The sequence below is a fragment of the [Actinomadura] parvosata subsp. kistnae genome (assembly GCF_900323885.1).
GTDB classification, from domain to species: domain Bacteria; phylum Actinomycetota; class Actinomycetes; order Streptosporangiales; family Streptosporangiaceae; genus Nonomuraea; species Nonomuraea composti.
Genome location: NZ_OOHJ01000022.1, coordinates 622,643 through 680,313 on the forward strand (window position 1 = coordinate 622,643; position 57,671 = coordinate 680,313).

Below are 57,671 nucleotides of genomic sequence, written 5' to 3' on the forward strand. Positions count from 1 at the left end.
GAGGCCGAAGAGCACGGGCAGCAGCAGGTAGAAGACGGACCAGGCGACCGACGCGCGCATGCTCTCCTCGCGCGGGCGGCGGGTGATGAGCAGGTCGATGAGCAGGAGCAGGAGCAGGGCGGCCACCGTGACGGCCCACAGTGTGGGCGATGCGATGGTGCGCAGCGGCTCGGCGGCATGCAGGATTGTCCCCGCGGACATGGGAATACCTCCCTCGAACAGATCCAACCGTTCGAGGTCTCCTTCACCCAGCGGGTGGCCGCCCGGGGACGCGCGGGACGTCCGTACTGACCGGGCCGGCTCTTGTGAAGTACTCCCCTCGCCGGGTTCAGACTAGATCAAACGGGGACATCCCTCCACCCCGAAGGTGGCCCGAGGTCACGCTTGACGGGACAATTGAACGAAATTTTAAATTCGGTCATGGGACGCATCGCGGGAGTGACGGCCGCGGAGACGCGGGAGCGGCTGCTGCTCGCCGCCGCCGAGGTCTTCGCCGAGCGCGGGTACGACGGCACGCGGGTGGCGGACATCGCCGCCGCCGCCGGGGTGAGCAACGGCGCCCTGTACGCGCATTTCGGCTCGAAGGCGGAGCTGCTCGTGGCGGCCCTGCGCGCGCACGGGAGGAACCAGCTGGCGAGCCTGTTCGAGGCCGATCCCGACCGGTCGGCGACGGAGCTGCTGCTGGCGATCGGCCGCACGCTGAACCGGCGGCGCGACCCGCCCGGGCATCTGATCGTGGAGGCGCTGGTCGCGGCGCGCCGGGACGAGGACGTGGCGGGGCCGATGCGCGACTACGTGGGCGAGCGGGCGGCCTGGATCGCCGATCTCGTACGGGTGGCGCAGGGCGACGACGAGCTGGACCCGGCGCTGTCGCCGGACGCGGTGGCGCACTTCTGCCTGCTGCTCGGGATGGGCAGCGCCCTGGTCACGCCGGATCTGCACGGGGTGGGGGACGAGGAGTGGGCGGCGCTCCTGGCCCGGGTCGTGACCGCCCTGGCCCCACCCGAAAAGGAGACCGCCCCGCCCCCACCCGAGAACGAGACCGCCCTGCCCCCACCCGGAGACGAATCCGATTAGGCGCAGGACAGTCGGGCGGCGGCCCAGTCGCCGTGGTTGCCGCTCGGCGATGCGCAGCCGCCACTCGCCGTCGAGGATGGCGATTCCACTCCTGGCAAAAGAGGCGCTGAGGGTGCTGGGGCTGCTGACAAGCGGGTTGGCTCCCGTTATGTCCACCATCGGCCCACGAGGAAGACAACCGGTTGCAGACCGCGCGGAAGCGGCGACCGCCCTGGAAATCACCGTCGCCGTGGTGTTCGCTGACGGCGACGTTCCTCGGCAGAGGGAGAAGCCATGACCGCCACGCCGCACCCGCTCGACCCGCTGACGCCAGGCGAGATCGCGGCCGCCCGTACCGTGCTGGCCGCCGCCGGGCTGATCAAGGACACCATCCGCTTCGCGTATCTCGGGCTGGAGGAGCCGCCCAAGGACGCGCTGCTCGCGTACGCGCCGGGCGACCCGATGGACCGCAGGGTCCGGGTCCTGCTGCTCGACACCGCCGGGGCCGCGACCCGCGACGTGGTCGTCTCGCTCACCAGGGGGACGATCGACGCCGACCGCACCCTGGACCCCGTGATGGACGGCCAGCCGCCGGTGCTGGACGCGGAGTTCGGGATCGTGGAGGAGGTGCTGGCCACCGACGAGCGGTGGATCGCCGCGCTCAAGAGCCGGGGCCTGGACGTCTCCAAGGTCAGGGTGGCGCCGCTGTCGGCCGGGGTGTACGCCGACGAGTACCCCGGCGAGTCGGGCCGCCGCATCCTGCGCGGGCTCGCGTTCGTGCAGGAGCACGAGAAGGACCACGCCTGGGCGCACCCGGTGGACGGCCTCGTCGCGTACGTGGACGTGCTGAACCGGACCGTGGACCAGGTGCTGGACTCCGGCCCGGTGCCGATCCCGGCCGGCTCGGGCAACTTCGATGACCCCGCCGTCACCGGCCCGCCGCGCACCACGCAGCGGCCGATCGAGATCACCCAGCCGGAGGGGCCCAGCTTCACGCTGGAGGGCGGCCTGCTGCGCTGGGAGAACTGGTCGCTGCGCCTCGGCTTCGACGCCCGCGAGGGGCTGATCCTGCACCAGATCGCCTTCCACGACCGGGACGCGGGCCGCGAGCGGCCGATCGTGCACCGGGCCTCGATCGCCGAGATGGTCGTGCCCTACGCCGACCCCTCCCCGGTGCGCTCGTGGCAGAACTACTTCGACGCCGGCGAGTACCTGCTCGGCCAGTACGCCAACGCCCTGGAGCGCGGCTGCGACTGCGTCGGCGAGATCACCTACCTCGACGCCGTCATCGCCGACGAGCACGGCGTCCCGCGCACGCTGCCGAACGCGATCTGCCTGCACGAGGAGGACCACGGCATCCTGTGGAAGCACACGGACCTGTGGACGGGCTCCGCGGAGGTCCGCCGCCAGCGCCGGCTGGTGCTGTCGTTCTTCACCACGGTCGGCAACTACGACTACGGCTTCTACTGGTACCTGTATCTCGACGGCACGATCGCGTTCGAGGCCAAGGCGACCGGGGTGCTGTTCACCTCCGCCTATCCGCCGGACGGGTCCGACCACGCGTCGGAGGTGGCGCCGGGGCTGGGCGCGCCCTACCACCAGCACCTGTTCTGTGCCCGCCTGGACATGGCGGTGGACGGGCCGGCCAACCGGGTGGAGGAGGTCGATCTGGCCCGGGTGCCGATGGGGCCGGGCAACCCGCGCGGCAACGCCTTCACCTACCGGCGTACCCCGCTGACCAGGGAGAGCGGGGCCCAGCGGGACGCGGACGCGTCGGTGGGCCGCACCTGGCAGATCACGAACCCGGCGGCGCTCAACGCGTTGGGCCGGCCGGTCGCGTACGCGTTGCAGCCGGAGGGCCGGCCGGTGCTGCTGGCCGCGCCCGGCTCGTCCATCGCGAAGCGGGCCGCGTTCGCGACGAGGCACCTGTGGGTGACCGCGTACGACCCGGACGAGCGGTATCCGGCGGGTTTCCTCGTCAACCAGCATCCGGGCGGGGCGGGGCTGCCCGCGTTCGCCGCCGCCGACCGCGACCTCGACGGCCGCTCGCTCGTCGTCTGGCACGTCTTCGGGCTCACGCACGTGCCGCGGCCGGAGGACTGGCCCATCATGCCGGTCGAGCGCACGGGTTTCTCACTGCGGCCGGTCGGTTTCTTCGACCGTAATCCGACGCTGGACGTTCCCGCGCATCACGGGCACGGAGCCTGACCTTTCACTCAGGCCGGAGCGGCTTTCCGGACTTTTTCGGACCGCTCCGGCCGGTCTTTTTCCCGACACCTCCGCCATCGGGAAATCCCGACCGCCGAAAACAACTTTCAGCCCTTAACTGCAATTGGGGCGGCTGCTCACGGGTATGCGGGCTTGATATTAACCTGGGCCCCTTGTGGCGGAGGACTCCTATTGCGTTGTCCCCCGATTTCATGTTTTGATCCGGCTTGTTCGTCAAACCGGCCTCCACCCCCCTCCACTGGCCGGGTCGCGGTAAGGATGTACGGCACTTTTCTGCTGTCACGCCCGGACCTCCGCCCGGGGGATTGGAGGAGTCCCTTTTCCATGCGAACACCGTCATGGCCGCGCGCACATCGGGCCCGACCGGCCGATCATCAATAACGTTCTCAGCCGAGGCATCGGAACGTTCCCACCGGGTTCAATTTTTTCGGAGGTCAAGCTGTCGTGCGCGAAATTCAGGTGAACATTCAACGGAGGCTGCCTTGACACCATCCGGGCCGCAGGAGCCGGAGCTCTCCGCCCCGCCTGCCGATCCTGGCGGGCTCACGCTCAAACCGTTCGACGTCCGGCTGTTCCGAGAGAGCTCCGAGACGACCGTGGCCAAGCTCGAGAAACACCTGGCCGACCTGTCACTCAAAGGGCTGTCGCTGACCGAGCCCGCCGTGCTGTCGCGGGCGGCCAGGGCCCTGATGACGACGGAGCGGGAGCACATCGCCGGGTACGACGAGGACCGGCTCGCCGCCATCATCGACCTGTACGTCAAGACTGGCATCCAGGTGCACTCCCCCGGCTACATGGGCCGGCAGTTCTCCAGCACCGTCCCGCTGGCCGGCGTCATCGACTTCGTCAGCTCCGTGGTCAACCAGCCGTCGTCGTTCTACGAGGCCGGCCAGCTCCCCAACGTGGTCGAGAAGATCATGGCCGACGAGCTCAACCGCTTCATCGGCTGGCCGGCCGACAGCTTCGCCATGGTGACGACGTCGGGCGGCTCGCTGGCGAACCTGACCGCGATGCTGGCCGCCAGGAACGACCGCTTCCCCGGCTTCTGGTCGGAGGGCAGCGCGGCCTACCTGGGCCAGGCCCGTCCCGCCATCGCCGTCGGGGACGACGTGCACTACAGCGTCTCCCGCACCGCGGGCGTCATGGGCATCGGTGAGGCCCAGATCGTCCGGCTGCCGCTGAACGCGGCGCAGCAGATCGACATGGACGCGGTGCGCCCGGCGCTGGACGCGGCGGAGCGGCGCGGCCTGGGCGTCTTCTGCCTCGTGGCCTCGGCCGGCACCACGTCGGTCGGCGCGTTCGACCCGATCGACCGCCTCGCCGAGGTCGCCAGGGAACGCGACATCTGGCTGCACGTGGACGGCGCGCACGGCGCCAGCCTGCTGGTGTCGGACCAGCTGCGCCACCGGCTCAAGGGCATCGAGCTGGCCGACTCGCTGACGTGGGACGCGCACAAGATGATGTTCACGCCCGCGCCGTGCACGCTGCTGTTCTACCGGGAGAAGGACAAGAGCCGGCGCGCCTTCCGCCAGCGCGCCAGCTACGTCTTCGACGAGGACCCGGACGTCTACACCGCCATGGACAGCGGCGGCAAGACGATCGAGTGCACCAAACGCCCCATGATCATGCCGCTCTGGGTCGTGTGGGCCATGTACGGCCGCGCCCTGTTCGCGGAGAAGATCGAGTACCTGTGCCGGCTGACCAGGGACGTCCACCGCGTCCTCCAGGCAGAGCCGGACTTCGAGACCACGCACTACCCCGAGTCCAACATCCTGTGCTTCCGCTACCGCCCCGGCTGGGTGCGGGAGGAGGACGTGCACCGCCTCCAGGTGACGGTCAGGGACCGCGTCAAGAGCCGGGGCACGTTCTTCATCTCGAAGGTGGACGTGGCCGGCGTGGCCGCGCTGCGCGTCGTGATGATGAACCACCTGATCACCGAGGAGCACTTCCGGATGCTGCTCGACGAGATCAGGGCGGTGGGCGAGGAGTTGTGCGGCAACCGGCAGAACGATCAGCAGCGAGTGGGAGGACGCCGATGAGCCCGAGCACCACGGATCCGCGCACCCTGGCGGCGAAACTGATCCCGGAGGAGGACCTGGCGCCGCCCTCCGTGGAGGCGGTGCCGGCGCTGCCGTCCTTCGCGAGCAGGATGCACGAGTTCGAGCGGGCCTTCCGCACGCCGTACAGCGAGCTGCCGCACGAGGTCCAGGACGCGCTGGTGCTGCGCCGCCTGCGCCAGCTCGTCGGCACGGTGCGGCTCAACCCGGCCTGGCGCGAGCGGCTGCGCGACTGCGGCGAGCCGATGACGTACGAGGACTGGCAGGCGATCCCGCTCGCCGACAAGGACGCGCAGCGCGACCTCTACATGGAGGGGCGGCCCGGGCTGGTCGTGCCGCTCGACCGGGGCGGGTTCGAGGTCGTGGCGAGCGGCGGCACCAGCGGCGGCGCCCCGCTGGAGATCGTGTACGCCCTGCGCGAGCTGCACGACACCTACCGGGTCGCCGGGCGCTTCCTCGGCGCGTACCAGCTCGGCCGGTACCTGCCGGACGGCGAGGGTCCGAAGTGGCTGTGCACGACGCTGGCCGACTACCAGATGTGGAGCAGCGGCACCATGGTCGGCGGCGTGCTCCAGCACGTGCCGGGCGTCAACTACATCGGCGCGGGGCCCGTGACGGCCGGGGTGCTGGAGCACATGTTCTCCTACCCGGGCCCGAAGGCGCTCATGGGGATCAGCGCCGGCATCGCGATACTCAGCGACCTGGGGCAGGGCCTCAAGCGCGAGGCCAGGGAGAGCTTCCGGGTCGCGCTGTACGGCAGCGGCGTGCTGGCCCACCGCAAGCGCGCCGAGCTGAAGGCGGTCTACCCGAACCTGACGATCCTCAGCTACTTCGCCGCGACCCAGGCCGAGACCATCGGCCTGCAGCTGGAGGAGACGTCGCCGTGCCTGACGGCCGTGCCCGGGCTGCACCTCGTCGAGATCGTGGACGACAAGGGCCGCTGGGTCGGGGAGGGCGAGGAGGGCGAGCTGGTCGTCACCCGCCTGCACGCGCACGAGGCGCCGCTGCTGCGGCTCAAGCTCGGCGACCGGATGATCAGGCGGCCCCGCCTCGACGGGCCGGGACCCCGGGCGGAGCGGTTCGAGTTCGCCGGGCGGACCGGGGACGTGCTGCACATCGCCGACAGCCAGTACTCCGCCGCCCGCGCCTACGCGGCGGTGCGGGAGGACCTGCGGCTCGTCACGCCGGTGGACCTGGACGAGGTGGCGCACGAGGTGCAGTTCGTCAACCAGCGTGAGGAGCGCTCGATCACGCTGCTGGCCGCCGTGGACGACGTGGCGGCGCTGACGTACGCGACCGAGGCGGCGCTCGGCCCGTACGGGGCGCACCACGTGTTCGTCAACGCGCTGCCCCGGTCGTTGTCGCTGTTCAACCAGGGGGAGGCCAACGCCGCCTCGATCGAGAAGACCGGCTACCGGTTCCACCTCCGGTTCGTGCCGCGCTCGTCCCCGGAGATCGAGCGGACGAGCGTGGGCAAGGTGCCGCTGGTCCGCGACCGTGGCTGACACCTAGAGAGGAGATCGGAAGTGGCCGTGAAACCGCAGGTGAACATCATCGCCCTGGTGGACGTCATCGGGGCGCTGTCCGACCGCTCGCTGCTCAACGGGAACCTGGTCATGATCGACGACGGCTCGTTCGCGAGCCGGGCGCAGGGGACACCGGACCTGTGCACCGTCGTCCAGCCGGGCCAGGTCGTCCAGTGGACGGCGCTGGCGGTGGACCTGCAGACGCCGGTCGAGATCAAGAACATCGAGTTCCTGCGGCTGCAGCCGCCGCCCGGCCAGCCCGCCTACCCGGCCCGCAGCCGGGCTGGGCGGGGCCGGCCGGCGCGCCCCCGGGAGGCATGATGCCCGCCCCCATGCAGCAGCAGCCCGCCTACGCGGGAGCGGCGCCGGGCTACGGGCCGGGCGCCTACCCGCCGGGGCCGACGGGACCCGCCGCCGTGACGGGCGCCCCCACCACGGAGAGCGAGAAGCTCGACCTCGAGATCTGGGCCGGGGTCGTGCCCTACTACATGGTGCCGGGGGTGGCCTACCGCTACCGGCTGGAGTTCCAGATGTACGAAGGCCCTTACAGCGTGCTGTACGTCGAGACCCCCTCGCTGATGCGGATCTAAGGGAAGGAAGGCCCATGCCCCAGCAACTCGCGATCATCGTCCTCGTGGACGTCGGCAACGCCCTGGAGATGAAGACGCTGGAGGGGAACACGTACCTGTTCGACAACATGAAGCTGCACGGCTCCGAGGGCCAGGGCACCGGCGAGCTGGTGACCGCGATCCACGGCTCGTACTGGCGCGACGGCTCGCAGGCTTCGGAGCAGGTGCTGAACTGGCTGCCGTACAGCCTGGGCTCCATCCCGCCCACCGTCCCCCGCGGCTACGAGGCCGAGCGGGCCCGCCAGACCGACCGGCAGGCCCTGGCCGAGCTCGAAGCCATGGTGAACAAGCCCGCCAACCAGGGGGCCGACGCCGCCGCCCAGATCAGCCAGCTCCAGCAGACGCTCGGCACCCGGGTCAAGAGCACGCGGCGCACGCGCGGCCCCGCGACGCAGAAGATCCTGGACGTGACGGGCCACGTCATCTCCTACGACGGCGCGGCCGCGCACAGCTACCCGCCGCCCGTGATCACCGACATCTACGGCGAGGCCGTCGACAAGAAGATCATGTATCCGGCCGAGTACGGCTCCCCCGACATGGTGACCGACGGCTGGTACTGGTCGGCCACGGTCGACTCCACGCGGCCGGGCACGTACACGTACACGATGGCCATCCAGCTGCACCGGCTGCTGCTGCAGGGCGGCGACTGGACGTGGGAGCCGGTGGACCTGACCTGCGACTCGAAGATCAGGATCATGTCGGAGCCCAAGCGCAACGCCTTCACGAAGTCGGGCCTGGGCCTGCTGCCCATCCCGCCCGCCTGAACCGCCCACCCACCACGAGGAGGAACCGTGCCCCCAGAGCGAAGACGCGGGACGACAGCAGGGCGCCCATCTCGATCACCGCCGTCCTTGACGCCGTGGGCGCCCTGGCGGCCGGCAGCGTGCGCGGCAACCTGTACATGTACGACACGAACAAGGCGGGCGGCTCCACCGGCTTCGGCACCGAGGAGCTGCGGACCAGGGTCCGCGCCGGGGACCGCGTCCTGTGGAACTGCCTGGCGCTGGAGTGCGAGGCGTTCGTCGGGATCGCCGGCATCGAGGTCGACAAGAGCGTGATCGAGCCGGAGCGGAAGGTGTATCCGGGCACCGACGTCGCGTACTGGATCGGGACCGTCAAGAAGGACGACATCGACGTGGTCCCGTACCGGATCCGGTTCCTGGTCGGGACGCGCACCGAGCCGATCACCACCACGCTGTCGCCCACGCTGGTGGGCTGAAGGAGGCACCGCTGATGGTCATGCCCAGCACCAAGGCGCGCTCCGGCGGCGTCGAGAAGCAGAACCCGGGGCAGCTCAACTCCGTCCAGCTCAACATCGTCACGCTCGTGGACATGGAGAAGGCCACCGAGAACAAGTCGCTGTCCGGCGCCATGTACATGGTGGACAACAGCGTGGGCGGCTCGGGCCAGGGCACCTCCCGGCTGGAGACGGTCTGCAAGCCGGGGCAGGTGCTCAACTGGATCATCCGGCCGATCGACATGGAGCGGCGCCGCGACGGCACCTGGCCGCCCATGCCCAAGATCAACAACATCGTCTTCCTGGACGTGGAGGCCGGTGACGAGGAGGACGTCGCCGAGAAGAAGGTGTGCGTCGAGCTCAAGATCTACGGCGCGCCCGACCGCATGCGCGACGACCTGACGCCCGTCTACTACTACTGGGCCGGCACCGTCCTGCCCACCATCAAGCCCGGGACCTACCGGTACCGGCTGGTCGTGGAGCTGGAGCAGGAGAACAAGAAGGAGCGGCTCTACCTGAACACCGAGGGCCACCCGTCGATCAGGGTGATCCCCGTCTGAGGGCGGCAGGGGGGACAGCGCGGTCCCCCCTCCCGTCACATCTTGCCGGCCAGCAGGGCGACGGCGTCCTCGGTGGTGGTCACCGTCGAGAACACCGCGCCCTGGACGGCGGCGACGGTGCGATGCAGATCCTGGGCGGTGATATTGCCGAGGCTGAATTCGCTGATCGCGTCGTCCACATAAAAGACTTTGTAACCGAGTTGCACCGCCTCACGTGCGGTCGTGTCGCAGCAGATGAACGAGGTGAATCCACAGATCACCACCCGGTCCACCTGCCGGCTGCGCAGGAACCGGTCGAGGTCGGGATTGGAGAACGAGCCGATGTAGTGCTTGGTGAGCACCGTTTCGTCCGGCGCCGGCCGGACTTCGTCGACGAAGTCGATCCCCGGGCTGCCCGCGTCGAAACTCCGATCTCCGGGCACTTTGCTGATGTGGCGGACGTGCACCACCGTGGCCACGTCACTCGATCGCGCGGTTTCCAGCAGGCGTTTGATGTTGCTTATCGCCTGATCGAATCTCTCGACGGGCAGCGCCCCGGTCCGGGAGTATTCCTGCTGCGCGTCGATGACAAGGAGCGCAATCATGCTTCTCCTTCTGTCTGTCGGCGAATTGCCGGTCGAATTATTCCCGGGGCGATGAACGAAAAACCGGGAATGCTAATTCGAGCGGACCCGCGCGGTCGTGGAGGTGCGCGCCACCAGGTCGGGCTGGAAGATGACCTGGCGGTGCTCGTGGCCGTCGGCCAGGTTCGCCTCCTCCAGCAGGAGCGTGGCCGCGGTGTGGCCGAGCTGCTCGCGCGGCTGCCTGATCGACGACAGCGGCACCGCGGCCGCCGCGGCGAAGTCGATGTCGTCGTAGCCGATGATGGCCAGGTCGGCGGGCACCCGCAGGCCGCGCAGCGTCATCTCCTGCAGCACCCCGATCGCCACCAGGTCGTTGGCGCAGAAGACGGCGGTGGGCCGCTCGTCCGGGGGCAGCTCGGCGATCTGCCGGCCGACGGTGCGGCCGGTGGCGACGGTGAGGTCCGGTAAGGGGATCACGGTCAGCGTGTCGTCGGGGCCGAGCACGTCGGCCAGGCCGTCGCGGCGCTGGCGTACCTGGCGGACCGAGAACGGGCCGCCGGCGAAGGCGATGCGGCGGTGGCCCCGCTCGCGTAAGTGCCGGCCCGCCAGGCGGCCCCCGAGCACGTCGTCCACGGCCACCGCGCAGCCGCCCACGTGGCCGGCCGAGCTGTCGAAGCGCACCACCGGGATGCCGCGCGCGACGAGCCTGCTCAGCCGCTCCTCCTCGCCGCTGTCGTTCACCGGCGTGATCAGCACGCCGAGGGGCCGCTGCTCCTCGAACGTCTCCAGCAGCCCCGCCTCACGGCCGGCGTCCTTGTTGCTGTTGAACACCATGACGGTCACGTCGGCCTGCTGCGCGGCGCTCTCCACGCCGCGCAGGACGTCGATGAAGAACGGGTTGGCGAGGTCGAGCGCGACCACCCCGATGGTGCGGCTGCGCCCCGCCCGCAACTGCCGGGCCGAGCCGTTGCGCACGTAGCCGAGCCGCTCGATCGCCTCGCGTACCCGGCGCAGGGTGTCGGGCGCGACCATCTCCGGCCGGTTGAGCACGTTGCTCACGGTGCCGACGGAGACCCCGGCGAGCCGGGCGACCTCTTTCATGCTCGACATCGTTCCTCGAGTCCCGTGAGCGGCGCGAGCGGGGTTGTTCCGCTGTGATCATAGCGCAGCCGCTCCGAGCAGTTTGGAACGATTTGAGCACGCCGCTACTTGCCGTACGTCGCGTCCGGCACGGCGGGCTCGTCGTTCGTCCAGCCCGCCACGAACGCCTCCACCTTGTCGTTGCCCTTCACCTGCTTGCCGCCGGCGGCCGGGGCGTCGTCGGTGTACTGCGCCATCAGCGTCATCGTCCCCGTGTTCACGACGATCTGCTGCTTGAGCGTCTGCTTGTCGGTGGCCAGGTCGGGCAGGGCCAGCTTGCGGCCGGTCCGGCCCAGCGGGTCCTTGGCCTGCCCCAGGTCCCTGACGCCCTTGGTGGTCCGCAGCGCCTCGTACGCGGCGGCGCGCACCTTCTGCGGCACCGGGTTCTGGTAGAGGAGCTGGGTCAGGGACTCGGCCACGAACAGGTCGAGGTGGTCCAGCCAGTCCTTCTTGGTGACGCCGGGCGCGGTGGTCTTCGCCTCCTCGGCCGACTTGTCGATCCAGGCGTTCACCTCGGCGGTGATCCGCCTCTTGAGCCCGGCCGCGTCGGCGGGCAGCTTCTGCAGCTCCTCGAACGTGACCGGCCGCTCCCCCAGCATCAACGCGATCGGGCGGTCCTCCTGCTTCTTCACCCAGCCCTTGCCCGGCCCGGTGGACAGCGAGATCTTCATGCCCTCCGTGCGGTACGTCCACGAGGTCGGCGAGCCGTCCTTCTTCCACGCCTCCTCGTCCTGCTTCGTCTTCGGGTAGGCGCCCAGCGGCCGGTAGGCCGTCCACGACCGGCCGTCCGGCGTCGCCCAGTCCACGCTGACCCGCCGCTCCATCATCGTGTAGCCGCTGCCCACCGGGTGCATGTGCTCCAGCGTGATGAAGGTCTTGACCCGCCAGTACTTCCCCTGCGGCTCCGCCGCCTGGGCGGGCGCCGCGGTCAGTGCCAGGCCGGCCATCGTCGCGACCGCGGCTGCCAGAACTCTCATTTCGTCTCCTTCAGTGGGTTGTGATCCGTCCAGACGCTCTCCCGGATCGCCGTGTACTCCAGGAGCCGCCCGTCCTGGGCGGTGCGCGTCTCGATCGACAAAGGCTTTCCGGTGGCGGGATCGATCACCAGCCGGGTCCGGGTCTCCCCCGCGTACCCGGTCACCGGCAGCTCGCCCGACCGGTACTCCAGGCCCTCGCCGGGCCTGCCGAGCACGTCCGTCACCCGGCCGGCGGCCGTCACCCCGGTCAGGGAGGCGAGCAGCCGGTACGCCGCCGCGCGCGTCCCGCTCGTCACCGGCGCGTACACCAGCAGCCGCACGACGTTGTCGGCCAGCGCCCGCTCGTCCACGCCCGCCCCGAACAGGGCGCGCAGCCCCTCGGGCGTGTCGGGGACGTCGCCCAGCTTCGTCAGCGGCCGGCCCGCGAGCACGACGCGGAAGTCCCAGTCCTCGCTCGACCAGGTCTCCGGCTCGCCCGCGGCCCCGCTGACGACCCCGCGGGCCCGCTCGCGCGTGACCAGGCCCGGCGTCTGCCCGCCGTAGGTCCAGGACGCCGGCGAGCCGGCCGCCTGCCAGGCCGCCTTGTCCTGCTCGCTCGCCGGCTCCGCCCCCAGGTACGTGGTGCGGTACCAGGTGCGCGCCTCCGGGTCGGCGGGGATCCACACCTCGGCCGACTCGCTCTGCCGCAGCCGGTAGCGGTGCTCCGGGTCGTCGAACTCGCGGCCGTTCACCAGCGTGCTGCCCCACCAGGCGCCCTCGTCCGGCTGCCTGGCCACCGTCTCGGCCGCCGCCAGCAACATCCGGTCCGCGGACAGCGTCGCCACCCCTGCCGGCGGCGTGACCTGCCGGGCCACCGGCGGCGCCGACGTCATCACGACGGCCGCCGCGGCCGCCGCGCCCAGCAGCGCCACGCCCGCCGCGCTCCAGCGGCCCCGCCGGACCCTCCTCTCTTGGGCGAACGCCCTGCTCAGCCGCTCCCGGCCGGCCTGCTCGACCCTGGGGTCCAAGGGGGCGGGGGCAGCAGCTCCCGCACCGCCCGAAAGTCATCCATCGGTTCCTCCTGACAGCGGGTTGACGCCGCCCAGGGCGGCACGAAGCTTCCTGCGGACGCGGGACAGGCGGGAGCCGACCGTGCCGTACGGGATGCCGAGCGCGGTGGCCACCTCGTCATGGCTCAGCCCGCCCAGCGCGCTCAGCAGCAGCACGTCCCGGTCGCCGGCCGGCAGCGCCTCCAGCTCGGCCGCCAGCCGCGCCTGCTCGCTCGCGGCGTCCACGCGGCTGATGACCCGCTCCTCATGGCCGTGCTCCGGCCGCTCCCCGGCCGCGGAGCTGCGGCGCAACGCCGCCAGCTTCCTGACCTCCGCCCGCCGGTGCAGGGCGATCAAATTAGTGGCGATGCCGTACAGCCAGGGACGCACCTCGCCGCGCTCCGGGTCGAAGCTCTTCCGCTTCCTGAACGCCGTGAGGAACACCTCGGAGGCGAGGTCGTCGGCCGCCTGCTGGTCGAGCCGCCGCCCCAGATAGGCGTGGATCTCGGCCACGTACCGGTCGTAGATCTCGCCGAACCGCTCCGGCCTGCGGTACGACGCCTTCAGCAGATCCGCGTCGCTCATCGCCCCCTGCGGGGTGAGCCGGCGTGGAGCCGTCATGTTGGCAGTCACACCTGTACTCAACCGAAGGGCCCATTTCCTTTCACGGCCGGGTCGACCCGTTTTGGCCTGCGGGGTTGACCCCTGAGATCATCCATGCCTAGATCGAGAGACTCATCCGCCCCACGAGCCCGGAGGACACCCCCGCATGGCATCGGCAGGAGCGCCGGAACCGCTGACCGGCCACGCCGACGAGCGGCGCCGCCGCCGGGGGCTGGCGTTGCGGATCTCCATCCTGCTGCTGGGCGTCCTGCACCTGGTGCTCGCCGCCGTCCTGATCGCCCTGCCCGGTCGTACGCCCGCCTTCGACCCCTTACCCACGCCGGACGCGAGCGGGGAGCCGAACACGGAGCGCCGGATCGCCGCGATCACCCCGCACCCCGCCTCGGCCCCGGCCTCTCTTAGGGCGTCCTCTCCGGTCCGGCCCGCCACCAGCACCTCGGCCACCCCGGAAGCCGCCACCTCCGCCTCCTCCACGGCCCAGGCCACGCCCCGCCCCAGCCCCGTACGCACGCGAGGGTCCGTGGCGCCGTCGGGCGGGCAGGAGGCGTCGAAACCGGTCCCAGCGATCGCGCCGTCGGCCGGAAACACCACGAAGACGCACCGCCCGGCCAGGACCCCGAGCCCCGCCATCGCGCCCGCCCCGAGGTGGTGCCGCCGGGCCGCACCCGCGAGCCGCCGGGCCGCGTCCGGGGCAGCGGCCCGGGACAGGGCAGATGAGCCCTGGGTCTCCACCCCCGTCTCCACCTTTCTGACGTGCCGCTCCACCCACCCCCGTCCCTAGCGTCATGGCATGGACAAACGGCTCGAACTGCTGCAACGCCTGCTGGACGCCAACGGGGGAAGAATGAATGGGAAGTTCCTGATCGCGGTCGCCGTCGTGGCCGTGATCGTGGTCGTCGGCTTCATCGCGTTCCGCCTTATCCTGGTGGAGATGATTCTCAGCCTGCGGGACTCCCGCTAGCACATGCGCGAGGTGTGGGGGCGGGTCACCCGGCTGCTGGCCGCCGACGACCCCGAGACCGGGCGGCTCACCAGGGCGCTGCTGACCCTGGTGCTCGCCTGGTCGCTGGCCGTCGCCTCGCCCGCGCGGGCGGCGGCGCTCGTGTGGCCGGCGCTGGGCGTCGCGATGGCGTGCTGGCTGGCGTTCGTCCTGCTCGACGGCCGCGTCCCCGCCGCCGCTCCCTCCAGGGCCCCCGCGACGCTGCTCCTCGCGGCCGGCTCGGCGCTCGCCGCCACGGTGTCGGGGTCGGAGTCGGCGGCACCCACCGTGTTCCTGTTCGCCATGCTGCTGCTGTACGCGGCGCACCCGGCGCCGGGCATGACCGCCATCTGCCTGGTCGCCGCCGCCGACCTGGGCCTGATGGCCGGAAGCCTGATCTGGTTCGACCGCCCGCGCACGTCGATCGTCGTCCAGGGCGCGGTGATGGTCTGCACGGTCCTGTTCGCCCTGCACCGCCGCCAGTACCGGCGCGCCCTCCACGACCGGGCCCGCGCCATGGCCCTGGACGAGCGCGCCCGCATCGCCAGGGAACTGCACGACGTGCTCGCCCACTCCCTGGGAGCGCTGGGCGTCCAGCTCGACGTGGCCGAGGCCCTGCTCACCGAACGGGGCGACGTGGAAGGGGCGGTCGCCCGCATCCGCCGCTCCCGCGGCCTGGCCAGGGAGGGCCTGGTGGAGGCGCGTGCGGCGGTCGCCGCGCTCCGCGAGGACATCCCCCCGCTGCCCGACGCGCTCGGCCTCCTGGTCACCCAACACCGCCTCGACCACTCGGTACGCGCGGACCTGCGCACGACGGGCACCCGCCGCCCGATCACCCCCGCAGCCGAGGTCTGCCTCCTCCGCACGGCCCGCGAGGCTCTGACGAACGCCGCCAAACACGCCCCCGGCGATCCGGTCACCCTCGACCTGTCCTACGGCGAGACCTCCGTCCGCCTGACCGTCCGCAACCCCCTTCCCGCCGCCAGGCCCGGCGAGGCGCTTGGGGAAGGGGCGCCGGCCGGGAGCGGCGGGCACGGATTGGCGGGGATGCGGGAGCGCGTGGCGCTGGCCGGCGGGACGCTGAGCGCCGGGCCGGTGGGCGCGGTGTGGGAGGTGCGGGCGGAGGTGCCGGAGTGAGGGTGCTCGTGGTGGACGACCAGCAGGTGATGCGCGAAGGGCTCGTCGCGCTGCTGGACCTGGTCGACGGCGTCGAGGTGGTGGGGGACGCCGGCGAGGGCGAGCAGGCGCTGCGGCTGGTGGCGGAGCTGCGGCCGGACGTGGTGCTGATGGACCTGCGGATGCCGGTCATGGACGGGGTGGAGGCGACTCGGCGGATCGTCCGCGACCATCCGGGCGTGGCCGTGGTGGTGCTGACGACGTACGACGACGACCGGTCCGTGGACGCGGCGCTGCTGGCGGGGGCGCGCGGCTACCTGACGAAGGACGCGGGCCGGGCGGAGATCGCGGCGGCGCTGCGCTCGGCCGCCGCCGGCCAGTCCACGTTCGCGCCCGCGGCGGCGAAGCGGCTGGTCGAGGTGCTGTCCCGGGGCGCCCCCGAGCCGGTGACCGACTGCCCCGACGGGCTGACGGTGCGGGAGGTGGAGGTGCTGCGGCTGATCGCGCGCGGGCTGAGCAACGCCGAGATCGCCGCCCGGCTGTTCATCGCCGGCACGACGGTGAAGACGCACATCAACAACGCGTTCGCCAAGATCGGCGTCCGCAACCGCACGGAGGCCGCCGGCTACGCCCGCGACCGCCTCCTGTGACCGCGACCCGGGTTTCCGGAAGCGCTTGACAGCGTTCCCTTACTGGAAAGAAACTTAACCGATCACGAGAGAGCGCTCTCTCCCAGAAGCCCCCCGCTGAGGAGTCGAACGATGATCACCAGACGGGCCCTGCTGGCCGGTGCGGCGGCCACCCCCTTCCTGGCGCTCGCGCAGCGCGCCGAAGCCGCGACCACGCTGCCCCTGACCGTCGTCAACCACACCTACCGCTACGCCAACAACGCGATCTTCCTGTACGTCGTCGGCACCGACCCCGCCACCGGCAACCAGGTCTTCGTCAGGGCCGACGGCACCAAAGTGCCGGTGTCGCTCTCGCTCAACGGCCCCGACGGGTTCGCCGACCTGTCCATCCCGCTCGCCACCAGCGGTGACACGCGGGTGACGTTGCCGTGGATGTCGGGCCGGGTCTACGTCTCCATGGGGCAGAAGATCAGGTTCAGGGTGGTCACCGACGGCAACGGGCGGCCCGCGCTCCAGCACCCGGCCGGCTGGGTGACGTCGGACCCCAGCTACAACGTGCTGCACGACTTCATGGAGTTCACCTTCGACAGCAGCGGCATGTACTGCAACACGACGATGGTGGACATGTTCAGCATCCCGATGGAGCTGCGGCTGGCCGGTCAGGCGACGCAGACGTCGGGCACGCTGGTGCGGAACGGGCGGGCGCAGATCTTCGCCGGCATCGCGGCCCAGCCCGCGTTCAAGCCGCTCATCGTGGGCGACAACCTGCGGGTGATCGCCCCCGGCCACGGCATCGACGCCGGGCTCTTCCCCGCCAATTACCTCGACCCCTACATCGACCAGGTGTGGAGCACGTACACGTCGGCGAGCCTGCGGGTGACGGCGAACGGCGTGACGTACACGGGGCGGGTCTCCGGCGGGCAGCTCGTCTTCGACAAGGGCATCCGCGCCTTCGCCAGGCCGAGCACCCGCGACGTGTTCTACTGCAACGGCGCCCTGCACTCCGACGGCGTCTCGGGCCCGGTCGCGGCGATCCTGGGCGCGGGGTTCAACCGCACGACGCTGGTCAGCCATCCGAACCAGCCGACGACCGACCCCGCCACGTTCTACCGCACCACGCTCACCAACCACTACGCCCGCGTCCTGCACGAGAACACCGTGAGCGGCAAGGCGTACGGCTACCCCTACGACGACGTCGCCGACGGGTCCACCTACATCCAGGACCACGCCCCGACGTCGCTGCGGCTGCGGCTCACGCCGTTCGACGCGACCCCCTGAGGCGGTGCGGAGCGGCGCGGCGGGAACCGGTAGATTCGGGGCGAAACCACTGCGTGCAGGCGTGTCCGCCGCCGCGTGTGGCCGGGCAGCGTCTCTGCCCGCTCGCCGATCTCTAAGGAGCCCCCGTGACCGTTCCCCATGTGCCCGACATGCAGGTGGAGGTGCCCGGCATACAGGCGAATGTGCCCGGCGTGCATCCGGCCTGGCTGCCTCCTGACGCCTTCCGCGCCGCCGGTACGCGCCGCGTGCTGGTCCTGGCCGACGACTCGGAGGTGGCCGGCACCGTGCGGGCCGAGGTGGCCGACGCCTGTGAACGGCACGGCGGTGCGGTGGTGGCGCCGGGTGCGGCCGGTGACCTCGTGCTCGCCCTGTCCACGGCCGGCGACCTGCCGCCGGCCGTGCAGGCGTCGCGGGGGCAGGAGCCCGGGCCGGAGGGTTTCGTGCTGGGCCGCCGGGACGGCGTCACGGTGGTGCTGGCCGACCACCCGGCGGGCCTGCTGTACGGGTGGTTCGAGGTGGTGCGGCGCGGTGCGGCCGCGTTCGGTGAGGACTGGCCCGCCGAGGTGCACCGCCCCGCACTGCGGCGGCGCATGCTGGACCATTGGGACAACATCGACGTGCATCCGGTGATGGGCCAGGTCGAGCGCGGCTACTCGGGCGGCTCGATCTTCTGGCGGGACGGCGTACCGCACGAGGACCTGACCCGGGTGCGCGCGTACGGGCGGCTGCTGGCCGCGACGGGCGTGAACGCGGTCGCGATCAACAACGTGAACGTGCACGCCACCGAGGCCCGCCTGCTGACCGACCGGCTCGCCGAGGTCGCCGCCATCGCGGCGGAGCTGCGCCCGTACGGGATCCGCGTGCACCTGTCGGTGAACTTCGCCTCGCCGATCGCGCTCGGCGGGCTGGACAGCGCCGACCCGCTGGACGAGGGCGTGCGCGCGTGGTGGGCGCGCACGACGGAGCGGGTCTACGAGACGATCCCCGACTTCGGCGGGTACGTGGTCAAGGCCGACTCGGAGGGTCAGCCGGGGCCGTTCGCGTACGGGCGCAGCCACGCCGACGGCGCGAACATGCTGGCCGACGCCCTGGCCCCGCACGGCGGCGTGGTGCACTGGCGGGCGTTCGTCTACGACCACCGCCAGGACTGGCGCGACCGCTCCACCGACCGCGCCCGCGCCGCCCACGACCACTTCGCCCCGCTCGACGGCCTGTTCAGGGACAACGCGATCCTCCAGGTCAAGTACGGCCCCATGGACTTCCAGCCGCGCGAGCCGATCTCCCCCGTGATCGCGGCCATGCCGGCGACGAGGCTCGCGGTGGAGCTGCAGGTGACGCAGGAGTACACGGGCCAGCAGCGGCACGTCTGCTACCTCGGCCCGATGTGGAGCGAGGTGCTGGGCTTCCGCTTCTGGGGGCCGGGCGAGCGCACGGTCGCCGAGGTGGCCGCGCGCGGCGGCCTGGTGGCGGTCTCGAACGTGGGCGACGACCCGTACTGGACGGGGCACCCGCTGGCCCAGGCCAACCTGTACGCGTTCGGCCGGCTCGCCTGGGCCCCGGACCTCGACCCGGCGGCGATCCTGGACGAGTGGATCGGCCTGACCTTCCCGGGTGGAGACGACCTGGTGCGCGGCACGCTGCACGAGATCATGGACGGCTCGTGGGCGACGTACGAGCGGTACACGGCCCCGCTCGGCGTCGGCTTCATGGTCCGCCCCGGCCACCACTACGGCCCCGACGTGGACGGCTACGAGTACACCCCGTGGGGCACCTACCACTTCGCCGACCGCGACGGCGTCGGCGTGGACCGCACCCGCGCCACCGGCACCGGCTACACGGGCCAGTACCCGGCGCCGTGGTCGGAGGTGTACGAGTCGCGCTCCGAGTGCCCGGACGAGCTGCTGCTCTTCTTCCACCACGTGCCGTACCAGCACGTGCTGCAGAGCGGCACGACGGTCATCCAGCACATCTACGACACGCATTTCGCGGGCGCCGAGGAGGCGGCGGGGATGCGGCTGGCGTGGGAGAAGCTGGCGGGCTCCGTCGACCCGGCGTTGTACGCGCGGGTCAGGGAGCGGCTGGACGAGCAGGTCCGGTGCGCGGAGGAGTGGCGCGACCAGGTCAACACCTATTTCCTGCGCAAGTCAGGGGTGCCGGACGCCCACGGCAGGCGCATCTACTGACGGGTGCAGCACCGCTCCCCCAAGGCTGAAGCGCCGCACTACTGACGCGTGAAGCGCTCCTGGACCTCGGTGATCATGGCGCGGCTGTTCCACAGCAGCGTCGCCGTGAGCACCGAGGCCAGCAGCGCCAGCGCCGCCTCGGTGGCGAAGAAGGTGACGCCGCCGGCCACGATGAGCAGGCACGCGTTGGCCAGGGTGGCGGCGGGGAAGCGCCCCAGCGAGTACGCCGCCAGCTTGGCCACGTCCACCGCCCTGAACGCGAACAGCGAGGTGATGACCAGCGCGTTGGCCACCCACAGCGTGCCCCCTGCGGCCAGGACGACGAGCAGCGCCGCCCACCAGCCGGGCACCCCGGCGGCGGAGAAGTTGCCCAGGTTCATGCCGACCAGGGCGAGCACCGCGAGCCAGGGCACCCAGACCTTGAGTGCGGCGCCGAAGTTGAGCCGGTAGCCGCGCCAGAACGCCGAGGCGGGCCGCAGCTCGGTCAGCTCGCGGCTGCGGTGCCGCAGCGCGTACAGGGCGGCGGACAGTGCGGGGCCGGCGGGCAGCAGGCAGGCGGCCATCAGCGGGAGGTTGCCGGCGGAGCGATCGAGCAGCACCAGCACCACCAGGCCGGGCACCGCGGTGAGCAGCACGAGCAGTTCGACGACCAGCAGGGTGTAGATCAGGGCGGAGGCCCGCGAGAGCGGGCCCGTGCCGAACTTCCTCGAGGCCGTCACGTCGCTCATCGCATGCCCTCCTCCAGGCCGAGCAGCCGGCGGTCGTCCCACCACGGCGGGGTCTCGTCCACCACGGGGGTGAGCTCGACGAGCGTGACCTCGTGGCGGTCGAGGATCAGGTCGAGATCGGCCGTTCCGCCGGTGACCGGCAGGCTCTGGTGACGGCGGACCGGTTCCGCCGCTTCCCGGAGGATATCGAGCTGTCTGGGGTGTGGTGACCGGGGACGTCCCATTTCGCACCAGGCCGCCCAGGCGTTGCCCATCTCCTCGCTCACCGACGAGCGCAGCACGAAGGCGGACTCGCCCGGGAAGGGGATCGACAGCCGCACGGTGTGCCCGGCCACGGCCGGCCCGCCGGTGACGTCCACGGGGGCCCAGGCCAGCACGGTCACGCGGCCCGTGTCGTCCCTGGTCACGAGGTGGTCCTCGCCCCTGGTCAGGAGCTGGTCGCCCATGCGGGCCAGGAACGCGTACAGGTGGTAGGTGGGCTTCTTGATCTGCCGGTGGGTCAGCAGGCCGAAGCCGCCGTGGAAGATCGAGGTCGGGATGCCGACCTCCTCGAACATGTCGCTGAACGTCCAGTACGCGAAGGAGTCCGCCAGCTCGCCGCCCTCGGCCAGGACGGGCGCCAGGTAGGCGGCGTTGAACGCGGTGTCGTGGATCGGGTTGTCGGGCCGGTAGGAGGAGTTGAACTCGGTGATGTGCACCGGCAGGCCCTCCAGCGGGCCGCCCGCCACCTGGCGGCGCGTGATGGCGAACTGCTCCAGCAGGCCCGAGGCGGGCGCCAGCGTCTGGTACACGCCGAACGGCACGGGCTGGGCCGGGCCCGAGGTGTAGGCGTGGCGGCTGAGGAAGTCCACCGGCACGTCGCGGGAGGTGACGAAGTCGGCGAAGCGCGGCATCCACTCGTCGGAGCCGGGCGAGATGGCGGGGCCGCCGACCTGCAGCGACGCGTCCACGTCCTTGATCGTGCGGGCGGTGACCTCGTACAGGCGGTGGTAGGCGGCCTCGTCGGCGCCCTGCCAGAAGATGTCGAGGTTCGGCTCGTTCCAGACCTCGATCGGCCAGCGGCGCACGCGGTCGAGGCCGTAGCGGTCGATGAGGTGGGTGATCGTGGCCCGCACCAGGGCCGCCCACTCCTCGTACGAGCTGGGCGGGGTGACGTTGGCCTGCCACCAGAAGACGGTCTGCTCGCCCGAGGCCAGGCCCGACGGCATGAAGCCCAGCTCCAGGAACGGCTCGATGCCCAGCTCCAGGTAGGCGTCGATGACCTGGTCCACGTAGGTGAAGGAGTGGCGGACGTGCCGCTTGCCCGCGTACTCGTAGGGCTGGTGCACGCCGACGCCGTCGCTGAACAGGCCGTGGCCGCGGATGTGACGGAAGCCGATCTCCCGCTGGACGAGCGCCAGCGAGTCCTGGTAGTCGCGCCGCAGCGCGAGGTCGAAGCGTCCGGTGCCGACGCAGAAGCGCCAGGCGTCGGACAGCCGCCCGGAGGGCTCGCCTGGGACGAGGTTGCGCATGCTTATTCCTTGTTCGGTCCGCGGGGAAAGAGAGCGGCCGGGCCGCCCCCGGCAGGAGGGAGCGGCCCGGCCTGGAGGGGATCAGCCGCCGTGGGACTTCTTGAACCGCTCGTAGGCGGAGTTCACGAGGTTGATGTACTGGGTGGAGTTCTTGGCCTCCAGCTCCTTGACGTAGGCGTCCCACTCGCCGAGGTCACGCTCGCCGAGGATGAACTTCAGCGTGTTCTGGGTGACGTGGTCCTTCAGCGGCGTCTCCCACATGGAGGCCTGCTCGCGCTCCTCCTCGCTGAGCGGGGCGGCCGGCTCGACGGGCCACTGCTTCCTGGCGTTCATCACGTTCTGGAACTCCATCTCCTCGTCCGAGAACGTGGACTGGAGCAGCTTGGTCGGGCCGCCGTAGGCGAAGACGCCGTTGCTGAAGCCGAAGTCCTTCTGCAGGTGCTTGGGGGCGCCCGGGTTGAGGCCGACGAAGTCGACGTCCTTGGCCAGCTTGTACTTGCCGGAGGAGTCCTTCGTGAACGTGGTGCCCTCGACGCCCCACTTCGCGAACTCCATGCCGGCCTCGGAGTACCAGAGCCAGTCGATGAACTGCATCATGGCGACGAAGTTCTTGTTCTCCGTGGCCTTCTTGGAGATCATGACGCCGTTCTCCAGGCGGCTGGCGAACTTGTACTCGCCCGCCGGGCCGATCGGCACCGGGATCTTGACGATCTTGGCGCCCTTGACGTTCTCGGTCAGCGCCGTCCGGTAGTCGTTGATCAGCGACTGCGCGTTGCTGCTGATCACGAACGACTTGCCGGAGATGAACTTCTGCTTGGCGGCCTCGTCCTGCTGGGTGAAGCTCTCGGGGTCGAGCAGCTTCTCCTTCACCAGCTTGTTGAGGTACTCGATGGCCTGCTTGTACTGCGGCATCGCGCCGGTGTAGACGAACTTGCCCTGCGCGGCGTCGAACATCGAGTGCGCGTACTCCCAGCCGCCCTTGCTCCCGTACGCCTGCGCGATGAGCTTGATCAGGTTGCCGCCCGGCGTGGGCACGCTCCACCGGTCGGTCATCGGGTAGAGGTCGGGGTACTCGGCCTTCATCGCCTTGAGCATGGTGTAGAAGTCGTCCAGCGTCTTGGGGACTTCCAGCTTCAGCTTCTCCAGGATGTCGGTGCGCACCGCGAAGGAGTAGTCGGCCCAGGCGTTCTCGTGCAGGCCGGGCAGCAGGTAGATCTTGCCGTCCGTCTGCATGATCGAGTTCAGCTCCGGCTGGAGCTGCCACTTGGCGACCTTGTCCTGGAAGTTCGGCATCAGGTGGAAGTAGTCGCTGACCGGCAGGATCGCGCCGGAGGAGACGAACGCCTCCTCCTGAGGGTGGTACGTCTTCGGGATGATCAGCGGGGCGTCACCGGAGGCGATGAGCAGGCTGCGCTTCTTCTCGTAGTCGCTGAGCGGCACCTCGACCGGCTTGAGCGTGACGTTGGTGCGCTTGGTCAGCTCCGACCAGAACAGCCAGTCGGGCTTGTTCGGGTAGAACGAGTGGTTGTTGTAGAGCACGTCGAACGACAGCGGTTCGGTCGCCTTGAACTGCTGGCCGACGCCGTAGCCGGCCATCGAGCCGGCCTTGTTGCCGGCCGCCGTGGCGCCGTCCTTGGCCGGGGTCTCGCCGTCGCTGCCGCAGGCGGTCAGGGCAAGGGAGGCGAACGCGCCGAGGCCGATGATCGCCTGACGCCGCGAGATGTCGCGCATGGGGGGAAATCCTTTCTAGAGGGTGAGGCGCCGGGAGGGTCAGCCCTTGACCGCGCCGAGCATGACGCCGGAGACGAAGTACCGCTGGACGAACGGGTAGACGACCAGGATCGGCAGGACGGTGAGCACGATCGTCACCGCCTGGATGTTGGCCCCCACCTGCGTCACTTCCGCCGCCGCCGCGCCGAAGGAGTCGGCGCCGGTGGCTCCGGCGATGAGGTTGCGCAAGTAGACCGTCACCGGGAACAGCTCCGACCGGTCCATGTAGAGGAACGCCGCGAACCACGAGTTCCAGAACGAGACCGCGTAGAACAGGATCATCGTGGCGATGACCGCCTTCGACAGCGGCAGCACGATCTTCCACAGGATGCCGTAGGTGTTCAGGCCGTCGATCGCGGCCGCCTCCTCCAGGTCCTGCGGCAGGCTCTCGAAGAACGCCTTCATGACCAGGAGGTTGAACACGCTGATGGCGTTGGGCAGCACGATGGCCCAGATCGAGTTCTTCAGGCCGAGGCCGGTGATCAGCACGTAGTTCGGGATCAGGCCGCCGGAGAAGAACATCGTGAACACCGCGACGCCGACGAGGACCTTGCGGCCCTTGAGGTGCTTCTTCGACAGCACGTACGCGTAACACGTCGTCATCACCATCGCGATGAAGGTCGCGACCACCGTGTAGACGACCGTGTTGCGGTAGTTCGTCCAGAACATCGGGTCCGACGCGACGATCTTGTACGTCGTCAGGTTGAACCCCTTGGGAATGAGGTTCACCTCGCCGGAGCTGATGGCCGTCTGGGAGCTGAACGAGCGGGCCAGGATGTTGACGAACGGGTAGAGCGTCACCACCACGACCAGCGTCAGGACCACCCCGTTGAACCACTGGAAGACGCGGTAGCCGCGGGTCATGTCGTGCGTTGTCACCACAGGCTCGTCCCAACTGTGCGGCGGGAGATCACATTGGCCGAGAGGATCAGCACCAGGCCGACCACCGCCTCGAACAGGCCGATGGCCGCGGCGTAGCTGAAGTTGCTCGCCTCCAGGCCCATCCGGTACAGGTACGTGGAGATCACGTCGGCGGTCGGGTACGTCAGCGGGTTGTACAGCAGGAAGACCTTCTCGAAGCCCACCGCCATGAACGTGCCGATGTTGAGGATCAGCAGCGTCACCGCCGTCGGCCGGATGCCCGGCAGCGTCACGTGCCAGACCTGCCGCCACCGGCTCGCGCCGTCCATCCTGGCCGCCTCGTAGAGCTGGTCGTCGATGGTGGTCAGCGCCGCCAGGTACAGGATCGTGCCCCACCCGACCGTCTGCCAGACCTCTGAGCTGACGTAGATCGTCCGGAACCAGTCCGGGTCCTGCATGAACGAGATCTTCTCGCTGCCCAGGTAGCCGAGCAGCGCGTTGATCGGCCCGTCCACCGCCGTCATCTGCATGACGAGACCGGCCACGATCACGACCGACAGGAAGTGCGGCAGGTACGACACCGACTGCAGGAACCGCTTCAGCGCGCGCCGGCGCACCTCGTTGAGCAGCAGCGCCAGCACGATCGGCAGCGGGAAGCAGAAGATCAGGGTCAGCGCGCCGAGGATCAGCGTGTTGGTGAAGACGTTCCAGAACGTGGGGTCGTTCAGGAACATCTTCACGTAACGCAGGCCCACCCACTCCTCGCCGAAGATGCTGCCGCCCGGCTCGAACTTCCTGAACGCGATGACGTTGCCGAGCATCGGCAGGTACCGGAAGATCACGAAGAACAGCAGCGGCAGGACCGCCAGCGAGTAGAGCTGCCAGTCGCGGCGCAGCGCGCGACCCCACGTGCTGCCGCCCTTGCGCCGGTGCCTCCTCGGCGCCGGCTCCGCCTCGGGCTCGCGGGCGGTGCCGACAGTCAGCGTCTCGGATGTGCTCATCCTCGGCCCTCCGGAGAGTTGCGGTCGATGTGCGCCGGCGCCGTGAGCCGCCGGCCGTGGCCGACCTCGCGCTCCGGGCCGGTCAGGCGCAGCGGCAGCGTGGCCACGGCGTCCGCGCACGAGCGGCCGAGCCGCAGCTCGACCTCGCCCGGCTCGACGACGCGGCGGCCGCGCGCCCCGGTGAACGACGTCAGATCCGCGGGGACGGTGAACGTGACCCGCGCCGACTCGCCCGCCTCCAGCGGGACGCGGGCGTAGCCGATCAGGCGCACCACCGGCCGCGTCGTCTGCGCGACCGGGTCGTGCAGGTAGAGCTGCACGACCTCCGCGCCCGCGCGCTCGCCGGTGTTGCGGACCGTCACCCCGACGGTCACCTCGCCGTCCACCGCCCACTCGGCGCCGCTCGCCGCGGCCCCGCTCCACTCGTACGTGGTGTAGCTCAGGCCGTGGCCGAACGGGTACGCGGGCGTCGGGTCCACCGACGACACCTCCGAGCGGCGGCCCAGCGGCGGCGCCAGGTACGTCGCCGGCAGGCCGCCCGCGTCCCGCGGCACGGAGACCGGCAGGCGGCCCGTCGGGTTCACCGTGCCGGTCAGCACCTCGGCCAGCGCCTGGCCGCCGCGCTGGCCGGGGAAGAAGCCGAACAGCACCGCCTTGGCGGCGGCGACCTCGTCGCCCAGCGCGTACGGGCGGCCCGCCAGCAGCACCAGCACCACCGGGGTACCGGTCGCGAGCACCGCCCGCACCAGCTCGGCCTGCACGCCCGGCAGGCGCAGGTCGGTGGCGTCGCAGCCCTCGCCGGACGTGCCCCGCCCGAACAGCCCGGCCCGGTCGCCGACGGCCAGCACGACCACGTCGCTGCCGGCCGCCAGCTCCGTCGCCTCGGCGAACCCGTCGGTGCCGGCGCCGGTGATCGTGCAGCCCTGCGCGTAGGACAGATCGGGCACCAGCGCGGCCAGCGACTCGCGCAGCGTCGGCAGGTCCAGCCCGAGCCCCTGCTCCGGGTGCGGGCCCACGTGGTTGGGGAAGGCGTAGCAGCCCAGCATCGCCATCGGGTCGTCGGCGACGGGGCCGATCAGCGCCACCTTCGCGCCCGGCCGCAGCGGCAGCACGGCGTCGTCGTTGCGCACCAGCACGACCGCCTCGCGGGCCAGCCGCAGGGCCAGCTCCTGGCTCTCCTCGTCGTCGAGCCGCACGTCCTCGGCCGGGCCGGGCAGCGGCTGCCAGCCCTCGTCGAGCAGGCCCTGCTCGGCCTTCTGCACGAGCACGCGGCGCAGCGCGCGGTCGATCAGCGCCTCGTCCACCGACCCGGCCTTGACCGCCTCGACCAGCGGCGCGCCGAACGTGTCCACCGTCGGCAGCTCGACGTCGATCCCGGCCTTCAGCGCCAGCCCGGCCGCCTGCCCGCCGTCCGCCGCCACCTTGTGCAGCCGCTCCAGGAACCGGACCGAGAAGTAGTCGGCCACCACGGTCCCCTGGAAGCCCCACTCGTCGCGCAGCAGGCCCGTCAGGATGCTCTCGTCCGCCGCGACCGGCATGCCGTCGATCTCGGCGTAGGAGTTCATGACCGAGCGGGCGCCGCCCAGGCGCAACGCCATCTCGAACGGCGGCAGCAGCACGTCCGCCAGCTCCCGCGGGCCCATCGCGACCGGCGCCAGGTTACGGCCGCCGCGCGAGTTGGAGTAGCCGGCGAAGTGCTTGAGCGTGGCCACCACGCCCGCGCCCTCCAGGCCGCGCACGTACGCGGCGCCGAGCGTCCCCACCAGGTACGGGTCCTCGCCGATCGTCTCCTCGGTACGCCCCCAGCGGTAGTCCCTGGTCACGTCCACGACCGGGGCCAGGCCCTGGTGGATGCCCGCGCGGCGCATCGAGCGGCCGATCCGGGCCGCCACCTCCTCGATCAGCTCAGGGTCGAAGGAGGCGCCCCAGCTCAGCGGCGCCGGATACACCGTCGCCCGCCACGCCGCGAACCCCGTCAGGCACTCCTCGTGCACCTGCGCCGGGATCCCGAACCGGCTCGCCCTGACGATCTCCGCCTGGGAGGCGGCCAGCGAGCGCGCCCCCGCGACGGGATCGACCGGCGCCGTCCCGAACGGGCGGGTGAGCTGGCCCAGCCCCATCCGGATGGCGTCCGCCCACTCGGGGCCGCTGCCCATGTCCGTCTGGTGCGGGGCGACGCCGCCTCCCGACGCGTCCGCGCCGACCCACACCCCGACGAGCTGGGCGACCTTCTCCTCGAGAGTCATGAGCGGGATGAGCGCGTCGGCCCGTTCGGCGGGCGACAGCCGGGTGTCCCGCCATGGCTCGCTCTCGCCGGACGCCGAGCTCGTGTCGATTGGTTCCTGGCCCCTCATGCCATCCCTTCGGCCATGACGGCGCCGTCCGCGGGAGAGCGGGGGGTGTTACGCGGGGGTGACGCCGAAACTTTCAAGCAGATCCGTTTAATATTGCGGCAACATAAGGGGCCCGTTGAATCGTGTCAAGAGTGCCGCCAACCTGCTAAGTTGCAGAATCGGCCGACGGCTGGTCCGTCCTTGTCACGGCCTCATCCAGGGCCGTTTGGGCGACAATTTTCCCGAAACTTTCGGATCCATCGAGGGGGGCGGTGCCATGAAGACTACCGGGAGGGCTTCGCGGCACCGGCGGGCGGCCTCGGCCCAGTACGCCGCTCCCGCCCTCTCTGCCAGCGCCTCCGCCCGGCGAAGATGCGCCGCCGCGCGCTCGTACCGCCCCAGGCTGGCGGCCAGCCGGCCGAGGTACAGCGCGACCGGCCCCAGCGTGACCAGCCCGCTGCCCGCGCCCGCCAGCTCCCCCTCCGCCGGGAGCAACCGGTCGTAGAGGCGCTCCATCGCCTCCCGGTCCCCCAGCCGGAGCGCGGTCTCGGCGTGCAGGCAGGTCCTCGCCTCGAACAGCAGGTCACGCGGCGAATCGGGGATCATCCGGGCGGCTGACGCCGCCTCCTCCTGCCGCCCCTCCGCGAGCAGCACCAGCGGCCTGCCCCACGTCTCGTACGGCCCCAGCCCCTCCACGCCCGCGCCGTCCAGGTCCAGATCCAGACACAGCAGGGCGAGCGGAAGGATGCCCTCCTCGACGCCGGGCATCCCCGTGCCGCTGAGCCGGGCCGCCGCCGCCCGGTACGCCGACCTTGCCGCCTCCCTCGCCTCGGCGTCGCCGGCCGTGATAGTGCGGCGGAGAGCCGCGTACCAGGTGGTGAACACCCCGACCAGCGGGAGGTCGTGCCGCTCCGCCAGCCTGTCCGCCGCGGCGGCGTGCCGGTCGGCCGCCTTCAGCTCCGCCAGCGCCGCCATGGACTGCACCAGGACCAGGTGCCCCAGCACCTCGAACGTCACCAGCCCGTCCCGGCCGGCGGCCAGCCGCACCAGCTCCTCCCCGATCGCGGCCCGCTCCGGCGCCAGCCCCGCCCGGTGGAAGGTCTGCATGTAGCGGCCGTTGAGCGCGTAGGCGAGCAGGGTGCGATCATCCAGGCGGCGCGCGATCCCCTCGGCCTCGGCCGCCGCCTCGGCGCCCCGCCCGCCGGGGTCGGCGCGGCGCTCCATGGCGATGGTGATCAGCAGCCGGGCGCGCTCGGCGTCGTACCCCTCGGGACGCAGGGCGGCCAGCGTGCGTTCGGCGGCGGCGACCAAGCGGGCCGACAGGGCGGGGTCGTCATTGGCGGTCCAGATGGCGGGCACGTCGAACGAGCCGATCACCCCGGCCGTCACCACCGGATCGCCGAGCGCCTCCGCCGCGTCGACCGCCTCGGCCCGGTACCGCCGCGACTCGTGCAGCTCCCCGATCACCGCCAGCGCCCTGACCAGCCCCATGACGGCCTCCAGCCGCCCGGCCGCCCAGCCGGCGCCGGCCGCGCTAACAGAACCGGCCGCCCCACCAGCGCCGGCCAGCGCATTCGCGCCGCCAGAACCGGTCGCACCGTCAGGGGCCGTCGCGTCGCCAGGGCCGGTCGTGCCGGCGGGGCCGGTCGCGTCGGCGGGACCGGTTGCCTGGTCCAGGGCCGTGAGGGTGGCGCGCCACATGCGGGCCGCCTCGTGCGGTGCGGGCCTGGCCTCCGCGCGGCGGGCCGCCAGCCGCGTGTAGTGCGCGGTGCGCACGGCCCCCGCCCGCCCCTCCGCCCGCACGCAGTGGTGGGCGATGGTCTCCACGTCGCCGGGACGGACCCGTTCGACGATCTCGGCGGCCCTGGCGTGCCACCGGACGCGGCGGGCCCGCGTCACCTCGTCGTACAACGTCTCGTGCACCAGCGCGTGCGCGAACCGGAGCCGGTCGGCGTCCCGCTCCACCAGGAAGCCCGCGAGCAGCGCGGACTCCACGGACTCCAGCACCTGGTCCTCGTCGCCCGCCAGCGGCACCAGCACGTCGAGATCGACGTCCTGGCCGAGCACGGCGGCCTGCCGGAGGTGGGTGCGCGCCGCGTCGGAAAGGCCCGCGAGGCGGTGTCGGATGACGTCGCGGACTCCGGCGGGCACGGTGGTGTGCAGGGCCGCGTCGCCCTCGCTCTCCCACAGGCGGACGAGCTCCCTGACGAAGAACGGGTTGCCCCCGCTCCGGGTGTGGATCGTCCGGGCGTCACGGTCGTCCGGCGTGCGGCCGGTGATGACCTGGACCAGCTCGCGCACCTGGGGTTCGGTGAGGCCGCCCAGGTAGACGCGGGCCGGCTCGGCCCGCGCGGCCCTCCCCAGCGCGTCGGCCAGCCCGGCGGAGATCTCGGTCGATCGGTACGTGCCGACGATCAGCACGGGTGCCTGGCCGAGGTCGGTGGCCAGCGTCGTCACCAGGGCCAGCGTCTCCTCGTCCGCCCAGTGCAGGTCGTCGAAGACCAGGAGGAGCGGGGCCCGCCCGGCGACGCCCGCCAGGTGCGCGGCGATGGCACGATGCCGCTCGAAGCGCGCGGCGAGCGGCGCAACCTCCGGGACAACCGCGCCCGCCTTCCCGACCGCGCCCGCCTTCCCGACCGCATCCGCCTTCCCGGCCGCGCCCACCTGCCGGGCCCCGTCCGTCGGCCCACCGAAGGGCCCGAATCCGGCGGCCGTGAGGTGCTCCTGGATCCGGGTCCAGGGCCAGGCGGCGGGAGCGCCCTGCAGTTCGGGGCTGGCACCCCACGCGGTGGTCCAGCCCGCGGCCTGCAAGCGCCCGCTCAGCGTCCTGGCCAGGGCCGTCTTGCCCGCGCCCGCCGCCCCGGACACCAGCACGAGCCGCGCCCGCCCCGTCGCCGTGACGGCCGCCGCGACGCCTTCCAGCTCGGCCAGCTCCGCGCCCCGCCCGACGAACGGATGCTCCACGGCCTCCCCGCCGAGCGCCGCTCCCGCCGTCCCGGCGAGCTCAGCGGCACCGCCACCCACCGGCAGGGCGGGCGGCGGGGTGAGGTGGGGTGCTTGGGCGAGGATGTCGGATTCGAGGCGGCGCAGCCCCTCCCCCGGGTCCACTCCCAGCTCGCGCCGCAGCACCTGCCTGGCCCGCCGCAGCTGCCCCAGCGCGTCCCCTTGCCGCCCCGCCCGGTAGAGGGCGAGTGCCAGCAGCCGCCACCCGTCCTCGCGCAGCGGATGCCCGGCGACGTGCGCCTCCAGGTCGGGTACGGACTCGGCGGCGGCCCCCTGGGCGAGGGCGGCCTCGGCGCGGCGTTCGACGGCGAGCAGGCGCAGCTCGTCGAGGCGGGCGGCCTCGCCGCGCGCCCAGTCCAGCTCGGCGAACTCGGCGTAGGCGGGCCCCCTCCAGAGCCCGAGCGCGGTGTCGAGCAGGGCGTGGGCCTGCGCGGCGGCGCCGTCGGCAAGCAGGCGGGAGGCTTCCGTGACCGCGGACTCGAAGCGCCAGGCGTCCACCGCCTCCGGCTCGGCGCGCAGCGCGTAGCCGGGCGGGGAGGTGACGAGGAGGCGGGAGGGGGTGCGGGGCGGCCGGCCGGGTTCGAGTGCCTTCCTCAGCTCGCCGACGAACGTCTGCACCGCGCCGAGCGCGCCTTCCTGCGGGTCCTCCCACAGGTCGCCGATCAGCCACGACACCGGTACGACGCGGCCCCTGGCGACCAGCAGCCTGGCCAGGACGGAGCGGTGGCGCGGGCCCTTGAGGCGTACCGGGCCGCGCTCGTTCTCGGCCGTCAGCGGGCCCAGCACACCGAATGTCACCATCTCGCCTCCCAACCTATCCGCCGGTGCGAGGTGGGCTGAGCGGCCGCTGACCAGGTGCTGATTGGCGGACGGCAGGCTTCGAGGCGCCCCCCATGAGACGACGAACCGAAACGGCAGGAGAGCCGAGCACATGACACCCCAGATCACCGGATTCACCCGCCGCCGCGTCACCGTGGCCGACGGCGTGGCGCTCAACGTGGCCGTCGGCGGCTCGGGCAGCCCCGTCGTGCTGCTGCACGGGTTCCCGCAGACGCACCTCATGTGGCGGCACGTCGCCGCCGACCTGGCCGCCGACCACACGGTCATCTGCCCCGACCTGCGCGGGTACGGCGACAGCGACAAGCCCGCCGACCCCGACGGCCTCGCCTACTCCAAGCGCACGATGGCCGCCGACGTGGTGGCGCTGGCCAGGGCGCTGGGGCACGAGCGGTTCGCGCTGGCGGGCCACGACCGGGGCGCGCTGGTCGCCGTCCGGGCGGGTCTCGACCACCCGGACGCCGTCACGCACCTGGCCTCCCTGGACGTGCTGCCGACGCTGGACTCGTGGGAGGTGATGCGGGGGCGGTCGGCCGCCGTCGGGTTCCACCTGTACCTGATGGCCCAGCCGCCGGGCCTGCCGGAAGCCATGATCGCGGGGGCGGCGGACGCGTTCTTCGGCTACTTCCTGGACCTCTGGGCGAACGACCCGAACGCGATCCCGGCCGACGTCCGGGCCGCGTACCTGAAGGCGTCCCGCGAGGCGATCCCGTCGATCGTGGCCGACTACCGGGCCACGGCCACGGTCGACGTCGAGCACGACGAGGCCGACCGGCGGGCGGGCAACAAGCTGACCATGCCCGTGACGGTGCTGCAGCAGGACTGGGGCTCGGCGCTCGGGTTCGACGCGGCCGGGAGGTGGCGGGCCTGGGCGCAGGACCTGGAGCACCGGACGGTGACGTGCGGGCACTTCATGGCGGAGGAGGCCCCGGCGGAGGTGGTCAAGGCGCTGCGGGACCTGCTCGCCCGGTGACCCGCCCCTGAGGTCGCCCGAGCGGGTTGAGCAGGGGGTGGCCCTGGTTCGGGGCGGTGTTCGCGGGTACGGGAACGACTACCGGTCCGGGAGGAGGGCTATCGTGATGCGTCCCATCGCCGCCGCCGTGGTGGTCGTCGCGCTGTCGGCCAGCGGCTGCATGAACGCCGGCTTCGACGAGGCCAACAGGGTCCCGCAGAACGACGGCGCCAACGCGAACGTGGAGGGCGGCCTGAGCCTGCGCAATGTCTTCCTCCTGGGAGGCACCGACTCGGCCTCGCCGCCGCCGCAGCAGGCGCTGTTCGGGGTGATCGTCAACGACGGTCAGCAGGCCCACCAGCTCGAACGGGTCACGATGGACGGCGGCGGCACCGTGCAGCTGGCCGGGCAGCCGCTCACGCTGCCGCCCGACCAGGCCGTGGGCACCGGCAACAAGCCGATCGGCACCGCCACGGGGGTGCGCGGCAGCACGGTGCCGATGACGTTCACCTTCCGCGACGCCAAGCCGGTGCGCCTGATGGTGCCCGTCATGACCCGCACCGGCCACTTCTCGAACCTGCCGTCCGCGCCGGCGGGCTCGCCGACGCCGGCCGCCCCGGTCACCTCGCCGCCTCCGCCGCAGGTGACGAACCAGGGCACCGCGTCGCCGGGCCCGACGGCCACCACTACGGGTTGAGGTGCCGCCAGCCCTTGGCCAGTGACCGGCCGACGGCCTCCATCAGCGTGCCGTCGGTCCAGTAGAACGGGTGCACCAGCGGCGTCTGGAACGGCGGCCACGGCCCCCGCACCTCGATCGCCCGGTCCATGGTCACCTGCTGCTCGTAGGCGGGCCCGAGCGGCCGCAGCGGGTAGGCGGCCACGTCGTCGGGGTCGTGGAAGTTCACCCATTCGCTCTGCAGGGCGGTCCTGCGGCCGGCGATGTCCGGGCCGGGGAAGTCGATGGGCTTGTCGAGCGTGGCGTCGGGGTAACGCAGGCTCCACAGCGCGAGCGGGCTGCCCATGGTGTAGAGCCAGGCCAGCGTCTCGCCCCTGGCCAGCGCCGAGGTGCCCATGGCGGCCCGTACCCGGTCGGGCACGAGCTTGCGGCCGCGCAGCGTCTCCTGCTGGTCGTAGACGTAGTCGCTGACCAGCACGCTGCCGAACGAGTGCGCCAGCACGCACAGCGGCGCCGCGTCGCCGGCCTTCTCGGCCAGCCGCGCCAGGGCCCTGGCCAGGCTCTCGTGCGCGGCGACGTAGTTGGCCTCGTTGCGCTGCCGGTCGTAGGCGATGATGTCGCCGCCGAAGTGCAGCATCAGCCAGCGCGCGCCCGGGTAGCGCAGCCCGCGCGGCCCCGCAGGCCGCGCAGCCCGGGTATCCCGGGCAGGAAGGGCAGGAGCAGCCAGCCGGCCAGCGGGGCCAGCGCGCCCGCCCGCCCGGCGTTGAGCCGCTTGACCAGCCGTTCCAGCTGCCCGTCGAAGAAGGTTCTGGCGCCCTCCTCGGAGTACATCCTGGCGAACAGCTCGCGCTGCCGCTGCTCGATGTGCGGCGCCCAGTTGACCGCCTCGACGACCAGTGCGTCGTCGGCGTCGGTGCGGCTCATGCCGGCCGCGCGGGCGAACGCGGCCCGCAGCATCGCGGCCGGCCGCGCGGCGAAGCCGGGGTCGTCGATCTCGACGCCGTGCACGAACGCCACGGCGATGCTGGTCACGGCGGGCTCCCTTCCTCTGGAGCCGCGCGCACCACGGACGGGCGGCGGCGGGCGCGGCGCGGGCGCCGCTCCAGCAGGTGCGTGCACATGCGGTCGGCCAGCGCCGCGATGGTCAGCGACGGGTTGGGGCCGACCGGGCCCGGCATGGCCGCGCCGTCCGCGACGTACAGGCCGGGCAGCCCGAAGACGGCGTTGTACGGGTCGCAGACGCCCTCCTCCCGGCTGTGCCCGATGGACGCTCCGCCCAGCGGATGCACCGTGATGATCTTCCGGAAGAACCAGATCGGGTTGTCCACGTACTTGGCGTCCAAATGGTCGGCGATGTCGCGCATCGTGCGCCGGATCCGCTCGAAGTACGCGCGGCTCGTCCTGGTCGTCCAGTCGACGTTCAGCCGGTCGCCGCGCAGCTTCATCACGCCGTCCGGCACGTCCCGGCCGATGCCGAGCAGCGGCAGCGAGCCCGACGACAGCGTGCCCTGCCCGATCAGGCGCGACAGCTCCGCGCTCAGGCTCGTGTCGGACGAGCCCAGCAGCCGCGACACCAGCGCCCGCACCACGAACTCGCCCGCCCTGAACACCGACCGCGTCACGTCCGTGCTCTCCGCCAGCCAGTCCACGAACCCCGGATAGCCGCCGTCCTGCACGTAGAAGCCGCGCCCCGTGACGTCCGGCCGGTCCAGCCGGTCCGGCACGAACACCGAGCTGGTGATCACCGGCCCGCGGCTGGCCTCCAGCCGCTCGCCGCCGGCCGGCCTCGGCAGCAGGAACGTCAGCAGGTCGCCGTTGCCCGAGTACCGCCGGCCCAGCCGCTCCAGGTTGAGCCCCGGCAGCGTGTCGCGGTTGCGCAGCAGCAGGTAGGTCGTGCCGTACGTGCCCGCGGCCAGGATCAGCAGGTCGCACGTGATGCCGCGCAGGGGCAGCTTGCGCGTGTCGGTGCGGCGGCCCTCGCGCGCCTCGTCGTGCTCGACGTACGTGACCTCGTAGCCGCCGCCGTCACCGCGTGCCCGCAGCCCGCGCACCTCACGGTGGGTGCGCAGATCCGCCCCCGCGGCCTGCGCGGCCGACAGGTACGTGTGGTCGAGCGTGTTCTTCGCGCCGTCGTTGCAGCCCAGGTCGCACTCCCCGCACAACCGGCAGGTCCGGCGCGGCCTGCCGTGCAGGTTCCCGTACGCCGGGTCCTTGATCGGCAGCCCCAGCCCCGGCGCCTCCTCCGGCCCCGGCGAGAAGCTGACGGCCAGCGGCGGCAGCTCCCAGGCCAGGCCCAGGTCCTTGGCGGCCACCTGCATGGCGAGCGTCTTACGCGTGTCGGCGTAGGCGGGGGCGTGCAACGGGTAGCGGGTGGCGCCCAGCATCCGCTCCACGGCGTCGTAGTGCGGGTCCAGCTCCGCCCTGGTGACCGGCCACGTCTCGTACCCGCCGCCGGGCAGCCGCTCCCGCTTGACGAACCACTTCTCGTCCTTCCTGAGCAGCACGTTCGCGTAGATCAGCGAGCCGCCGCCGAGGCCGCTGCTCACCACCGAGTCGAACCCGTTGAACGTCCACACGTCGAACAGCCCGTACAGGCCCTCGCTCGGATCCCACAGCGCCCGGCTCAGCTCGCGCGGCGAGCGGGCGAAGCTCCCCGGCGGGTACGCGCGCCCGCGCTCCAGCACGACCACCCGCAACCCCGCCTCGGCCAGCCGGTAGGCCGACACCGACCCGCCGAACCCCGAGCCGACGACCACGGCGTCCACATGCTCAGGGGACGTCATCGCTCCTCCCCCCGGCGGGCGCGCGCCCGCACGAAAGCGCGCGGCCTCTGGAGGTAGCTGGCGCGCAGGCTCCGCGCGAACAGCAGCCCGAACGCCCCGAACACGCGCGCCGCCTCCACCGGCGAGGCCACGTTCCTGGCCCGCATCGACACCAGGAGCGCCGCCAGCTCCGCCACCCCCAGCCGCAGCACCCCCGCCCCGACGACCTCGCCCCTGGCGTCGGGCCCCCGGTGCAGCCGCACCTCCAGGGTGGTCGTGTCCGGCCACAGATCCAGGCCCAGGTCATCACGGACGTTCTTGCGGCCGGCCAGGTAGTACGCCTGGCCGTCGTACGAGAACGGGGCCTCGTACACGAGCAGCGTCAGGTCGGGCTCGCCGGACGGGGCGAACAACTGGAAGATCCCGTCGTGGAACGGGATCCGCTGCGCGACCCCGGGCAGCTCGATCTCGCCCCGCAGGGTCCCGGGGTGCAGGGGGTCGGCCACGAACGCCCGCATGTCGTCGATGGTGACGGTGGCCCGCAGCGTGAGCCGCCACCGCGTCCGGCGCCCGACGCGCGCCCCTTCGCCCGGGTCGGCCACGCCCATGGCGAAGTACCCGGACATCTTCTCCCGGAACGTCAGCCCAGGGGCGCCTGCGGCGGGCTCCGGCTTCCCCGCAGCACCGGCGCCCTCCGCCCGCCGGCCTCCGCGCGCCCCGCGCCCGGCCGAGCACCCGGTTGCGCACCCGGTTGCGTGCCCGCCCGGCCGGTGCTGGGTTGCGCGCCCGCCGTGCGGCCGGTCGCCGCCACGGCCGCCGTCGCCTCCTTGCCCGCACTGTCAGCGGCGGGGGTCGTCGCCCGGCGCTTCCGGCCGGAAGCCGCCGTCGCCGCCCGCGCCCGCGCACCGCCCGCAGCCGGGCCGGTGGTCGGCGGGGTCGGGGTGTCAGGGGTGGGGTTGGGGGTCATGGGGCATCAGGCCTTTCCGCTCGTGCCGCCGGCGCCCTTCCCCCGGGCCTTCCCCCCGTTCTGCGCGTACATGGCGTTCGGGTCGAGCAGCCGCCGTCGCTCAGGGGAGGTGCTGGTGCGGGAGTGCATGTAGCGGAAGCCGCCGTTGTCGATGACGATGTCGTCGACCCGTTCCACCAGCCGTTCGAGCACCTTCTCGGTCATCTGGGCGGGGTTGACACCGAAGTACAGCATCAGCTCGCAGTGCCGCTTGCTCGCGTCCCCTTTGGACAGGTACGCGGAGCGGATCGCTTTGACGTACACGGAGATGAAGGTGATGCCGCCGCTGTCGCGCCGTTCCTCGACGGCGAGGTCGTACAGGCGGCGGAAGAGGATCTCGTAGCGTTCGGCGGGGGCGAGGACGACGAGCATGCGGGTGGGGTCGCCGACGGTGGCGTCGAGGACCTGGTCGGTGAAGCGTTCGATGTTCTTGCCGCTGGCGTAGAGGGGGCTGAGCATGATGGCGCCCATGCCGAGGTATTTGACGAGCTCGTCCATGGCGGTGGGCAGGCGGCCGGCCCAGTAGCCGAGGAGCTGCTGGTAGCCGTAGGCGGCGCGGTTGATGAGGGATTTGAGCGGGTTCTGGGGGGTTTCGTGGTAGGAGGAGAACTGGCCGAGCCGTAGCGCGCCGAGAGGGGTGGGGAAGTCGGCCCACACGCCGCGTTCCATGAGCGCGTCGCCGGGGTCGCGGATGAGCTCGGCGGAGCGGCGGATGTAGTCGTCGAGGTCGGCGGTGAGCAGCAGGTGGTTGGCCAGCACGGTGCGGTACTTGTCGACGCGGACGATCTCGATGGTGAGCGTGGTGATGACGCCGTGCCGGCCGGTGCCGGCCAGGACGCGGTGGAAGCGGCCGGGGTCCCGATCGCGGCCGCAGACGTGGACGGCGCCGTCCCAGTCCACGTACTCCAGCTCCTTGACCGTGTCGACGAACAGGCCGTACCGGTGGGAGGCGGGGCTGATGCCGCCGACGGAGGCGAAGCCGCCGGCGGTGATGTGGTCGTGGTCGCCGATGATCGACAGGCCCCAGCCGCGTGCGGCGAGGTGGGCGTCCACCTCGAACAGGACGGTGCCGCCCTGCACGGTGACGGTGCGCTTGCGCTCGTCGACGTCGATGATCTGGTTCATCCGGTCGGTGAGCATGACGGTGGCGCCGTCGCCGGTGACGAGGTTGTTGCTGGAGTGGCCGTGCCCGCGCACGATGAGCCGCTCGTCCCGCTCGCGTACCTCTTTGACGGCTTTGACGACGTCGTCGGTGGTGCGCGGCAGGTAGACCTTGAACGGCCAGCGCGGCGGGATCCCGGGGTCGGCCACCCGCTCCCAGTCGTAGGCGAGGCTGGACAGCGTGTCGTGCGGGTAGGCCTCGTGGCTGGTCGGCTGGTAGATGCGGTGCTGTGACACGGTCATGCCCCTTGCCGCTTCAGGAAATCGATCATGAGGGGGAAGACGTCCTGGTGGCAGTTCCTGCCCATGAAGACGTCCTGGTGGCCGTAGCCGGGGAAGACGACGAGCTCGTGCCGGCCGGGGGCGGCCGCCTTGAGGCGGTCGTAGCAGACCACGTTGGAGTCGGCGAAGACGTGGTTGCGGTCGCCGGTGGTGAGCAGCACCGGCGTGTCGATCTCGGCGGCGCCGGCCAGGTAGTCGTCGGGCAGCGCGGCGAGGCGGGCGTCGGACGGGTCGTACTTCACGGCGCGGCCGGCCCGCACCATCTTCAGCACGTGCCGGTAGTAGTGGAAGCCGGTGGCGCCGTACAGGTCGCCGCTGCGGGCGTGGGTGACGGCCTCCAGCTTGTCGTGGCCATACAGCGCGGGCCAGCCGGTGCCCCACATGAGGCTCAGCATGTGGCAGGCGGGCTCGTCGCACTCGGGGTGGAACAGGTCCACGGCGCGCGAGAACAGCCAGCCCCTGGTGAAGCGGGGCTCCTCGCTCCACTTGGGGTCGAGGTAGGGGAAGCCGAGCACGTACTCCATGAAGGCGGGCGCGACGGTCAGCTTGAGCTGCGACCAGGCGGGCACGCGCGGGGTGAGGGCGGCGCTGTTGGCGATGACGCTGGCGATGCCGTCCACGGCCCGGCCGAACAGGCTCATCATGAACGACACGGAGCCCAGGCAGTGGGCGATGACGTGCACGCGCCGCTCCCCCACCTGCGCGCGCAGCGTGCGCAGCGCGGCCGGGTAGTCGTAGAGGGCGATGTCGTCCATGGTGTGGCGGTGCATCGCGCGGTTGTACGGGTGCCGGTTGCTCATCCGGTAGTCGAGCGTCCACACGTCCGTGTAGCCCGCGTCCAGCAGGTAGCGGACGAGGTTGGTGTGCTCGGGCATGATGAACATGTCGCTGGACGTGGTGAGCCCGTGGATCACCAGCACGACGTCGCCGGCCGGCTCCCTGAAGAACCGGAGCATGCTCAGGCCCAGGCCGTCCTGGGTGGTGAAGGGGTGCGTCGTGACCGTGGCGTCGGGGACGCCTTCGAGCGTGAACAGCGGGATGGTACGCGCCATGGCGATTCTCCGCGCGGATCAGGACGCCCTCAGCAGGGCGAAGCGGTCGCGAACGTACATCCGCCCCCGGAGCCCGTCAAGGAAGGCCGCGTATCGGCGTCGGGGAAGGCCGCGTATCGGCCCGCATCAATTGAGGAGCTCGGCCAGCGTTCTCGCCGCGCCCGCGACGAGCTTGCCGTACTCGGCGCGCAGCTCCTCCGTCATGCGGCTGGCCGGGGTGGAGACGCTGAGGCTGGCGACGGGGCCGGGGGCGAGGACGGCGGCGGCGACGGCGGCGATGTCGGAGCGCCATTCGCCGCGGTTGTCGGCGTAGCCGCGGGCGAGCACGGCGTCGAGCTCGGCACGCAGGGCGCGCGGGTCGGTGATCGTGGTGTCGGTGTAGCCGGGCAGGTCGCCGAGCGGGCGGTCGAGGTGGGCGAGCACGGCCTTGCCGTTGGCGGAGGCGTGCAGCGGCAGCCTGGTGCCCAGCGGCAGCACGATCCGCAGCGGCTTGTCGGTCTCCAGCCGCTCGATCAGCACGACCGCGTCGCCCTCGGGCACCATGAGGTGGATCGTCTCGCCGGTGCGCTGGCGCAGCTCCTCCATGACGGGCACGGCCGCGTCGCGCAGCCCCAGCTCGGTGCGGCGGGCCACCTGCAACGCCTTGCTGGTGACCTGCCAGCGGGTGACCTCGCCCCCGGCCGGCCTGATCCACCCGGCCTCGTGCAGCGTCTTCAGCGACCGCTGCACGGTGCTCTTGGGCAGGCCGAGCCCGCGCGCCAGCTCGCCCACGCCGACGGGCTGCCGGTCGGCGACCTCTTCGAGGACGCGCAGGGCGTTGATCACGTTCTGCATGCATTGACTCCTCTGGCGGACCGATCTTAATGTTAATGAACCGCACAGCGGCACGCCGTGCCGTGTGATGGCACGGAGGTGGTTCTGACCGTGGGCCGGCACTTCTTGCAGATCCCCGGGCCGACCAACGTTCCCGACCGGGTGCTGCGGGCCATCGCCCAGCCCACGATCGACCACCGGGGGCCCGCGTTCGCCCGGCTCGCGGGCGAGCTGCTCGAACGGCTGAAGACCGTGTTCAAGACCGCGGGGCCCGTCGTCGTCTACCCGTCGTCGGGCACCGGCGCGTGGGAGGCCGCGCTGGTCAACACGCTGTCGCCGGGCGACAAGGTGGTGGCGTTCGGGACCGGGCACTTCTCCGCGCTGTGGTGCGGGATGGCCGAGCGGCTCGGGCTCGTCGTGGACGTCGTGCCGGGCGACTGGCGGCACGGCGCCGACCCGGACGCGCTGGCCGACCGGCTCACGCCCGACGTCGCCGCCGTCATGGTCGTGCACAACGAGACCTCCACCGGCGTCCGCAGCCCCGTCGCCGGGGTGCGCGCGGCCCTCGACCGGGCCGGGCATCCGGCGCTGCTGCTCGTGGACACGATCTCGTCGCTGGGCTCCATGGACTACCGCCACGACGAGTGGGGCGTGGACGTCACCGTCGGCTGCTCCCAGAAGGGGCTGATGCTGCCGCCCGGCATGGGGTTCAACGCCGTCAGCGAGAAGGCGCTGGCCCATCGGGGGCGGCTGCCCCGGTCGTACTGGGACTGGGAGCCGATCATCGCCGCCAACCGGCAGGGCTTCTTCCCCTACACCCCGCCCACCAACCTCCTGTACGGCCTGCGCGAGGCGCTGCTCATGCTGGAGGAGGAGGGCCTGGACGCGGTCTTCGCCCGGCACGACCGGCACGCCGAGGCCACCAGGCGGGCCGTGCGCGGCTGGGGGCTGGAGGTGCTCTGCGCCGACGAGCGCGCGCATTCCAGCTCGCTGACCGCCGTCCTCATGCCGGACGGGCACGACGCCGACGCGGCCAGGCGGCTCATGCTGGAGCGCTACGACCTGTCGCTCGGCACCGGGCTCGGCCGGCTCGCGGGCCGGGTCTTCCGCATCGGGCATCTCGGCCACTTCAACGACCTCATGCTCGCGGGCACGCTCAGCGGGGTCGAGATGGGGCTGGCGGCGGCCGGGGTGCCGATCAAGGAGGGCGGGACGCGGGCCGCGCTGGCGTACCTGGAGGGGGCTCGGTGAGCCTCGCTCGCACGCTGGCTCCGTTGATCGCCGGCGACGTCCGGGACGACCCCTACACCAGGCACCTGTACTCCTCCGACGCCAGCATGTACGCCATCGAGCCGCTGGCCGTCGCCTTCCCCCGCGACGCGGACGACGTCCAGGCCCTGGTGCTGGCGTGCGGCGAGCTGGGCGTGCCGGTGCTGCCGCGCGGCGCGGGCACCAGCCTGGCCGGCCAGACGGTCGGCGCGGCCGTGGTCGTGGACTTCTCCCGGCACATGAACCGCATCCTGGAGATCGACGGCAGGACCGCCCGCGTGCAGCCGGGCGTCGTCCAGGACCAGCTCAACCGGGCCGCCCGCAAGCACGGCCTGATGTTCGGCCCCGACACCTCCACCAGCAACCGGGCCACGATCGGCGGCATGATCGGCAACAACTCCGCCGGCAGCCACTCCGTCCTGTACGGCTCCACGATCGACCACGTGCGGGCGCTGCGCGTGGTGCTGGCCGACGCCACCACGCCCGACCTGGCCACCGACCCCCGGCTCAACGCGGGGGTGGCGGACATCCTGGACGGGCTGGACCTGTCCGGCTTCCCCCGCTTCTGGCGCCACTCCGGCGGCTACCGCCTCGACGCGGTCGCGCAAGGGGGCCTGACCAAGCTGATCGTCGGCTCAGAAGGCACCCTGGCCGTCGTCACCGAGGCCACGGTCGGGCTGGTGGACCTGCCGAAGGCCAAGGCCATCGCCGTCGGCCACTTCACCTCCACCGCCGCCGCCATCGCCGCCACCGCCGACGCCCTCGCCTCCGACGCCGCCTCGGTCGAGCTGCTCGACAAGGCCATCCTCGACCTGTCCCGGCAGCGCGTGGACTACGCCGGGCTCGGCGGCATCCTGGAGGGCGACCCGGAGGCGCTGCTGTTCGTGGAGTTCTTCGGCGACAGCGCCGCCGAGGTGGCCGGCCGGGTGGACGAGCTGGCCGCGCTCTGGAAGGCGAACGGCCACGGCTACCACACGCTGCGCGCCGTCACCGCCGGGCAGCAGGCCGCCGTGCTGAAGGTGCGCAAGGCCGGGCTCGGCCTGCTGATGGCCTCCAGCGTGGGCAGCCGCAGGCCGCTGGCGTTCGTCGAGGACACGGCCGTGCCGCCCGAGCGGCTGCTGCCGTACGTCGAGGAGTTCGCCGCGATCCTCGACCGGCACGGGCTGCGGGCCGGCTTCTACGGCCACTGCTCGGTCGGCTGCCTGCACGTACGCCCGTTCGTCGACCTGCGCGCCCCCGGCGAGATCGGCACGATGCGGGCCGTCGCCGAGGAGATCGCCGACCTCGCCGCCCGGCACGGCGGCGTGAACTCCAGCGAGCACGGCGACGGCCTGGCCCGCTCCGAGTTCAACCGGCGGCTGTTCGGCGAGCCGATCTACGAGGCGATGCGGCGGGTCAAGCAGCTCTTCGACCCGCACGGCCGGCTGAACCCCGGCAAGATCGTGGACGCCCCGCCGATGACCGCGCACCTGCGCGACCCGGCCATGCCCGCGCCGCGACCGCTCGCCACCACCCTCTCCTTCGGCGATGGCGGCATGCACGCCGCCGCCGACCGGTGCATGAACGTCGGCGTGTGCCGCAAGGACGACTCCGGCGTCATGTGCCCGTCGTACATGGCCACCCGCGAGGAGGAGCACTCCACCCGCGGCCGGGCCAACGCCCTGGTCAAGGCCCTGTCGTCGCCGGACCCGCGGCGGGCGCTGGGCGACGAGCGGCTGCGCGGCATCCTCGACCTCTGCCTGGAGTGCAAGGCGTGCCAGTCGGAGTGCCCCCTCGGGGTGGACATGGCGGCCATGAAGAGCGAGTTCCTGCACCAGTACCAGCAGGTCCACGGCGTGCCGCCGCGGGCGCGCGCGTTCGGCGCGATCAGGACGCTCAACCGGCTCGGCTCCGCCACCGCGCCGCTGTCGAACTGGCTGGCCGGCGCCGTGCGCGGCCCCCTCGGCCTGAGCCGGCGCCGCCCCCTGCCCCGCTTCCACCGCGACAACCTCCCCCGCTGGTTCGCCCGCCGCCCGCCGCGCCACTCGGGCAAGGACGTGATCCTGCTCGCCGACTCCTTCACGGCCTACACCGAGCCCGCGATCGGGCGCGCCGCCGTCGAGCTGCTGGAGCGCGCCGGCTACCGGGTCAGCCTGGCCGCCGAAGGCTGCTGCGGCCGCGCCGGCATCTCCAAGGGCCTGCTCGACCGCGCCCGCGCCATGGCCGCCGACCTGGTCACCCGCCTGTCCCGCACCAGCGCGCCGATCGTCGGCCTGGAGCCGTCCTGCCTGCTGACACTCAAGGACGAGTACGCCGCCCTGCTCCCCGGCGACCCGCGCGTCAAGGAGGTCGCGGCCCGCGCCCGGCTCATCCCCGAGCTGCTCACCGAGGCCATCGACGACGGCTCACTCACCCTCGGCGACGCGCTGCGCGGACGCGAGATCCTCCTGCACGGCCACTGCCACGAGAAGGCCGTCACCGGCACCACCGCCACCCGCGAGCTGCTGTCCAGGATCCCCGGAGCCCGCGTGACGGAGCTCGACGCCGGCTGCTGCGGCATGGCCGGCTCGTTCGGGTTCGAGGCCGAGCACTACGACCTGTCCATGAAGATCGGCGCTCTCCGGCTCTTCCCGGCGATCGCCGCCTCCGCACCCGACACGCTGCTCGCGGCCACGGGGGTCTCCTGCCGCCAGCAGATCGCCCACGGTGCGGGCCGCGCCGCCCGCCACCCGGTCGAGCTCATCCACTGGGCGGCCGGCCTGCCATAACGCCTCGGGGGAGATCGGAGTACGCAGTGTCAGCAGAGCTCCTGTCCATTCTCGCCCTCATCGCCATGTTCGTCGTCGCCACGATCTTCCCCGTGAACCTCGGAGCCCTCGCCCTCGTCGGCGCCTTCCTCGTCGGCACCCTCGCCGCCGGCATGGACACCGACGCCATCCTCGACGCGTTCCCCGGCAGCCTGTTCGTGATCCTCGTCGGCGTGACGCTGCTGTTCGCGATCGCCACCAACAACGGGACCGTGGACTGGCTCGTCCGCGCCGCCGTGCACCTCGTACGAGGGCGGCTGGCCGCGATCCCCCTCGTCGTCTTCGCCGTCTCGGCGCTGCTGACGGCCGTGGGCGCGCCCGCGCCCGCCGTCGCGGCCATCCTCGCGCCGATCGCGTTCGGGTTCGCGGCCGACCACCGCATCCATCCCATGCTGATCGGGCTCATGGTCGCGCACGGGACGCAGGCGGGGGCGTTCTCACCGATCAGCGTGCTGGGCGGCATCGTGAACGGGGTCGCCGCCGAATCCCACCTGCCCGGGAACGACCTCGTGCTGTTCGTGTCGAGCTTCGCCTTCAACGCCGCCGCGGCCGTGGCCGTCTTCTTCGTCTTCGGCGGGCGCGACCTCATCCGCCGCGGCACCGTCCCCGCTCCTTCGGACGAGACCGCGACCGGCTCAGGCACTCCGCCCGTCACTGGGACCGTCGCTGGGACCGGCTCTGGGGGCGCGGTCGTCACGCAGCAGGCCACCCCCGCGACCGGGCTGAAGCTAACCCCGCACCAGGCCCTCACCCTGACCGGCATCCTCGTGCTCTGCCTGGCCGTCCTGGCGCTCAAGCTGGACGTCGGCCTGACCGCCGTCACCGTGGCCGTCGTCCTCATGCTCACCTCCCCCAGGTCCGACAAGGGCGCCGTGGAGCGGGTCGCCTGGCCGACCGTGCTGCTGATCTGCGGCGTCGTCACGTACGTGGGCGTGCTCCAGGAGATCGGCACTGTGGACTACGTCGGCTCGGCCGTGGCCGCGATAGGCATCCCGCTGCTGGTGGCGCTGCTCATCTGCTACGTGGGCGGCGTCGTGTCCGCGTTCGCCTCGACCGTGGGCATCCTCGGCGCGCTGGTGCCGCTGGCCGTACCGCTGCTGTCGCAGGGCACGCTCGGGCCGGTCGCGATGATCGCGGCGCTGTCGGTGTCGTCGGCGATCGTGGACGTCAGCCCGTTCTCCACCACCGGCGCGCTGCTGGTGGCCAACGTCAGGGGCATGCACCGCGACGACTTCTACCGCCGGCTGCTGGCCTACGGCGGCGTGATCGTCCTCGTGGGCCCCCTGGCCGCCTGGGCCGTCCTGGTCGTGCCCGGCTGGCTCGGCTAGCCGTCTCGTGCCCGGCCGGCTCGGCCAGCCGCCGCGCCGATACTCATCCGTGATCGCCTGCCGCGAGGATTCTCCTGCGTCCCGACAACAGCAGAGGAATCTTCATGATCAGACGACTCACGGCCACGCTGCTCGCCGCGAGCCTGGCCGCCGCCGCACTCACCGGCGGCCAGGCGGCGCACGCCGCCGCCGCCCCGGCCGACCCGGTCAAGAGCCTGCGCGCGCAGTTCGTGGAGGGCCGCGGCGTGCTGGTCACCGAGACCAGCCGCAGCAAGCTCCCCGGGGACGCGCGGACGGCCCCGACCAGGACCACCGGCACGATCGCCTTCGGCAGGCACGGGGTCGTGGGCGCCGATCTCACCTCGAAGTATCCGCCCTCCCCCGAATTAGGGGACGAGTTGCAGGAGATCGAGCTCGGCCGCACCACCTACGTGCGCGGCTTCTGGTGGGGGCCCCTGCCCGAGGGCAAGAAGTGGATCCTGTTCAACGGCAAGGACTCGTTCTGGGGGCAGGCGCACCAGCGGGCCGACCAGGTGATCGACGTCTTCGACCCCAGAACCCTGCGCCTGCTGCTCGCCAAGGCCACCGTTCGCAAGGGCGGCGAGTACCGCGGCGTCGTGACCAGCAAGGAGCTGTACAAGAAGAGCGAGCTCATGTTCGTGGAGTTCCCCAAGGTCTCCTACCGCCTCTTCCTCGACCGGAACCGGCTGCCGATCCGCCTCGTCACGGAGTACCAGTACACGAGCGTCGGCTACGACAAGGACGGCAACAAGATCAAGGACTCCTACCACCCGCTGGTCGACACGCGATACTCCGGCTACGGCACCATGGTCGCGATCGCGCCGCCGCCGGCCGACGAGGTCGTCGACTTCGACGACCTGGAGATGCCGTCCGGCGAGCAGAGCGACGACGAGCCGCTCACCCTGGACCGCAACTCCATCAGCGCTCGGTGATGTGCTGATCCCGGCCCGCCTGGTAGATCCGGCCGTGCCCGCTCGCCTTCGCCTCCATCACCACGGAGACGGGGCCGGGCTGCCCGGCCGGGGCCAGCGCGGGCCGCAACACCTCGTCCAGCACCCGCTGGATCTCCACGGCCAGCGCCGGGTCCGCGCGCAGCAGGGCCTGCAACCTGATCTGCCACGCCCCGGCCAGCGCCCGCTCGGTGTCGTCGTCGCCGTCCGCACGGGCCTCCAGCACCTGGCCGCGTACGCTCTCCAGCTCCGCCCCGACGGCCTCGACCTCGGCCGGACGGGCCCGCCGCCACAGCGCCACCACGCCGTCGCGGGCCCCCTGCCAGGCGTCGGTGGCCATCGCGGCCACCACGGCGGTGCCCGCCGCCAGCACGATCGGATCCATGCGCCCTCCCGGAAACGTCTCCCCGCGTTCACCGTAGAACGCGAACGGCCCGGCCGCCGCCCCTATCGCCGAGGCCGCGACGGAGGTTTCATCGAAGGCACACCCCCGTCCGCCTGCCTCCGGAGGAGACCATGGCTTACCAGCTCATCGTGCTCTACAACCAGCCGGACAGCGCCGAGGCGTTCGACAAGCACTACGACGAGACGCACGCCCCCATCGCGGCCCGCATGCCGGGCGTGCGCTCCTACACCACCATGCGGCCCGCCCCCACCGGCGGCGAGCAGCCCCCGTACCACCTGGTCGCCGTCCTGACGTTCGACGACCAGCGGGCGTTCGAGGCCGCCGCGGCGAGCGAGGAGGGCAAGGCGGCGGTCGCCGACCTGGCGAACTTCGCCGGCAAGGGCGTCACCCTGCTCACCGGCCCCGCCGGCACGATGGTGTGAACAACACTGGGCGGACCACCCGGCACGCGACCCGCCGCTGCCCCTGCGTCGGCACCCCGGCGGCCGGCAGGATCAGCTCGCGGATCTCCCCGCCACCACAACGGGCGATCCGCCCAGCCCGCACCCGCACCCACACCCACACCCACACCCACACCCACACCCACACCCACCGGCAGGATCCAGCACATCAACCGTCTTCAGGTCGGATGACGCGACCCAGCGGCCACGATCCGGCGAGCGTGCCATCATCCTGGTGACGGATTGTTCGCACCCGAGGCGGCTTTGGTAACCTCCTTGGGTCTTGGTGGGGTGCGGCGGACAGCGCCGCACGGTGCGGCCGACCGAAGCAGAGGTGGGATGGCGGAGTCGCCCGGATCGCAGGACGAGAACACGGGGGCGCGGCGCGGCCGCCGCCCCGTCCGCCCCGACCCGGCCTCCGGCCCCGTCGCCCTCTTCGCCCACCGGCTGTGGGAGCTCAAGGAACGCGCGGGCGACCCGTCCTTCGCCGACATGTCCTCCCGCCTCGGCGCCGCCGCCTCCAAGTCCTCCCTGGCCGCCGCCGCCCGCGGCAACACACTCCCAAGCTGGGAGACGACGTGGGAGTTCGTCCGCGTCCTAGCCGTGGACCGCCTGGGCCAAGACGCCAACGAGGCAAGACGCGAATGGCGCACCCACTGGGAGCAAGCCTCCCGCACCACCACCAGCGCCGCGACCGTTGACCAGGCAGCCAACGCTGCGGGAACTGCGGACCAGAACCCCACAGACACCCCAGAGGAGAAGCCCTCAAGCAACACACCGTCCGAGCAGCCGCCGGACACCCCACCCAGCGCCCACCCCGCGAGCAGCACAACGGGCGCAAGCAACGCGGCGGGCGTCGGCGCCGCAGACAGCACGGCAGGGGCGGGCGGCACGACCGACGCCCGGTCCGCGGGCAGCACGGCAGGCGCCGGACCCGCGGGCGACACAGCAGGCGCGGGCAAGGCGGCGGGCACACGCAGCGCAGCCGACGCAAGCAACGCGGCGGGCACAGGTAGCGAGGCGGGCGCAGGAGAGGGAGAAGCCGCTGCGGCGGGTGCGCCGCGATCCCGCCGGCGTACCCGCCGGAACGCCGTCCTGGCCGGGGCCTGTGCCGTGCTGGGCGCGGGTGCCATCCTGATCGGCTGGGTCCTCCCGCACGTCGTGGACGACACGAGCACCGAGCCCACCACCCACCCCACCCAACCGGCCACCCCGTACGACGACTCGGTCTTCGAGAAGGACGTGACCTACCCGGACGGCTCCGTGGTACGGCCGGGTGAGTCGTTCGACAAGACGTGGCGGATCCGCAACTCGGGCAACGTCCCCTGGCAGGACCGCTACCTCACCCGCATGAACGACACTCCGTGCAAGGCCCCGAAGCGGGTGGGGATCGGCCCGGTGGTGCCGGGCGAGTCGATCGACATCACGGTACGCGTCCGCGCCTCCGACTCCCCGGGCCGCTGCAAGATCTTCTGGAAGATGACCGACGCGCACGGCGCCCCGCTCCTGGCCGCCAAGAAGCCCATCTTCCTCGACGTCACGGTGGCCTGAGCCGTCGGGCCCGAGTGCCTGCCGCGGGCATCAGAGCGGCGGCCCGCGGCAGGCAGCACGGCGGGTCAGCGGTAGGCGGTGGCCTGGAGGGTGTAGAGGTCGGCGTAGAGGCCGTTGAGGGCCATCAGGGTGTCGTGGTCGCCGTGTTCGGTGATGCGGCCGTGGTCGAGGACGTAGATGCGGTCGGCGTAGCGGACGCTGGCCAGGCGATGGGTGATGAGCAGGACGGTGCGGCCGTCGGCGTGGTGGCGGATGCGTTCGAACAGGGCGTGTTCGGCGCGGGCGTCGAGTGCGGCGGTGGGTTCGTCGCAGATGAGCAGGTCGGCGTCGCGGTGGAAGCCGCGGGCGACGGCGATGCGCTGCCATTGGCCGCCGGACAGCTCGCATCCGTCCTTGAAGCGGCGATCCAGCAGGGTGCGGTAGCCGTGCGGGAGGGCGGTGATGACCTCGTCGGCGCCGGCGACGGCGGCGGCGCCGTGCAGGGCGGGTTCGCCCTTGTCGGTGCCCATGGTGATGTTGTAGCGGGCGGTCAGGGGCCAGCGGGTGTGGTCCTGGGCGATGACGGCGGTGCGCCGGCGCAGGGCGTCGGGGCTGACCTGGCGCAGGTCGGTGTCGTCCCAGTGGACGGTGCCGGTGTCGGGTTCGTACAGGCCGGCGAGGATCTTGGCCAGAGTGGTCTTGCCGGAGCCGTTCTCGCCGACGAAGGCGATGACCTCGCCCTGTTTGATCTCGATGGACACCTCGCGCAGGGCGGGGGTGGCGGCGCCGGGGTAGGTGAAGGTGACCTCTGAGGCGGTGACGCGTTCGAAGCCCTCGGGGACGGGGGCCGGGCGCGGGACGGACAGGCGGCGTTCGGCCTCGGCGCAGAAGTCGAGGAAGTCGGTGAAGTAGAGGCCCTCCTCGTAGAGGTGGTTGGTGGCGTACATGAGGTTGCCGAGCGAGGTCTGGCCGGAGCGGATGGCGAGGACGGCGGTGCCCGCGACGGCGAGCGGGATGGCGGCCACGGCCAGCAGGACGCCGAGCGCGACGTAGACCAGCGCCGTGCCGAGGCCGCCCAGGGCCTCGCCCACGAGTTTGGCCACCGTCTGGCGCCGGGCGAGGCCGAGCATGACGTCCTGCTCGGCCCGGGCGACCGCGTCGTACATGCGGAGGAGGAAGCCGCGCATGGTGAAGGCCCGCACCTCGGCGGCGGGGCCGCGCTCGGCCAGGAGCTGACCGATGATCCACTTGCGGCGGCGGGCCGGGATGAGCGCGTACATGGTGGAGTAACGCATGCGGGCGCTGCGGACGGCGGCCCAGGCGTCGGGCAGGACGGCGAGGAGGAGGAGCGGCAGCAGGACGGGGTGCAGGACGCCGAGGACGCCCGCGGCGGCCACGATGCCGATGGCGGCGGTGACGACGTCGATGGCCGAGGCGACGACCGAGTCGGCCATGGCGACGCCGCGGCTGCTGGCACGTTCCATGGCGTCGTGGAAGTCGGGGTCGTCGTAGGCGACGAGCTCCACCTGGCTGGTCAGGCCGTAGAGGCGCTCCTCGGTGAGGCGGGCGATCTGCGGGGTGAGGCGGGCCTGCGCCCAGCCCGCGCCGGACTGGGTCGCCGTGCGCAGCACGGCGGCGGCGCCGACGAGGGTGAGGGCGGGCAGGGCGGCCATGACGCGGCCGGGGGTGGGGCCCTCGCTGAACAGGGCGGTCAGGACGCCGGTGGTGGCCAGCAGGCCGAACGCGGTGAACACCCCTCCCAGGAGGTTGAGGACGACGGTGGCCAGGGTGTCGCGGGGGCTCGCCTGCCAGGCCATGCGCATGGCGTGGCCGACGAGGGAGGGCAGCCTCCTGGCGATGGTGAGGAAGCCGACCTCCGCCATCTTGTCGGTGTGGGCGTACCAGGTGGAGAAGGAGATCTCGCCGAGTTCGAGCGGCTCATTCTGCATGCACTGAGTGTGCACGTGACCACCGACAGTTTCCGGCACCCCGGCAGAGCGGCCATATCACCGTGATAGGGGCAACTTGCTACGTCTCCCCGAGGAGGTGGTGCGCATACCGTCACAACACCCCCAACTCCCGGAGGAGGCTCCGTGTCAAGACCGCTCCGCATCACGCTCTCCGCCGCCCTGAGCCTGGCGTTCCTGCTGGTCACCGCGCCCGCTCAGGCCACCGCCCTGGTCACGGTGCTCAGGTACGACGCCGGCCGCGCCGCCGAGTTCAGCGCGACCGTCGACCAGGCGGCCCAGGTCTGGAACGCCAACGTCGCCAACGTGCGGCTCATGCGCGGCACGCCCGCCCACTTCGTCGTGTACGCCGACAACGGCTGGCCCCGCGCCCTGCCCACCAGCCTGGGCCGCGGCACCGTCTGGATGGGCCGGCAGGCCGTGAACCAGGGCTACTACCCGCTGCGCATCGCCACCCACGAGATCGGCCACATCCTGGGGCTGCCGGATCGGCGCACCGGCCGCTGCTCCGACCTGATGTCGGGGTCGAGCGCGCCCACGAGCTGCACGAACGCGACGCCCAGCGCCGCCGAGCGGGCCGAGGTGGACCGGAACTTCGCCGGGGCGACGCCGCTGGTCGAGTTCGGGCGGCTGCACGAGGAGCGGTGAGCCCTGAGGTGGTGAGTCCCCCCTGAGGTGGCGAGTCCCCCCTGAGGTGGTGAGTCCCCCCTGAGGTGGTGAGTCCCAAGGTGGAGGGCCGGTGGCGCGGGTGCCGCGCCACCGTCCCCTCAAGGCGCGCCCTGGGCTCAGGCGCACGTGTAGCCGGACGGCAGGGAAGTGTCACCGTTCGGGCGGGTGCCCTGGAAGCCGAACGACGTGCTCGCCCCCGCCCCCAGCGCCCCGTTGTGCGCGGCGTTCCGCACGGTGACGGTCTGGCCGAAGGTGCTGAACGTGCCGTTCCAGCCGCCGCTGAGCGCGTGCCCCGGCGGCAGCGTGAAGGTGACGGTCCAGCCGGTGCGGGCCGCCGTCCCGGTGTTGGTGACGGTCACCTGGATGACGTACCCGTTGCCCCACTGGCTCTGTGTGGACGGCGTGGCCGTGCAGCCGCTGCCCGTGCCGCCGCCCGTGGTCGTCAGGGTGACGGTGCCGGAGCGGGCGGAGCGGTTGCCGGCCGCGTCGCGCGCGTACACGGCGAAGGTGTAGGACGTGTTCGCCGTCAGGCCGGTCAGTGCGGCCGAGGCGGTGGCGGAGGTGGCCGCCGTCGTCTCGGCCGAGCCCTGTAAGCGGACCACGTCGTAGCCGGTCACGCCCACGTCGTCGGTGGAGGCCGCCCAGGTGAGGGTGACCGAGGAGGAGGTGACGGCGGAGGCGACGGGGGTGCCGGGCGTGCTGGGCGGGCTGGTGTCGTCCCCGCCGGCCGGCTCGTACGTCAGGCCGAACCCCTGCGGGAACAGCGGCGTCTTGCCGTCACCCGCGTTGATCGGCTGCTGGGAGGCGCTGCTCATCCAGGTCATGGGCAGCTTGCCGGTCGGCTGCGCGGCCCCGAACAGGACGTCGGCGACGCCCTGCCCCTCGGTGCCCGGCAGCCAGGCGGCCACCAGCGCGTTCCAGCCGGGAAGCTGGGCGGCGATGTCGAGGGGGCGGCCGGAGACGAGCACCACGACGACCGGGACGCCGGAGGCGCGCAGGGTGTTGATGGTGTTCAGGTCGGTGCTGTCGAGGCCGAGGCCGCCGGGGCGGTCGCCCTGGGTCTCGGCGTACGGGGTCTCGCCGACGACGGCGATGGCGGCCCGGTAGGAGCCGTCGATGCCGCTGCCGTCGCGGCTGTAGGTGACGGTGGTGCCGGAGCCCACCGTGTTCCTGATGCCCTGGAGGATGGTGGTGCCGGTCGTGATGGCGCCGGAGGAGCCCTGCCAGGAGATCGTCCAGCCGCCGCTCTGGTTGCCGATGTCGTCGGCGCTCTTGCCGGCCACGAACAGCTTGCCGCCGCTCTTGGCGAGCGGCAGCAGGTTGCCCGCGTTCTTCAGCACGACCTGCGACTTCGCGACCGCCTCGCGGGCCAGCGCGCGGTGCGCCGCGCTGCCGACGGTGGAGGTGTACGACCGGTCCGTGCGCGGCTTCTCGAACAGCCCGAGCTCGAACTTCTTGGTCAGGACGCGGCGCACCGCGTCGTCCACGCGGGCCGTCGTGACCCGCCCGGCCTGCACCTCGGTACGCAGCAGGTCGATGAAGCGCCGCCACTCGACGGGCACCATGACCATGTCGATGCCGGCGTTCACGGCGGTGCGCACGTCCTGGGCGGAGGTGCCGGGCGAGCCGTCGATCTGGTCGATGCCGTTCCAGTCGGAGACCACGAACCCGTCGAAGCCCAGCTCGCCCTTGAGCACCGTGCTGATGAGGTACTGGTGTCCGTGCAGCTTGGCGCCGTTCCAGCTGCTGAAGCTGATCATCACGGAGCCGACCCCGCGCTCGACGGCCTCCTTGAACGGCGGCAGGTGGATCGCCCGCAGCTCGGCCTCGGACAGCTCGGTGTTGCCCTGGTCGGTGCCGCCGGTGGTGCCGCCGTCGCCGACGTAGTGCTTGGCGGTGGCCAGGACGGAGGCGGGGCCGTTCAGCGCGCTGCCCTGCATGCCGGTGATGATCGAGGCCATCGACGAGGGCAGGTCGGGGGTCTCGCCGAACGACTCGTACGTGCGGCCCCACCGGTCGTTGCGGGCCACGCACAGGCAGGGCGCGAAGTTCCAGTCGATGCCGGTGCCGGACACCTCCTCGGCGACGGCCCGGCCGATCCGCTGGGCGAGGGCGGGGTCGCGGGTGGCGCCGAGGCCGATGTTGTGCGGGAAGATCGTGGCGCCGTAGACGTTGTTGTGCCCGTGGACGGCGTCGACGCCGTAGATCACGGGGATGCCGAGGGGCGTGGCCAGGGCGGCGTTCTGGTACCTGTCGTACATGTCCGCCCAGCCTGTCGCCGTGTTCTGCGACGGCGCGGACCCGCCGCCCGACAGCACCGAGCCGAGCCGGTACGTGGTGACGTCGGACTCGCTGACCGACCCGCGCTCGGCCTGCGTCATCTGGCCGAGCTTCTCATCCAGCGACATCCGGGACAGGAGATCGGAGACGCGCGTGGCGACGGGGAGGGCCGGGTCCTGATACGGGAAGGCGGCGGCCTGGGCCGCCACGGTGGTGCCGGGTGCCGCGGTGAGGGCCGCGGCGGCGAGCATCAGCGCGGCGGCCCTGCTCGTCCATCTTCTGCTCGGGTTGCTCATTGGCACGCTGCTCCGCGCTCGGCTCGACGGGGTGATTTGGGAGCGCTCCCAAACGCACTGTAGGTGACAACTGCCGAGTTTCCCGGTGACGCGGCCGCCGCCACCCCCGCATTCCCCGGGCACCAGGGAAAACGGGGCCCGATCGGGTGAAAGTTTCATCGCCGCTTTACCGCCTGTGAGGACCTGCCGATAATGCGAGCAGGAAAGCGCTTTCCGATCGACCGACACCTACCGGAGACCATGCGGAGAGCACCATGTCCTTCACCGCGTCACGCCCCTCGCTCTGGGTCGCCGTCCTCGCGGCCGCCCTCCTCCTGCAACCGGCCGGGGCGCAGGCCCGGGCGGTGGCCGACGCCCCCACCGGGTTCGCCGCCGTCAACGCGCTCGGCCAGAACGGCACCACCGGCGGCGCCGGCGGCAGGACCGTGACCGCGACCGACGCCGAGCAGTTCCTGGACTACATCGACAGCCTCGAACCCCTCACCATCCGGGTGTCGGGCACGATCGAGATCGAGAGCAAGCAGGGCGTACGCCCCAACAAGACGATCGTCGGCGTCGGCACCACCGGCCACATCACCGGCGGCGGCCTCGACTTCTACCGGTCGTACAACGTGATCGTGCGCAACCTCCGCTTCACCGACGCGGAGGACGACGCGATCAACATCGGCCAGAACTCCCACCACATCTGGATCGACCACAACACCTTCTCCGGCGCCGTGGACGGATCGGTCGACATCGTCCGGGGCGCCGACTACGTCACCGTCTCCTGGAACCACTTCGACCACTCCGACAAGTCGATGCTGATCAGCCACTCCGACGGCGCCGCCGGCACCGACGTCGGCCACCTCAAGGTGAGCATCCACCACAACTTCTTCGACCACAGCAGGCAGCGGCACCCGCGCATCCGCTTCGGCGAGCCGGTGCACGTCTACAACAACTACTTCCTGGGCAACGAGTTGTACGGGGTGGCCTCGACCGAGAACGCCGGCGCCGTCGTCGAGGGCAACTACTTCGAGAACGTGCCGCACCCGCTCTACTCGGCCAGTGGGTACGGCGACAGCGGCCCCGGCCGGGCCGTGCAGCGCGACAACATCTTCGTGGGCTCGGGAGCGCCCGAGGTGGCGGGCACCGTGGTCGAGCCGCGCACGTACTACTCCTACACCCTCGACCCGCCGCAGACGGTCCCGGCGGCGGTCCGGGCGGGCGCCGGTTACGGGAAGATCACGCCGACGGCGCTGATAGGGGCATGAAACCGTCATCAGTCGATCAACACCACTGAAGTCGTCCCGGTCCACCGCAAGTGCGCCCGATAACGTGCCCGATGTCCGCAAGCAGCGGCAACACGACCGGCCTCGGGGGAGCTCATGTCGGGTGGATGGACACGGCGCGCCCTCCTGCGCGCGGCCGGCGGGGCGGCACTGGGCACCGGGCTCGCCACCGGGATGCCTCCCGGCCCGGCCGAGGCGGCCGCGCGGCCCGCGGACCTGCGGGCCCGGTGGCGGGCCCTGCTGCTCGGCGAGGGCTTCGACCGCGGCGCGGAGCCGTACCGGAGCGGGCTGGCGGAGCTCGGCCGGGCGGCGTCCCGGCACGGGGAGTCGATGCGCCCGCGACCGGGTGCGCTCTGGCGCGGCCTGCCCTACGCGGGCCCGCCCGCGATCGGGATCGCCCAGCGGCACGGCCTCGCCTCCATGGCGCCGGCCGCGATCGGGATCAGGCACCACGAACTCGCCTACGCCGGCCCTGCGGGGATCGGGATCACCCAGCAGCACGACCTCGTCCAAGCGGGCGCGCCCGCCGACCTGGGCGCGTTGTCGGGCAACCTGCACGAGAGCTTCACCCGGCTGAGGGTGATGGCCGAGGCGTACGCGCAGCCCGGCACCGGCGTGACCGGCGACGCCGCGCTGGGCCGGGCCGTGCTGGCGGGCCTGGACCACCTGCTGGCCGACGTCTACCGCCCCGGCACCACCCCGTACGGCAACTGGTGGCACTGGCAGATCGGCGGCCCGCAGGCGCTGCTGGACACGGCCCTGCTCATGTCGAGCCAGACGAGCGGCCGCAGGGCGGCGGCGTGCTGCGCGGCGGTGGACGCGTTCGTGCCGGGCTCGGCGGTGGGCAGCTACACGGGCAGCAGCACGGGCGCCAACCGGGTGGACCTGTGCCGGGTGCTGGCGCTGCGCGGCGTCCTCGGCGGCGACGGCGCGCGCATCCAGCTCGCCAGGGACGCGCTGACCCCCGTGTTCGTCCCGGTCACCGAGGGCGACGGCTTCTACGCCGACGGCTCCTTCATCCAGCACCGCTACGTCCCCTACATCGGCGGTTACGGCACGGCGCTGTTCAGCGGCGTCGCGATGCTGGGCGCGCTGCTGCGCGGCACCGCCTGGGACCTGGACGGACCCGAGCTGAGGGCGTTCCTGGGGACGGTGGACGAGGCGGTCGCGCCGTTCGTCTACAACGGGCTGCTCATGGACAACGTGGCCGGGCGCGGCATCAGCCGGGCCGGCCAGAGCGACCACACGCGGGCGCAGGGCATGCTCGCCTCGATCGCGCTGCTGGCGGAGGTGGCCGGGGGCGAGCGCGGGGAGCGCTGGCGGGCCATGGTGAAGGGCTGGCTGGAGCGGGGACGGCCGGTGGCCGCGAACCGGTCGCTGGGCGTCGCCCGTACGGCGAGGCTCCTGGCCGTGTCCGGCGGGAAGGGGCAGGCGGCGGCCGAGCCGGTGGGGCACCGGCTGTTCCCCAGCATGGATCGCGCGGTGCACCGGCGGCCCGGCTGGGCGGCCTCGGTGAGCATGGCGTCGCGGCGGGTGGCGCACTACGAGTACGGCAACGGCGAGAACGCGCGGGGCTGGCACACGGGCGCCGGCTGGCTGTCGTGGTGGGGCGACGGGTTCGGGGCCGACCAGTACGCGGACGCGTTCTGGGCGACGGCGGACCCGTACCGGCTGCCGGGGATCACCGTGTCGGCGCGGCGGCTGGCCGACGGCGAGGGCGGCGCGTGGGGGCTGCCGCGTCCGGACGCCGCCTGGGTGGGCGGGACGACGGACGGGGAGTTCGCCGCGGTGGGGCAGGACCTGCGGGGGCTGGGCGGCACGCTGACGGCCAGGAAGGCGTGGTTCTTCCTGGACGACTGCGTGGTGTGCCTCGGGGCCGGCATCACGTGCGCGGACGGGGCG

At 72.1% G+C, this 57,671-nt stretch carries 49 protein-coding genes (2 of these 49 running past the window's edge); 26 read left to right on the forward strand and 23 right to left on the reverse strand.

Annotation, left to right across the window (positions count from 1 at the left end):
- Positions 1–201, reverse strand: the start of a protein-coding gene (locus tag KIS93_RS45615; RefSeq protein WP_080041523.1) for a TerC/Alx family metal homeostasis membrane protein. The gene continues 855 nt to the left of window position 1, outside the view; 201 of the gene's 1,056 nt are visible here — the first part of the coding sequence; its start codon is at positions 199–201; its stop codon lies off the left edge, out of view.
- A 219-nt stretch (positions 202–420) separates the two neighbouring features.
- Here KIS93_RS45615 and KIS93_RS45620 point away from each other — a divergent pair, with 219 nt between their 5' ends.
- From KIS93_RS45620 to KIS93_RS45660, 9 genes are all read left to right on the forward strand, one after another.
- A complete protein-coding gene (locus KIS93_RS45620) occupies positions 421–1,077 on the forward strand; it encodes a TetR/AcrR family transcriptional regulator (RefSeq protein WP_080041524.1) in 657 nt (218 codons plus the stop codon).
- 273 nt (positions 1,078–1,350) lie between these two features.
- Positions 1,351–3,264 carry a primary-amine oxidase gene (locus KIS93_RS45625; RefSeq protein ID WP_080041525.1) on the forward strand — a complete coding sequence of 638 codons (1,914 nt, stop codon included), beginning with the start codon at positions 1,351–1,353 and terminating at the stop codon, positions 3,262–3,264.
- Positions 3,265–3,767: 503 nt separating this feature from the next.
- Positions 3,768–5,324, forward strand: coding sequence for a pyridoxal phosphate-dependent decarboxylase family protein (locus tag KIS93_RS45630; protein ID WP_186404808.1), 1,557 nt, complete (start codon positions 3,768–3,770; stop codon positions 5,322–5,324).
- Entirely contained in the window at positions 5,321–6,847 is a 1,527-nt protein-coding gene (locus tag KIS93_RS45635) for a phenylacetate--CoA ligase family protein (protein WP_080041527.1), read from the forward strand. The genes KIS93_RS45630 and KIS93_RS45635 overlap by 4 nt, the downstream gene beginning before the upstream one ends.
- A 21-nt stretch (positions 6,848–6,868) precedes the next feature.
- A complete protein-coding gene (locus tag KIS93_RS45640; protein ID WP_186404809.1) occupies positions 6,869–7,189 on the forward strand; it encodes a hypothetical protein in 321 nt (106 codons plus the stop codon).
- 11 nt (positions 7,190–7,200) lie between these two features.
- Positions 7,201–7,458 carry a hypothetical protein gene (locus KIS93_RS45645; RefSeq protein ID WP_222107886.1) on the forward strand — a complete coding sequence of 86 codons (258 nt, stop codon included), beginning with the start codon at positions 7,201–7,203 and terminating at the stop codon, positions 7,456–7,458.
- 14 nt (positions 7,459–7,472) lie between these two features.
- The gene (locus KIS93_RS45650; protein ID WP_080041529.1) at positions 7,473–8,261 is read left to right on the forward strand and encodes a hypothetical protein; all 789 of its coding nucleotides are present in this window, start codon (positions 7,473–7,475) and stop codon (positions 8,259–8,261) included.
- Positions 8,262–8,356: 95 nt separating this feature from the next.
- Entirely contained in the window at positions 8,357–8,716 is a 360-nt protein-coding gene (locus KIS93_RS45655; protein WP_186404811.1) for a hypothetical protein, read from the forward strand.
- A gap of 14 nt (positions 8,717–8,730) precedes the next feature.
- Complete coding sequence (locus KIS93_RS45660) at positions 8,731–9,294, forward strand: hypothetical protein (protein WP_080041531.1); 564 nt, start codon at positions 8,731–8,733, stop codon at positions 9,292–9,294.
- A 35-nt stretch (positions 9,295–9,329) separates the two neighbouring features.
- On the opposite strand, the gene KIS93_RS45665 is transcribed toward KIS93_RS45660, so the two are convergent.
- The 5 genes from KIS93_RS45665 to KIS93_RS45685 all read right to left on the reverse strand — a co-directional run bounded on the left by KIS93_RS45665 (position 9,330) and on the right by KIS93_RS45685 (position 13,623).
- Entirely contained in the window at positions 9,330–9,878 is a 549-nt protein-coding gene (locus KIS93_RS45665) for a cysteine hydrolase family protein (RefSeq protein ID WP_080041532.1), read from the reverse strand.
- 72 nt (positions 9,879–9,950) lie between these two features.
- Positions 9,951–10,958 carry a LacI family DNA-binding transcriptional regulator gene (locus KIS93_RS45670; protein ID WP_230465453.1) on the reverse strand — a complete coding sequence of 336 codons (1,008 nt, stop codon included), beginning with the start codon at positions 10,956–10,958 and terminating at the stop codon, positions 9,951–9,953.
- A 104-nt stretch (positions 10,959–11,062) separates the two neighbouring features.
- Positions 11,063–11,974 carry a hypothetical protein gene (locus KIS93_RS45675; protein ID WP_155128276.1) on the reverse strand — a complete coding sequence of 304 codons (912 nt, stop codon included), beginning with the start codon at positions 11,972–11,974 and terminating at the stop codon, positions 11,063–11,065.
- Positions 11,971–12,981, reverse strand: coding sequence for a hypothetical protein (locus KIS93_RS45680; RefSeq protein ID WP_186404812.1), 1,011 nt, complete (start codon positions 12,979–12,981; stop codon positions 11,971–11,973). Before KIS93_RS45680 ends, KIS93_RS45675 begins: the two co-directional genes overlap by 4 nt.
- 36 nt (positions 12,982–13,017) lie before the next feature.
- The gene (locus tag KIS93_RS45685; protein WP_080047093.1) at positions 13,018–13,623 is read right to left on the reverse strand and encodes an RNA polymerase sigma factor; all 606 of its coding nucleotides are present in this window, start codon (positions 13,621–13,623) and stop codon (positions 13,018–13,020) included.
- A 148-nt stretch (positions 13,624–13,771) separates the two neighbouring features.
- Here KIS93_RS45685 and KIS93_RS45690 point away from each other — a divergent pair, with 148 nt between their 5' ends.
- The 6 genes from KIS93_RS45690 (at position 13,772) to KIS93_RS45715 (ending at position 19,811) form a co-directional block, all read left to right on the forward strand.
- Complete coding sequence (locus KIS93_RS45690; protein WP_186404813.1) at positions 13,772–14,407, forward strand: hypothetical protein; 636 nt, start codon at positions 13,772–13,774, stop codon at positions 14,405–14,407.
- A 9-nt stretch (positions 14,408–14,416) separates the two neighbouring features.
- A complete protein-coding gene (locus KIS93_RS45695; RefSeq protein ID WP_155128278.1) occupies positions 14,417–14,587 on the forward strand; it encodes a hypothetical protein in 171 nt (56 codons plus the stop codon).
- Positions 14,588–14,590: 3 nt separating this feature from the next.
- A complete protein-coding gene (locus tag KIS93_RS45700; protein ID WP_080041537.1) occupies positions 14,591–15,742 on the forward strand; it encodes a sensor histidine kinase in 1,152 nt (383 codons plus the stop codon).
- Positions 15,739–16,371: a response regulator gene (locus KIS93_RS45705; RefSeq protein WP_268966884.1), complete on the forward strand. Its 633-nt coding sequence runs from the start codon at positions 15,739–15,741 to the stop codon at positions 16,369–16,371. Before KIS93_RS45700 ends, KIS93_RS45705 begins: the two co-directional genes overlap by 4 nt.
- 111 nt (positions 16,372–16,482) lie before the next feature.
- On the forward strand, positions 16,483–17,628 hold the full coding sequence (locus KIS93_RS45710) for a beta-1,3-glucanase family protein (protein WP_080041538.1): 1,146 nt from the start codon (positions 16,483–16,485) through the stop codon (positions 17,626–17,628).
- 125 nt (positions 17,629–17,753) lie between these two features.
- On the forward strand, positions 17,754–19,811 hold the full coding sequence (locus KIS93_RS45715; protein WP_230465454.1) for an alpha-glucuronidase: 2,058 nt from the start codon (positions 17,754–17,756) through the stop codon (positions 19,809–19,811).
- Positions 19,812–19,849: 38 nt separating this feature from the next.
- Here the strand turns inward: KIS93_RS45715 and KIS93_RS45720 are convergent, their stop codons facing one another.
- The 7 genes from KIS93_RS45720 to KIS93_RS67895 form a co-directional block, all read right to left on the reverse strand.
- Entirely contained in the window at positions 19,850–20,539 is a 690-nt protein-coding gene (locus KIS93_RS45720) for a DUF624 domain-containing protein (RefSeq protein ID WP_080041540.1), read from the reverse strand.
- Positions 20,536–22,050: a GH39 family glycosyl hydrolase gene (locus KIS93_RS45725; RefSeq protein ID WP_080041541.1), complete on the reverse strand. Its 1,515-nt coding sequence runs from the start codon at positions 22,048–22,050 to the stop codon at positions 20,536–20,538. Before KIS93_RS45725 ends, KIS93_RS45720 begins: the two co-directional genes overlap by 4 nt.
- Before the next feature lie 81 nt (positions 22,051–22,131).
- Positions 22,132–23,781 (reverse strand): ABC transporter substrate-binding protein, encoded by a 1,650-nt coding sequence (locus KIS93_RS45730; protein WP_080041542.1) that lies wholly within the window; start codon positions 23,779–23,781, stop codon positions 22,132–22,134.
- A gap of 39 nt (positions 23,782–23,820) precedes the next feature.
- Positions 23,821–24,699 (reverse strand): carbohydrate ABC transporter permease, encoded by an 879-nt coding sequence (locus KIS93_RS45735; protein ID WP_230465455.1) that lies wholly within the window; start codon positions 24,697–24,699, stop codon positions 23,821–23,823.
- A complete protein-coding gene (locus KIS93_RS45740; protein ID WP_080041544.1) occupies positions 24,696–25,682 on the reverse strand; it encodes an ABC transporter permease in 987 nt (328 codons plus the stop codon). The genes KIS93_RS45735 and KIS93_RS45740 overlap by 4 nt, the downstream gene beginning before the upstream one ends.
- Positions 25,679–28,036, reverse strand: coding sequence for a beta-xylosidase/alpha-l-arabinosidase (locus KIS93_RS45745; protein WP_080041545.1), 2,358 nt, complete (start codon positions 28,034–28,036; stop codon positions 25,679–25,681). The genes KIS93_RS45740 and KIS93_RS45745 overlap by 4 nt, the downstream gene beginning before the upstream one ends.
- A gap of 183 nt (positions 28,037–28,219) precedes the next feature.
- Positions 28,220–31,819: an ATP-binding protein gene (locus KIS93_RS67895; RefSeq protein ID WP_080041546.1), complete on the reverse strand. Its 3,600-nt coding sequence runs from the start codon at positions 31,817–31,819 to the stop codon at positions 28,220–28,222.
- A 130-nt stretch (positions 31,820–31,949) separates the two neighbouring features.
- Between KIS93_RS67895 and KIS93_RS45755 the strand changes: the two genes are divergently transcribed.
- Both KIS93_RS45755 and KIS93_RS45760 read left to right on the forward strand, forming a co-directional pair.
- On the forward strand, positions 31,950–32,828 hold the full coding sequence (locus KIS93_RS45755) for an alpha/beta fold hydrolase (protein ID WP_080041547.1): 879 nt from the start codon (positions 31,950–31,952) through the stop codon (positions 32,826–32,828).
- Between the two features lie 103 nt (positions 32,829–32,931).
- Positions 32,932–33,504, forward strand: a complete 573-nt coding sequence (locus KIS93_RS45760) for a copper chaperone PCu(A)C (protein ID WP_155128280.1) — start codon at positions 32,932–32,934, stop codon at positions 33,502–33,504.
- Here the strand turns inward: KIS93_RS45760 and KIS93_RS63870 are convergent.
- The 7 genes from KIS93_RS63870 to KIS93_RS45790 form a co-directional block, all read right to left on the reverse strand.
- Positions 33,494–34,120, reverse strand: coding sequence for a hypothetical protein (locus KIS93_RS63870; protein WP_222107887.1), 627 nt, complete (start codon positions 34,118–34,120; stop codon positions 33,494–33,496). The two genes, KIS93_RS45760 and KIS93_RS63870, sit on opposite strands and share 11 nt — an antisense overlap.
- Positions 34,120–34,515, reverse strand: a complete 396-nt coding sequence (locus KIS93_RS63875) for a hypothetical protein (RefSeq protein WP_222107888.1) — start codon at positions 34,513–34,515, stop codon at positions 34,120–34,122. The genes KIS93_RS63870 and KIS93_RS63875 overlap by 1 nt, the downstream gene beginning before the upstream one ends.
- Positions 34,512–36,266, reverse strand: a complete 1,755-nt coding sequence (locus KIS93_RS45770) for an FAD-dependent oxidoreductase (RefSeq protein ID WP_080041552.1) — start codon at positions 36,264–36,266, stop codon at positions 34,512–34,514. Before KIS93_RS45770 ends, KIS93_RS63875 begins: the two co-directional genes overlap by 4 nt.
- Complete coding sequence (locus tag KIS93_RS45775; RefSeq protein ID WP_186404814.1) at positions 36,263–36,871, reverse strand: hypothetical protein; 609 nt, start codon at positions 36,869–36,871, stop codon at positions 36,263–36,265. Before KIS93_RS45775 ends, KIS93_RS45770 begins: the two co-directional genes overlap by 4 nt.
- A 347-nt stretch (positions 36,872–37,218) precedes the next feature.
- The gene (locus KIS93_RS45780; RefSeq protein ID WP_080041554.1) at positions 37,219–38,655 is read right to left on the reverse strand and encodes an FAD-binding oxidoreductase; all 1,437 of its coding nucleotides are present in this window, start codon (positions 38,653–38,655) and stop codon (positions 37,219–37,221) included.
- Complete coding sequence (locus KIS93_RS45785; protein WP_080041555.1) at positions 38,652–39,746, reverse strand: alpha/beta fold hydrolase; 1,095 nt, start codon at positions 39,744–39,746, stop codon at positions 38,652–38,654. Before KIS93_RS45785 ends, KIS93_RS45780 begins: the two co-directional genes overlap by 4 nt.
- A gap of 126 nt (positions 39,747–39,872) precedes the next feature.
- Positions 39,873–40,580, reverse strand: coding sequence for an IclR family transcriptional regulator (locus KIS93_RS45790; protein WP_080041556.1), 708 nt, complete (start codon positions 40,578–40,580; stop codon positions 39,873–39,875).
- Between the two features lie 78 nt (positions 40,581–40,658).
- Here KIS93_RS45790 and KIS93_RS45795 point away from each other — a divergent pair, with 78 nt between their 5' ends.
- The 4 genes from KIS93_RS45795 to KIS93_RS45810 all read left to right on the forward strand — a co-directional run bounded on the left by KIS93_RS45795 (position 40,659) and on the right by KIS93_RS45810 (position 46,895).
- Entirely contained in the window at positions 40,659–41,810 is a 1,152-nt protein-coding gene (locus KIS93_RS45795; RefSeq protein ID WP_080041557.1) for a pyridoxal-phosphate-dependent aminotransferase family protein, read from the forward strand.
- Positions 41,807–44,575: an FAD-binding and (Fe-S)-binding domain-containing protein gene (locus KIS93_RS45800; protein WP_230465457.1), complete on the forward strand. Its 2,769-nt coding sequence runs from the start codon at positions 41,807–41,809 to the stop codon at positions 44,573–44,575. The genes KIS93_RS45795 and KIS93_RS45800 overlap by 4 nt, the downstream gene beginning before the upstream one ends.
- Before the next feature lie 26 nt (positions 44,576–44,601).
- A complete protein-coding gene (locus KIS93_RS45805) occupies positions 44,602–45,942 on the forward strand; it encodes an SLC13 family permease (RefSeq protein ID WP_080041558.1) in 1,341 nt (446 codons plus the stop codon).
- Positions 45,943–46,046: 104 nt separating this feature from the next.
- Entirely contained in the window at positions 46,047–46,895 is an 849-nt protein-coding gene (locus tag KIS93_RS45810) for a hypothetical protein (RefSeq protein ID WP_080041559.1), read from the forward strand.
- Here KIS93_RS45810 and KIS93_RS45815 read toward each other — a convergent pair.
- Entirely contained in the window at positions 46,882–47,298 is a 417-nt protein-coding gene (locus KIS93_RS45815) for a hypothetical protein (RefSeq protein WP_080041560.1), read from the reverse strand. The genes KIS93_RS45810 and KIS93_RS45815 overlap by 14 nt on opposite strands.
- 131 nt (positions 47,299–47,429) lie before the next feature.
- Here KIS93_RS45815 and KIS93_RS45820 point away from each other — a divergent pair, with 131 nt between their 5' ends.
- Both KIS93_RS45820 and KIS93_RS45825 read left to right on the forward strand, forming a co-directional pair.
- A complete protein-coding gene (locus KIS93_RS45820) occupies positions 47,430–47,741 on the forward strand; it encodes an EthD family reductase (RefSeq protein WP_080041561.1) in 312 nt (103 codons plus the stop codon).
- 357 nt (positions 47,742–48,098) lie between these two features.
- Positions 48,099–49,310: an NBR1-Ig-like domain-containing protein gene (locus tag KIS93_RS45825; protein ID WP_080041563.1), complete on the forward strand. Its 1,212-nt coding sequence runs from the start codon at positions 48,099–48,101 to the stop codon at positions 49,308–49,310.
- A 65-nt stretch (positions 49,311–49,375) separates the two neighbouring features.
- Here KIS93_RS45825 and KIS93_RS45830 read toward each other — a convergent pair whose 3' ends face one another.
- Positions 49,376–51,238, reverse strand: coding sequence for an ABC transporter ATP-binding protein (locus tag KIS93_RS45830; RefSeq protein WP_080041564.1), 1,863 nt, complete (start codon positions 51,236–51,238; stop codon positions 49,376–49,378).
- Positions 51,239–51,382: 144 nt separating this feature from the next.
- Here KIS93_RS45830 and KIS93_RS45835 point away from each other — a divergent pair, with 144 nt between their 5' ends.
- Positions 51,383–51,904, forward strand: a complete 522-nt coding sequence (locus KIS93_RS45835; protein ID WP_080041565.1) for a snapalysin family zinc-dependent metalloprotease — start codon at positions 51,383–51,385, stop codon at positions 51,902–51,904.
- A gap of 137 nt (positions 51,905–52,041) precedes the next feature.
- On the opposite strand, the gene KIS93_RS45840 is transcribed toward KIS93_RS45835, so the two are convergent.
- Positions 52,042–54,501 (reverse strand): glycoside hydrolase family 3 N-terminal domain-containing protein, encoded by a 2,460-nt coding sequence (locus tag KIS93_RS45840; RefSeq protein WP_080041566.1) that lies wholly within the window; start codon positions 54,499–54,501, stop codon positions 52,042–52,044.
- A gap of 254 nt (positions 54,502–54,755) precedes the next feature.
- Between KIS93_RS45840 and KIS93_RS45845 the strand changes: the two genes are divergently transcribed.
- Positions 54,756–55,751 (forward strand): pectate lyase family protein, encoded by a 996-nt coding sequence (locus KIS93_RS45845; protein WP_080041567.1) that lies wholly within the window; start codon positions 54,756–54,758, stop codon positions 55,749–55,751.
- Positions 55,752–55,865: 114 nt separating this feature from the next.
- Positions 55,866–57,671, forward strand: the 5' portion of a protein-coding gene (locus tag KIS93_RS45850) for a polysaccharide lyase 8 family protein (protein ID WP_222107889.1). The gene runs 747 nt beyond the window's last position; only the first 1,806 of its 2,553 coding nucleotides appear in the window; the start codon lies at positions 55,866–55,868; its stop codon lies off the right edge, out of view.

Bases quoted from the DNA above. Each gene is read 5' to 3' on its own strand.
- KIS93_RS45620 (WP_080041524.1), top strand. From the start codon at position 421: ATGGGACGCATCGCGGGAGTGACGGCCGCGGAGACGCGGGAGCGGCTG.
- KIS93_RS45625 (WP_080041525.1), top strand. From the start codon at position 1,351: ATGACCGCCACGCCGCACCCGCTCGACCCGCTGACGCCAGGCGAGATC.
- KIS93_RS45635 (WP_080041527.1), top strand. From the start codon at position 5,321: ATGAGCCCGAGCACCACGGATCCGCGCACCCTGGCGGCGAAACTGATC.
- KIS93_RS45645 (WP_222107886.1), top strand. From the start codon at position 7,201: ATGCAGCAGCAGCCCGCCTACGCGGGAGCGGCGCCGGGCTACGGGCCG.
- KIS93_RS45650 (WP_080041529.1), top strand. From the start codon at position 7,473: ATGCCCCAGCAACTCGCGATCATCGTCCTCGTGGACGTCGGCAACGCC.
- KIS93_RS45660 (WP_080041531.1), top strand. From the start codon at position 8,731: ATGGTCATGCCCAGCACCAAGGCGCGCTCCGGCGGCGTCGAGAAGCAG.
- KIS93_RS45665 (WP_080041532.1), bottom strand. From the start codon at position 9,878: ATGATTGCGCTCCTTGTCATCGACGCGCAGCAGGAATACTCCCGGACC.
- KIS93_RS45670 (WP_230465453.1), bottom strand. From the start codon at position 10,958: ATGAAAGAGGTCGCCCGGCTCGCCGGGGTCTCCGTCGGCACCGTGAGC.
- KIS93_RS45675 (WP_155128276.1), bottom strand. From the start codon at position 11,974: ATGAGAGTTCTGGCAGCCGCGGTCGCGACGATGGCCGGCCTGGCACTG.
- KIS93_RS45685 (WP_080047093.1), bottom strand. From the start codon at position 13,623: ATGACGGCTCCACGCCGGCTCACCCCGCAGGGGGCGATGAGCGACGCG.
- KIS93_RS45690 (WP_186404813.1), top strand. From the start codon at position 13,772: ATGGCATCGGCAGGAGCGCCGGAACCGCTGACCGGCCACGCCGACGAG.
- KIS93_RS45695 (WP_155128278.1), top strand. From the start codon at position 14,417: ATGGACAAACGGCTCGAACTGCTGCAACGCCTGCTGGACGCCAACGGG.
- KIS93_RS45700 (WP_080041537.1), top strand. From the start codon at position 14,591: ATGCGCGAGGTGTGGGGGCGGGTCACCCGGCTGCTGGCCGCCGACGAC.
- KIS93_RS45710 (WP_080041538.1), top strand. From the start codon at position 16,483: ATGATCACCAGACGGGCCCTGCTGGCCGGTGCGGCGGCCACCCCCTTC.
- KIS93_RS45720 (WP_080041540.1), bottom strand. From the start codon at position 20,539: ATGAGCGACGTGACGGCCTCGAGGAAGTTCGGCACGGGCCCGCTCTCG.
- KIS93_RS45725 (WP_080041541.1), bottom strand. From the start codon at position 22,050: ATGCGCAACCTCGTCCCAGGCGAGCCCTCCGGGCGGCTGTCCGACGCC.
- KIS93_RS45730 (WP_080041542.1), bottom strand. From the start codon at position 23,781: ATGCGCGACATCTCGCGGCGTCAGGCGATCATCGGCCTCGGCGCGTTC.
- KIS93_RS45740 (WP_080041544.1), bottom strand. From the start codon at position 25,682: ATGAGCACATCCGAGACGCTGACTGTCGGCACCGCCCGCGAGCCCGAG.
- KIS93_RS45745 (WP_080041545.1), bottom strand. From the start codon at position 28,036: ATGAGGGGCCAGGAACCAATCGACACGAGCTCGGCGTCCGGCGAGAGC.
- KIS93_RS67895 (WP_080041546.1), bottom strand. From the start codon at position 31,819: ATGGTGACATTCGGTGTGCTGGGCCCGCTGACGGCCGAGAACGAGCGC.
- KIS93_RS45755 (WP_080041547.1), top strand. From the start codon at position 31,950: ATGACACCCCAGATCACCGGATTCACCCGCCGCCGCGTCACCGTGGCC.
- KIS93_RS63870 (WP_222107887.1), bottom strand. From the start codon at position 34,120: ATGCTGCACTTCGGCGGCGACATCATCGCCTACGACCGGCAGCGCAAC.
- KIS93_RS45770 (WP_080041552.1), bottom strand. From the start codon at position 36,266: ATGACGTCCCCTGAGCATGTGGACGCCGTGGTCGTCGGCTCGGGGTTC.
- KIS93_RS45775 (WP_186404814.1), bottom strand. From the start codon at position 36,871: ATGTCCGGGTACTTCGCCATGGGCGTGGCCGACCCGGGCGAAGGGGCG.
- KIS93_RS45780 (WP_080041554.1), bottom strand. From the start codon at position 38,655: ATGACCGTGTCACAGCACCGCATCTACCAGCCGACCAGCCACGAGGCC.
- KIS93_RS45785 (WP_080041555.1), bottom strand. From the start codon at position 39,746: ATGGCGCGTACCATCCCGCTGTTCACGCTCGAAGGCGTCCCCGACGCC.
- KIS93_RS45790 (WP_080041556.1), bottom strand. From the start codon at position 40,580: ATGCAGAACGTGATCAACGCCCTGCGCGTCCTCGAAGAGGTCGCCGAC.
- KIS93_RS45810 (WP_080041559.1), top strand. From the start codon at position 46,047: ATGATCAGACGACTCACGGCCACGCTGCTCGCCGCGAGCCTGGCCGCC.
- KIS93_RS45815 (WP_080041560.1), bottom strand. From the start codon at position 47,298: ATGGATCCGATCGTGCTGGCGGCGGGCACCGCCGTGGTGGCCGCGATG.
- KIS93_RS45820 (WP_080041561.1), top strand. From the start codon at position 47,430: ATGGCTTACCAGCTCATCGTGCTCTACAACCAGCCGGACAGCGCCGAG.
- KIS93_RS45825 (WP_080041563.1), top strand. From the start codon at position 48,099: ATGGCGGAGTCGCCCGGATCGCAGGACGAGAACACGGGGGCGCGGCGC.
- KIS93_RS45830 (WP_080041564.1), bottom strand. From the start codon at position 51,238: ATGCAGAATGAGCCGCTCGAACTCGGCGAGATCTCCTTCTCCACCTGG.
- KIS93_RS45840 (WP_080041566.1), bottom strand. From the start codon at position 54,501: ATGAGCAACCCGAGCAGAAGATGGACGAGCAGGGCCGCCGCGCTGATG.
- KIS93_RS45845 (WP_080041567.1), top strand. From the start codon at position 54,756: ATGTCCTTCACCGCGTCACGCCCCTCGCTCTGGGTCGCCGTCCTCGCG.